Annotated in this window: 58 protein-coding genes and 1 riboswitch (1 of these 59 only partly in view); of the genes, 56 read left to right on the top strand and 2 right to left on the bottom strand. The window is 48.4% G+C overall.

The genetic code is table 11. From position 1 onward, the window contains the following. The 17 genes from pyrP to K3G25_RS10010 all read left to right on the top strand — a co-directional run. Positions 1-959, top strand: partial view of a uracil permease PyrP gene (gene pyrP / locus K3G25_RS10090; protein WP_025649477.1) — the 3' portion only. 352 nt of this gene lie to the left of the window's left edge; the window shows 959 of its 1,311 coding nt (coding positions 353-1,311); its start codon lies beyond the left edge, outside the window; its stop codon occupies positions 957-959. Positions 960-1,100: 141 nt separating this feature from the next. Beyond that, positions 1,101-2,015 carry an aspartate carbamoyltransferase catalytic subunit gene (locus tag K3G25_RS10085; RefSeq protein ID WP_174747572.1) on the top strand — a complete coding sequence of 305 codons (915 nt, stop codon included), beginning with the start codon at positions 1,101-1,103 and terminating at the stop codon, positions 2,013-2,015. Continuing rightward, complete coding sequence (locus K3G25_RS10080) at positions 1,999-3,285, top strand: dihydroorotase (protein ID WP_232489715.1); 1,287 nt, start codon at positions 1,999-2,001, stop codon at positions 3,283-3,285. The genes K3G25_RS10085 and K3G25_RS10080 overlap by 17 nt, the downstream gene beginning before the upstream one ends. Next, the gene (locus K3G25_RS10075) at positions 3,282-4,376 is read left to right on the top strand and encodes a carbamoyl phosphate synthase small subunit (protein ID WP_109566930.1); all 1,095 of its coding nucleotides are present in this window, start codon (positions 3,282-3,284) and stop codon (positions 4,374-4,376) included. Before K3G25_RS10080 ends, K3G25_RS10075 begins: the two co-directional genes overlap by 4 nt. Then, entirely contained in the window at positions 4,361-7,576 is a 3,216-nt protein-coding gene (carB, locus tag K3G25_RS10070; RefSeq protein WP_232489714.1) for a carbamoyl-phosphate synthase (glutamine-hydrolyzing) large subunit, read from the top strand. The genes K3G25_RS10075 and carB overlap by 16 nt, the downstream gene beginning before the upstream one ends. After that, entirely contained in the window at positions 7,573-8,343 is a 771-nt protein-coding gene (locus tag K3G25_RS10065; protein ID WP_063636628.1) for a dihydroorotate dehydrogenase electron transfer subunit, read from the top strand. Before carB ends, K3G25_RS10065 begins: the two co-directional genes overlap by 4 nt. Further along, the gene (locus K3G25_RS10060) at positions 8,343-9,278 is read left to right on the top strand and encodes a dihydroorotate dehydrogenase (RefSeq protein WP_003154377.1); all 936 of its coding nucleotides are present in this window, start codon (positions 8,343-8,345) and stop codon (positions 9,276-9,278) included. Before K3G25_RS10065 ends, K3G25_RS10060 begins: the two co-directional genes overlap by 1 nt. Continuing rightward, the gene (gene pyrF / locus K3G25_RS10055; RefSeq protein WP_024085288.1) at positions 9,247-9,966 is read left to right on the top strand and encodes an orotidine-5'-phosphate decarboxylase; all 720 of its coding nucleotides are present in this window, start codon (positions 9,247-9,249) and stop codon (positions 9,964-9,966) included. The genes K3G25_RS10060 and pyrF overlap by 32 nt, the downstream gene beginning before the upstream one ends. Beyond that, positions 9,963-10,595 carry an orotate phosphoribosyltransferase gene (gene pyrE / locus K3G25_RS10050; RefSeq protein ID WP_017417751.1) on the top strand — a complete coding sequence of 211 codons (633 nt, stop codon included), beginning with the start codon at positions 9,963-9,965 and terminating at the stop codon, positions 10,593-10,595. The genes pyrF and pyrE overlap by 4 nt, the downstream gene beginning before the upstream one ends. A 101-nt stretch (positions 10,596-10,696) precedes the next feature. After that, positions 10,697-10,801, top strand: a riboswitch (SAM riboswitch). A gap of 127 nt (positions 10,802-10,928) precedes the next feature. Continuing rightward, entirely contained in the window at positions 10,929-11,630 is a 702-nt protein-coding gene (locus K3G25_RS10045; RefSeq protein WP_128496627.1) for a phosphoadenylyl-sulfate reductase, read from the top strand. A 12-nt stretch (positions 11,631-11,642) separates the two neighbouring features. Continuing rightward, positions 11,643-12,707, top strand: a complete 1,065-nt coding sequence (locus K3G25_RS10040) for a sulfate permease (protein ID WP_012117522.1) — start codon at positions 11,643-11,645, stop codon at positions 12,705-12,707. Between the two features lie 48 nt (positions 12,708-12,755). After that, complete coding sequence (gene sat, locus K3G25_RS10035) at positions 12,756-13,904, top strand: sulfate adenylyltransferase (RefSeq protein WP_232489713.1); 1,149 nt, start codon at positions 12,756-12,758, stop codon at positions 13,902-13,904. A gap of 13 nt (positions 13,905-13,917) precedes the next feature. Next, on the top strand, positions 13,918-14,511 hold the full coding sequence (gene cysC / locus K3G25_RS10030) for an adenylyl-sulfate kinase (protein WP_007611313.1): 594 nt from the start codon (positions 13,918-13,920) through the stop codon (positions 14,509-14,511). Positions 14,512-14,635: 124 nt separating this feature from the next. Beyond that, on the top strand, positions 14,636-15,409 hold the full coding sequence (cobA, locus tag K3G25_RS10025; protein ID WP_007409740.1) for a uroporphyrinogen-III C-methyltransferase: 774 nt from the start codon (positions 14,636-14,638) through the stop codon (positions 15,407-15,409). After that, positions 15,410-16,195, top strand: coding sequence for a sirohydrochlorin chelatase (locus K3G25_RS10020; protein WP_014417735.1), 786 nt, complete (start codon positions 15,410-15,412; stop codon positions 16,193-16,195). It begins immediately after the preceding gene. After that, positions 16,176-16,664, top strand: coding sequence for a precorrin-2 dehydrogenase/sirohydrochlorin ferrochelatase family protein (locus K3G25_RS10015; protein ID WP_014417736.1), 489 nt, complete (start codon positions 16,176-16,178; stop codon positions 16,662-16,664). Before K3G25_RS10020 ends, K3G25_RS10015 begins: the two co-directional genes overlap by 20 nt. A gap of 93 nt (positions 16,665-16,757) precedes the next feature. Beyond that, positions 16,758-17,006 (top strand): hypothetical protein, encoded by a 249-nt coding sequence (locus K3G25_RS10010; RefSeq protein ID WP_014417737.1) that lies wholly within the window; start codon positions 16,758-16,760, stop codon positions 17,004-17,006. An 81-nt stretch (positions 17,007-17,087) separates the two neighbouring features. Here the strand turns inward: K3G25_RS10010 and K3G25_RS10005 are convergent, their stop codons facing one another. After that, the gene (locus K3G25_RS10005; RefSeq protein WP_232489712.1) at positions 17,088-18,794 is read right to left on the bottom strand and encodes an Rqc2 family fibronectin-binding protein; all 1,707 of its coding nucleotides are present in this window, start codon (positions 18,792-18,794) and stop codon (positions 17,088-17,090) included. 119 nt (positions 18,795-18,913) lie between these two features. On the opposite strand from K3G25_RS10005, the gene K3G25_RS10000 reads away from it, so the two are divergent. The 17 genes from K3G25_RS10000 (at position 18,914) to spoVM (ending at position 36,467) form a co-directional block, all read left to right on the top strand. After that, the gene (locus K3G25_RS10000; protein WP_029973484.1) at positions 18,914-21,586 is read left to right on the top strand and encodes a calcium-translocating P-type ATPase, SERCA-type; all 2,673 of its coding nucleotides are present in this window, start codon (positions 18,914-18,916) and stop codon (positions 21,584-21,586) included. An 81-nt stretch (positions 21,587-21,667) separates the two neighbouring features. Continuing rightward, entirely contained in the window at positions 21,668-22,543 is an 876-nt protein-coding gene (locus K3G25_RS09995) for a YicC/YloC family endoribonuclease (RefSeq protein ID WP_014417740.1), read from the top strand. A 76-nt stretch (positions 22,544-22,619) separates the two neighbouring features. Continuing rightward, complete coding sequence (remA, locus tag K3G25_RS09990; protein ID WP_003154355.1) at positions 22,620-22,889, top strand: extracellular matrix/biofilm regulator RemA; 270 nt, start codon at positions 22,620-22,622, stop codon at positions 22,887-22,889. Between the two features lie 7 nt (positions 22,890-22,896). Next, complete coding sequence (gmk, locus tag K3G25_RS09985; RefSeq protein ID WP_003154347.1) at positions 22,897-23,511, top strand: guanylate kinase; 615 nt, start codon at positions 22,897-22,899, stop codon at positions 23,509-23,511. Between the two features lie 3 nt (positions 23,512-23,514). Next, positions 23,515-23,718, top strand: a complete 204-nt coding sequence (gene rpoZ / locus K3G25_RS09980; protein ID WP_003154346.1) for a DNA-directed RNA polymerase subunit omega — start codon at positions 23,515-23,517, stop codon at positions 23,716-23,718. 90 nt (positions 23,719-23,808) lie between these two features. Further along, complete coding sequence (gene coaBC / locus K3G25_RS09975) at positions 23,809-25,029, top strand: bifunctional phosphopantothenoylcysteine decarboxylase/phosphopantothenate--cysteine ligase CoaBC (RefSeq protein ID WP_071181758.1); 1,221 nt, start codon at positions 23,809-23,811, stop codon at positions 25,027-25,029. Further along, positions 25,026-27,437 (top strand): primosomal protein N', encoded by a 2,412-nt coding sequence (gene priA, locus K3G25_RS09970; RefSeq protein ID WP_232489711.1) that lies wholly within the window; start codon positions 25,026-25,028, stop codon positions 27,435-27,437. The genes coaBC and priA overlap by 4 nt, the downstream gene beginning before the upstream one ends. A gap of 24 nt (positions 27,438-27,461) precedes the next feature. Then, entirely contained in the window at positions 27,462-27,944 is a 483-nt protein-coding gene (gene def / locus K3G25_RS09965; RefSeq protein WP_014417743.1) for a peptide deformylase, read from the top strand. 4 nt (positions 27,945-27,948) lie between these two features. Next, on the top strand, positions 27,949-28,902 hold the full coding sequence (gene fmt, locus K3G25_RS09960) for a methionyl-tRNA formyltransferase (RefSeq protein WP_094295744.1): 954 nt from the start codon (positions 27,949-27,951) through the stop codon (positions 28,900-28,902). Continuing rightward, positions 28,889-30,232: a 16S rRNA (cytosine(967)-C(5))-methyltransferase RsmB gene (gene rsmB / locus K3G25_RS09955; protein WP_003154341.1), complete on the top strand. Its 1,344-nt coding sequence runs from the start codon at positions 28,889-28,891 to the stop codon at positions 30,230-30,232. Before fmt ends, rsmB begins: the two co-directional genes overlap by 14 nt. Before the next feature lie 3 nt (positions 30,233-30,235). Beyond that, entirely contained in the window at positions 30,236-31,327 is a 1,092-nt protein-coding gene (gene rlmN / locus K3G25_RS09950; RefSeq protein WP_014417746.1) for a dual-specificity RNA methyltransferase RlmN, read from the top strand. Between the two features lie 5 nt (positions 31,328-31,332). Beyond that, positions 31,333-32,094, top strand: a complete 762-nt coding sequence (locus tag K3G25_RS09945; RefSeq protein WP_007409750.1) for a Stp1/IreP family PP2C-type Ser/Thr phosphatase — start codon at positions 31,333-31,335, stop codon at positions 32,092-32,094. Next, on the top strand, positions 32,088-34,031 hold the full coding sequence (gene pknB / locus K3G25_RS09940; protein ID WP_038461444.1) for a Stk1 family PASTA domain-containing Ser/Thr kinase: 1,944 nt from the start codon (positions 32,088-32,090) through the stop codon (positions 34,029-34,031). Before K3G25_RS09945 ends, pknB begins: the two co-directional genes overlap by 7 nt. A 14-nt stretch (positions 34,032-34,045) precedes the next feature. Then, positions 34,046-34,936 carry a ribosome small subunit-dependent GTPase A gene (gene rsgA / locus K3G25_RS09935; RefSeq protein WP_014417748.1) on the top strand — a complete coding sequence of 297 codons (891 nt, stop codon included), beginning with the start codon at positions 34,046-34,048 and terminating at the stop codon, positions 34,934-34,936. 1 nt (position 34,937) lies between these two features. Beyond that, the gene (gene rpe / locus K3G25_RS09930) at positions 34,938-35,588 is read left to right on the top strand and encodes a ribulose-phosphate 3-epimerase (RefSeq protein ID WP_014417749.1); all 651 of its coding nucleotides are present in this window, start codon (positions 34,938-34,940) and stop codon (positions 35,586-35,588) included. 68 nt (positions 35,589-35,656) lie between these two features. Then, on the top strand, positions 35,657-36,301 hold the full coding sequence (locus K3G25_RS09925; protein WP_014417750.1) for a thiamine diphosphokinase: 645 nt from the start codon (positions 35,657-35,659) through the stop codon (positions 36,299-36,301). A gap of 85 nt (positions 36,302-36,386) precedes the next feature. Continuing rightward, positions 36,387-36,467 (top strand): stage V sporulation protein SpoVM, encoded by an 81-nt coding sequence (spoVM, locus tag K3G25_RS09920; RefSeq protein ID WP_003154329.1) that lies wholly within the window; start codon positions 36,387-36,389, stop codon positions 36,465-36,467. 77 nt (positions 36,468-36,544) lie between these two features. On the opposite strand, the gene rpmB is transcribed toward spoVM, so the two are convergent. Then, positions 36,545-36,733 (bottom strand): 50S ribosomal protein L28, encoded by a 189-nt coding sequence (gene rpmB / locus K3G25_RS09915; RefSeq protein ID WP_003154328.1) that lies wholly within the window; start codon positions 36,731-36,733, stop codon positions 36,545-36,547. 258 nt (positions 36,734-36,991) lie between these two features. Here rpmB and K3G25_RS09910 point away from each other — a divergent pair, with 258 nt between their 5' ends. The 22 genes from K3G25_RS09910 (at position 36,992) to rplS (ending at position 57,565) form a co-directional block, all read left to right on the top strand. Further along, positions 36,992-37,354 carry an Asp23/Gls24 family envelope stress response protein gene (locus tag K3G25_RS09910; protein WP_003154327.1) on the top strand — a complete coding sequence of 121 codons (363 nt, stop codon included), beginning with the start codon at positions 36,992-36,994 and terminating at the stop codon, positions 37,352-37,354. 15 nt (positions 37,355-37,369) lie between these two features. After that, on the top strand, positions 37,370-39,037 hold the full coding sequence (locus K3G25_RS09905) for a DAK2 domain-containing protein (protein ID WP_022553356.1): 1,668 nt from the start codon (positions 37,370-37,372) through the stop codon (positions 39,035-39,037). 142 nt (positions 39,038-39,179) lie between these two features. Continuing rightward, positions 39,180-39,842: an L-serine ammonia-lyase, iron-sulfur-dependent subunit beta gene (gene sdaAB / locus K3G25_RS09900; RefSeq protein WP_017417764.1), complete on the top strand. Its 663-nt coding sequence runs from the start codon at positions 39,180-39,182 to the stop codon at positions 39,840-39,842. 20 nt (positions 39,843-39,862) lie between these two features. Then, the gene (sdaAA, locus tag K3G25_RS09895) at positions 39,863-40,765 is read left to right on the top strand and encodes an L-serine ammonia-lyase, iron-sulfur-dependent, subunit alpha (RefSeq protein ID WP_003154324.1); all 903 of its coding nucleotides are present in this window, start codon (positions 39,863-39,865) and stop codon (positions 40,763-40,765) included. Further along, positions 40,743-42,791, top strand: a complete 2,049-nt coding sequence (gene recG / locus K3G25_RS09890; RefSeq protein ID WP_014417753.1) for an ATP-dependent DNA helicase RecG — start codon at positions 40,743-40,745, stop codon at positions 42,789-42,791. Before sdaAA ends, recG begins: the two co-directional genes overlap by 23 nt. Positions 42,792-42,897: 106 nt before the next feature. Beyond that, the gene (fapR, locus tag K3G25_RS09885; protein WP_003154320.1) at positions 42,898-43,464 is read left to right on the top strand and encodes a transcription factor FapR; all 567 of its coding nucleotides are present in this window, start codon (positions 42,898-42,900) and stop codon (positions 43,462-43,464) included. A 13-nt stretch (positions 43,465-43,477) separates the two neighbouring features. After that, positions 43,478-44,476: a phosphate acyltransferase PlsX gene (plsX, locus tag K3G25_RS09880; protein WP_017417766.1), complete on the top strand. Its 999-nt coding sequence runs from the start codon at positions 43,478-43,480 to the stop codon at positions 44,474-44,476. Positions 44,477-44,494: 18 nt separating this feature from the next. After that, the gene (gene fabD, locus K3G25_RS09875; RefSeq protein WP_007409759.1) at positions 44,495-45,448 is read left to right on the top strand and encodes an ACP S-malonyltransferase; all 954 of its coding nucleotides are present in this window, start codon (positions 44,495-44,497) and stop codon (positions 45,446-45,448) included. Next, a complete protein-coding gene (gene fabG / locus K3G25_RS09870) occupies positions 45,441-46,181 on the top strand; it encodes a 3-oxoacyl-[acyl-carrier-protein] reductase (protein WP_003154312.1) in 741 nt (246 codons plus the stop codon). The genes fabD and fabG overlap by 8 nt, the downstream gene beginning before the upstream one ends. An 84-nt stretch (positions 46,182-46,265) precedes the next feature. Next, positions 46,266-46,499, top strand: coding sequence for an acyl carrier protein (gene acpP / locus K3G25_RS09865; RefSeq protein WP_003154310.1), 234 nt, complete (start codon positions 46,266-46,268; stop codon positions 46,497-46,499). A 138-nt stretch (positions 46,500-46,637) separates the two neighbouring features. Beyond that, positions 46,638-47,387 (top strand): ribonuclease III, encoded by a 750-nt coding sequence (gene rncS, locus K3G25_RS09860; RefSeq protein ID WP_014417754.1) that lies wholly within the window; start codon positions 46,638-46,640, stop codon positions 47,385-47,387. A gap of 101 nt (positions 47,388-47,488) precedes the next feature. After that, positions 47,489-51,049, top strand: a complete 3,561-nt coding sequence (gene smc / locus K3G25_RS09855) for a chromosome segregation protein SMC (protein ID WP_232489710.1) — start codon at positions 47,489-47,491, stop codon at positions 51,047-51,049. 19 nt (positions 51,050-51,068) lie between these two features. Next, a complete protein-coding gene (gene ftsY / locus K3G25_RS09850; RefSeq protein ID WP_003154301.1) occupies positions 51,069-52,058 on the top strand; it encodes a signal recognition particle-docking protein FtsY in 990 nt (329 codons plus the stop codon). Between the two features lie 83 nt (positions 52,059-52,141). Continuing rightward, complete coding sequence (locus tag K3G25_RS09845; RefSeq protein ID WP_072176998.1) at positions 52,142-52,912, top strand: phosphotransferase family protein; 771 nt, start codon at positions 52,142-52,144, stop codon at positions 52,910-52,912. Positions 52,913-53,033: 121 nt separating this feature from the next. Beyond that, positions 53,034-53,366 (top strand): putative DNA-binding protein, encoded by a 333-nt coding sequence (locus tag K3G25_RS09840; RefSeq protein WP_003154299.1) that lies wholly within the window; start codon positions 53,034-53,036, stop codon positions 53,364-53,366. Between the two features lie 13 nt (positions 53,367-53,379). Then, the gene (ffh, locus tag K3G25_RS09835) at positions 53,380-54,720 is read left to right on the top strand and encodes a signal recognition particle protein (RefSeq protein ID WP_007409763.1); all 1,341 of its coding nucleotides are present in this window, start codon (positions 53,380-53,382) and stop codon (positions 54,718-54,720) included. A 105-nt stretch (positions 54,721-54,825) separates the two neighbouring features. Further along, positions 54,826-55,098 (top strand): 30S ribosomal protein S16, encoded by a 273-nt coding sequence (gene rpsP / locus K3G25_RS09830; protein ID WP_003154296.1) that lies wholly within the window; start codon positions 54,826-54,828, stop codon positions 55,096-55,098. Further along, positions 55,098-55,343: a KH domain-containing protein gene (locus tag K3G25_RS09825; RefSeq protein ID WP_007611392.1), complete on the top strand. Its 246-nt coding sequence runs from the start codon at positions 55,098-55,100 to the stop codon at positions 55,341-55,343. The genes rpsP and K3G25_RS09825 overlap by 1 nt, the downstream gene beginning before the upstream one ends. Positions 55,344-55,433: 90 nt before the next feature. Continuing rightward, the gene (locus tag K3G25_RS09820) at positions 55,434-55,820 is read left to right on the top strand and encodes a YlqD family protein (protein WP_003154291.1); all 387 of its coding nucleotides are present in this window, start codon (positions 55,434-55,436) and stop codon (positions 55,818-55,820) included. Between the two features lie 4 nt (positions 55,821-55,824). Beyond that, a complete protein-coding gene (rimM, locus tag K3G25_RS09815) occupies positions 55,825-56,349 on the top strand; it encodes a ribosome maturation factor RimM (protein ID WP_017417769.1) in 525 nt (174 codons plus the stop codon). Beyond that, entirely contained in the window at positions 56,346-57,077 is a 732-nt protein-coding gene (gene trmD / locus K3G25_RS09810; RefSeq protein ID WP_022553353.1) for a tRNA (guanosine(37)-N1)-methyltransferase TrmD, read from the top strand. Before rimM ends, trmD begins: the two co-directional genes overlap by 4 nt. 140 nt (positions 57,078-57,217) lie before the next feature. After that, the gene (gene rplS, locus K3G25_RS09805; RefSeq protein ID WP_003154288.1) at positions 57,218-57,565 is read left to right on the top strand and encodes a 50S ribosomal protein L19; all 348 of its coding nucleotides are present in this window, start codon (positions 57,218-57,220) and stop codon (positions 57,563-57,565) included. The last annotated feature ends 106 nt before the right edge of the window (positions 57,566-57,671 follow it).

The raw sequence follows: 57,671 nt of genomic DNA, 5'->3' as shown, positions 1-57,671 counted from the left end.
GGCTGATGAAGCTGCTGCCCCCGGTGGTCGTCGGGCCGGTCATCATCGTCATCGGCCTCGGACTGGCAAGCACAGCCGTCAATATGGCAATGTATGCTGATCCGAATGCGAAGGAACTCGTCTACAGCTTGAAACATTTCAGTGTAGCCGGCGTCACTTTGGCAATCACCATTATCTGCGCCATCTTTTTACGGGGATTTTTAAGCCTGATTCCGGTATTGATCGGCATTATAGGCGGATATCTGTTTGCGCTGACACAGGGCATCGTCAATTTTCAGCCGGTCATTGATGCAAAATGGTTCGCCGCTCCTGAATTTATCATCCCTTTCAAAGACTATACGCCGTCAGTGACATTGGGCATTGCGGCTGCGATGGTGCCGGTCGCTTTCGTGACGATGTCAGAACATATCGGCCACCAAATGGTGCTGAGTAAAGTCGTCGGACAGGATTTCATTAAAAAGCCGGGACTGCACCGCTCCATAATGGGGGACAGCGTAGCGACGATTATCGCTTCGTTAATCGGCGGCCCGCCGACGACAACATACGGCGAAAACATCGGTGTACTGGCAATTACGAGAGTTTTCAGCGTCTTTGTCATCGGCGGCGCGGGTGTGATTGCGCTGTGCTTCGGATTTATCGGAAAAGTATCAGCGCTGATCAGCTCTGTTCCGTCCGCGGTTATGGGAGGCGTTTCCTTCCTGCTCTTCGGAATTATCGCCTCCAGCGGCTTAAGAATGCTGATTGACAACAACATTGATTATGAAAACAAGAGAAATTTAATTATCACATCCGTCATCCTCGTGATCGGCGTCGGAGGGGCTTTTATTCAAGTATCAAAAGGCGGGTTCCAAATATCCGGCATGGCGCTTGCGGCAATCGTCGGAGTCATCCTGAACCTCATCCTGCCGCATGCAAATGAAGAAGACGCGATTGCATCAGAAAAACAAAATCATATGTAAAACCTTTTAAAGAAAGTCCAGAGAGGCTTGGAAGGGTTATAACGGGAAGAAGCTGTACGCTGCTTCTCTCTTTAACCGCACCCCGAGTCTATAGACCGGGGTGTTTTTTACGGCCTTCAAGCGGAAACGGAGGAGAAAAACATGAATCATTTAACGGCGATGTCTGAACTGAGCACGGCTGAAATTACAGAACTGCTGTGTGAGGCAAAAGCGATAAAAGAGGGAACAGTCCGCCCCGATCTCGCGGGAAAATTTGTTGCGAATCTGTTTTTTGAACCGAGCACGAGAACGCGGTTCAGTTTTGAAGTGGCGGAAAAGAAACTCGGAATGAACGTGCTCAGCTTAGACGATACGAGCACAAGCGTTCAAAAAGGCGAGTCCTTATATGACACGGTCAAAACACTGGAATCAATCGGAGCGGACGCCTGCGTCATCCGGCACAGCACGGATGAATATTACAAAGATCTGACCGGCAGAGTCAATATTCCGATCTTAAACGCCGGCGACGGCTGCGGCCAGCACCCGACTCAGTCATTACTCGATTTAATGACGATTCAAGAGGAATTTGAGACCTTTCAGGGCCTGACGGTTTCCATTCATGGCGATATCAAACACAGCAGGGTGGCAAGGTCGAATGCCGAGGTGCTGACAAGGCTCGGCGCACGCGTGCTGTTTTCTGGTCCGCCGCAATGGCAGGATGAGAAAAACGCCTTCGGCACCTGTGTTCAGACGGATGAAGCCATACAAGCTTCAGATGTCGTCATGCTGCTCCGCATCCAAAATGAAAGGCATCAGACAGAAGCCGACCAAAAAGGCTACCTGGAAGCATACGGGCTGACCGCAAAGCGGGCGGGGAGCATGAAGCGGCATGCCATCATCATGCATCCCGCACCGGTGAACAGAGGAGTCGAAATTGACACAACATTAGTTGAATGCGGAAAATCAAGAATCTTTAAACAAATGGAAAATGGTGTGTATATCAGAATGGCAGTCTTAAAAAGAGCACTGCAAACCAATGTGAAAAGGGGAGAAGCGGCTTATGTCTTATCTCATTAAAAACGGCTGGATGTTAAATGAACAAGGAGAAAAAGTGGTACAGGATATCCGGGTAACGGGTGAATTCATTACGGAAACCGGGCTTCTGACAGCGAAAGACGGAGAAACGGTGATCGACGCTGAGGGACTGTTCGTTTCACCGGGGCTCGTAGACCTTCATGTCCACTTCAGAGAACCGGGCGGCGAGGAAAAAGAAACCATTGAGACGGGCTCTAAAGCCGCGGCGCGGGGCGGCTTTACCACAGTCGCAGCCATGCCGAATACAAGACCGGTGCCGGATACGAAAGAGCAGATGGAATGGCTGCAAAACCGGATCAAAGAAACCTCATCTGTCAGGGTCCTTCCTTACGCATCCATTACGATCAGACAAACCGGCGAAGAAATGACAGATTTTGAGGCGCTTCATGAAGCGGGCGCATTCGCCTTCACCGATGACGGCGTCGGCGTTCAGACGGCCGGAATGATGTATGAAGCCATGAAACGGGCGGCTTCAATGAATAAAGCGATTGTCGCTCATTGTGAGGATAACTCGCTTATTTACGGAGGAAGCGTGCATGAAGGATCTTTTTCAAAAGCGAACGGCCTGAACGGCATACCTTCCATTTGTGAAGCGGTACATATCGCCCGTGACGTCCTGCTAGCGGAAGCGGCGGACTGCCATTACCATGTGTGTCATATCAGCACGAAAGAATCCGTCAGAGCCGTAAGAGACGCAAAAAAAGCGGGAATCCGCGTGACGGCGGAAGTGTCGCCGCACCACCTGCTGCTTTGTGACGAAGATATCCCGGGACTTGATACCAATTTTAAAATGAATCCGCCGCTTCGCAGCAAAGAGGACAGAGAGGCGCTGATTGAAGGGCTGTTAGACGGTACGATTGATTTCATCGCCACTGACCATGCGCCGCATACAGAAGAAGAGAAAAACACGGATATGAAGCTTGCGCCTTTCGGTATCGTCGGTTTAGAAACAGCCTTTCCGCTTCTGTACACACATTTTGTGAAAAACGGGACGTGGACGCTGAAGCAGCTGGTTGATTTCATGACGGTAAAACCTTGCGAGGCATTCGGTCTTCCGTACGGAAAGCTTGCACCGGGGGCGCCGGCTGACATTACCCTGATTGATCTGGAAAAAGAAGCGGCCATTGACAAAGATACATTTTTATCTAAAGGAAAAAATACGCCATTCAACAAGATGAAGTGCTTCGGCTGGCCTGTTGCAACGATGGCTGCCGGTAAGCTTGCATACGAAGAAGGGAGACTCGTCAAATGAAAAGAAGACTAGTGCTGGAAAATGGAGCGGTATTTGAGGGTGAAGCATTCGGGAGCCTGGAACATACCGCGGGTGAAGTTGTATTCAACACGGGAATGACCGGTTATCAGGAAATTTTATCAGACCCTTCTTACTGCGGGCAGATCGTGACGCTGACGTATCCTCTGATCGGCAACTACGGAATTAACAGAGATGACTTTGAATCCATCACTCCTTTTGTAAAAGGGCTGATCGTAAAAGAACTGTGCGAGCTGCCTTCCAACTGGCGTTCGGCTTACACGCTTGACGAGTATTTGAAAATGAAAAATATCCCCGGCTTACAAGGGATTGACACGAGAAAGCTCACAAGAATGATCCGCACGGCCGGCGCATTAAAAGGAACGTTTGCTTCAAGTGAGGAGAATGTCGGAGAGGTTCTTGCAAGGCTGAAAGAAACGGAACTGCCGAGAAATCAAGTCGCTCAAGTATCTGCGAAAACGGCATATCCGAGTCCGGGCCGCGGCAAACGCATCGTACTCGTCGATTTCGGTATGAAGCACGGCATTTTAAGAGAGTTAAACAAAAGAAAATGCGATGTCATCGTTGTGCCGTACAATGTAACGGCGGAAGAAGTGCTTCAGCTCAAGCCGGACGGCATCATGCTTTCTAACGGACCCGGAGATCCGAAAGATGTGCCGGAAGCCATTGAAATGATAAAAGGCATACTCGGGAAGGTGCCGTTATTCGGAATCTGCCTCGGCCACCAATTATTTGCGCTGGCATCCGGAGCGGAAACGGAAAAAATGAAATTCGGACACAGGGGTTCCAATCATCCGGTTAAAGAGCTTGCGACAGGGAAAGTCGCTTTAACCGCCCAAAACCACGGATATACAGTTTCTTCAATAGATAAGACAGAGCTTGAAGTGACGCACATTGCGATCAATGATCAAACGATCGAAGGACTCAAGCATAAAACATTGCCGGCATTTACGGTTCAGTACCACCCTGAAGCTTCACCGGGGCCGGAAGACGCCAATCATTTATTTGACAGATTCATTGACTTGATCGAAACAACTGAGAAAGAAGGGGAAGCGGTATGCCAAAACGCGTAGATATTAAAAAGATTTTAGTGATCGGATCAGGCCCGATTATTATCGGACAGGCGGCGGAATTTGATTATGCGGGCACACAGGCGTGTCTCGCTTTAAAGGAAGAAGGCTATGAAGTCGTTCTCGTCAACTCGAATCCGGCAACGATTATGACGGATACGGAAATGGCTGATCGGGTATACATAGAGCCGCTGACGCCGGAGTTTCTCACGCGTATTATCAGAAAAGAACAGCCGGACGCCATCCTGCCGACTCTGGGAGGACAGACCGGACTGAACCTTGCCGTCGAGCTGTCTGAACTCGGGGTTCTTGAGGAATGCGGGGTGGAAGTGCTCGGCACAAAGCTGTCCGCCATCCAGCAGGCGGAAGACCGCGACTTATTCCGTACGCTGATGAATGAGCTGAATGAACCGGTGCCGGAAAGTGAGATCATCCGCACTCTACAGGAAGCCGAGGAATTTGTCGGCCGGATCGGGTTTCCGGTTATCGTGCGCCCCGCTTACACATTAGGCGGAACGGGCGGCGGCATCTGCTCGAATGAAGCAGAACTGAAAGAGATCGTCGAAAACGGATTAAAACTCAGCCCCGTCCATCAGTGCCTTCTGGAAAAAAGCATTGCCGGTTACAAAGAGATCGAATATGAAGTCATGAGAGACAGCAGAGATCACGCGATCGTCGTCTGCAACATGGAAAATATCGATCCGGTCGGCATCCACACGGGAGACAGCATCGTCGTTGCCCCGAGCCAGACTTTGAGCGACCGGGAATACCAGCTTTTGCGCAATGTTTCATTAAAGCTGATCCGCGCGCTCGGCATTGAAGGCGGCTGTAATGTTCAGCTCGCGCTCGATCCCGACAGCTTCCAATATTACATTATCGAAGTGAATCCGCGGGTGAGCCGCTCATCTGCCCTCGCTTCAAAAGCGACGGGTTACCCGATCGCAAAGCTTGCGGCGAAAATCGCAGTCGGGCTTTCTCTTGATGAAATGATGAATCCCGTAACGGGAAAAACATATGCGGCTTTTGAGCCCGCGCTTGACTATGTCGTTTCTAAAATCCCGCGCTGGCCGTTCGACAAATTTGAGTCGGCAAACCGCAGGCTCGGGACGCAAATGAAAGCCACCGGAGAGGTCATGGCCATCGGACGCACCCTTGAAGAATCGCTGTTAAAGGCGGTCCGCTCACTGGAAGCCGATGTCTATCACCTGGAACTGAAGGATGCGGAAGAGATTTCGGACGGACTTTTGGAAAAACGGATCAGAAAAGCCGGGGATGAACGCCTGTTTTATCTTGCTGAAGCGTTCAGAAGAGGCTATACAGTGGAGCAGCTTCATGAGTTTTCCGCAATTGACGTATTCTTTTTGCACAAGCTCTGGAAGCTGGTCGCTTTTGAAACAGAGTTGAAAGCGGAAAAAGGCAGCCTCGCCGTCCTTCAGACAGCGAAGGAACTCGGTTTCTCCGACAAATATATCAGCCGGGAATGGAATATGCCGGAACAAGAGCTGTACCAAATGCGAAAAGAAGCAGACATCAAGCCTGTATATAAAATGGTGGATACATGTGCGGCGGAATTCGAATCAGAAACCCCGTACTTCTACAGCACATATGAGGAAGAGAACGAGTCTGAGGTTACTTCAAGAAAAAGCGTCGTCGTCCTCGGTTCCGGGCCGATCCGTATCGGACAGGGCGTCGAATTTGACTATGCGACCGTTCATTCTGTCTGGGCGATCAAGCAGGCAGGCTATGAAGCGATTATTATCAACAACAATCCTGAGACGGTGTCCACTGATTTCAGCATATCAGACAAACTGTATTTTGAACCGCTAACGGTTGAAGATGTCATGCACATCATCGATTTGGAACAGCCGGAAGGCGTTGTTGTCCAATTCGGCGGCCAGACGGCGATCAATCTTGCGGAAGAATTGAGCGCCCGCGGCGTCAAAATTCTCGGCACATCACTAGAAGATTTAGACCGTGCGGAAGACCGGGATAAGTTCGAGCAGGCGCTTGAGGCGCTGAATGTGCCGCAGCCGCTCGGAAAAACCGCCGTGTCGGTGAACGAAGCTGTCAAAATCGCCGCATCCATCGGCTATCCGGTACTTGTCCGCCCTTCGTATGTGCTCGGCGGCCGGGCGATGGAAATCGTCTATCACGAAGAAGAGCTGCTTCACTATATGAAAAATGCGGTCAAAATCAACCCGCAGCATCCGGTGTTAATCGACCGTTATCTGACGGGGAAAGAAATCGAAGTCGATGCCGTATCTGACGGCGAAACAGTCGTTATTCCGGGAATTATGGAGCATATCGAGCGGGCCGGCGTCCATTCAGGGGATTCAATCGCCGTCTATCCGCCTCAGTCTTTAAGCGAAGACATAAAGAAAAAAATCGAACAATACACTGTAGCCTTGGCAAAAGGCCTTAACATCATCGGGTTGCTGAACATCCAGTTCGTACTGTCGAAAGGCGAGGTGTATGTGCTTGAGGTAAATCCGCGGTCAAGCAGAACCGTGCCGTTCTTAAGCAAAATCACAAAAATCCCAATGGCGAACCTGGCGACAAAGGTCATTCTCGGCCAAAAGCTTGCTGATTTCGGCTATCAAGAGGGGCTGCAGCCTGAACAGCAGGGGGTATTCGTGAAAGCGCCTGTCTTCTCATTCGCGAAGCTGAGAAGAGTGGATATTACGTTAGGCCCTGAAATGAAGTCGACGGGAGAGGTCATGGGCAAAGATTCAACCTTGGAAAAAGCGCTCTATAAAGCGCTGATTGCTTCTGGCATTCAAATCCCGAACTACGGCTCAGTGCTGTTGACTGTTGCCGATAAAGATAAAGAAGAAGGACTGCTGATCGCCAAGCGGTTCCACGCCATCGGCTATAAAATCTTGGCAACGGAAGGAACGGCGGCTTATTTGAAAGACGCTCAGATTCCGGCTCAGGTCGTCGGGAAAATCGGCGAAGAAGGGAAAAATCTGCTCGATGTCATCAGAAACGGCGAAGCGCAATTTGTCATCAATACGCTGACAAAGGGCAAACAGCCGGCCAGAGACGGCTTCAGAATCCGCCGCGAATCCGTTGAGAACGGAGTCGCCTGCCTGACATCTTTAGATACGGCCGAAGCCATTTTGCGGGTACTGGAAAGCATGACATTCCGGGCGGATCATATGCCTGCATCCGAAACCAATCAAAAGGCGGCAGTCACGATATGAAGAAAGCGCATTTGACTGTTCAATCCAACTTAGAAATTGCCGACCGGATTTATAAGATGGTGCTGAAAGGAGAGCTTGTCCGGCACCTTACCGAGCCGGGTCAATTTCTTCATCTGAAGGTGAGTGACGCGGTCACGCCGCTATTAAGAAGACCGCTCAGCATTGCGGACGTCAATTTCGCCGCGAATGAAGTATCCGTTATCTACAGAGCTGACGGTGAGGGAACGCGTCTTTTGTCCGAGAAAAAAGAGGGCGGCAGGATAGACGTTCTCGGCCCTCTCGGCAACGGATTCCCCGTCCGGCGGATTGAACCCGGCAAAACCGCGCTGTTAGTCGGAGGCGGAGTCGGGGTTCCGCCTTTGCAGGAACTGTCAAAGCGCCTGACGGAAAAAGGCGTAAACGTCATTCATGTGCTTGGATTTCAATCAGCAAAGGATGTTTTTTACGAACAGGAATGTCGTGCGTACGGAGACACCTATGTGGCGACGGCTGACGGAACATATGGAGAGAAAGGATTTGTCACCGATATCATCCGTGAAAAGCAGCTCGAATTCGATGTCCTGCTAAGCTGCGGACCGACACCGATGCTGAAAGCTCTGAAGCAGCAGTACGGCCATAAAGAGGTTTACCTTTCGATGGAAGAGCGGATGGGCTGCGGCATCGGGGCCTGCTTCGCCTGCGTGTGCCGCACGGGTGAAAGCGATACATCCTATGTAAAGGTCTGCCTTGACGGGCCGGTATTTAAAGCTGAGGAGGTGGCGCTGTAATGTTAGAAGTGAATCTGCCGGGTCTCCAATTGAAAAATCCGATCATCCCCGCTTCCGGATGTTTCGGTTTCGGGAAAGAATATGCCGGATTTTACGATTTATCATGCCTCGGAGGCATTATGATTAAAGCCACGACGAACGAAGCCCGCTTCGGAAATCCGACGCCGAGAGTGGCGGAGACAAGCGCGGGAATGCTGAATGCCATCGGACTGCAAAATCCCGGCCTTGAGCATGTGCTCAATCATGAGCTGCCTTGGCTCGAACAATTTGACACGCCGATTATCGCAAATGTCGCCGGTTCTCAGGTGGACGACTATAAAGAAGTGGCCGAGCACATCAGCCAAGCTCCGAATGTGCATGCGCTTGAGCTTAACATTTCATGTCCGAATGTCAAAACGGGGGGGATTGCTTTTGGCACTGATCCCGTCATGGCGGCCGAACTGACAAAAGCGGTGAAAGAAGTTTCCGCAGTGCCTGTGTATGTGAAGCTTTCGCCTAATGTCGCAAACATAACCGAAATTGCCAAAGCGATTGAAGCGGCCGGTGCTGACGGTCTGACGATGATTAATACACTCATCGGGATGAGGCTCGATCTCAAGACGGGACGGCCGATCTTAGCAAATAAAACGGGCGGACTGTCAGGCCCGGCGATCAAACCGGTCGCCATCCGGATGGTATACGAAGTCAGCCAGGCCGTTCAAATCCCGATTATCGGGATGGGCGGCGTTCAGACCGCAGAGGATGCATTAGAATTTCTTCTTGCGGGAGCGAGTGCGGTTGCCGTCGGCACGGCGAACTTCGTCAATCCGTTCGTCTGCCCGGAAATCATAGAACAGCTCCCCCGTGTGCTGCGCCAACACGGCTTTCAATCTGTAAGTGAATGCATCGGAAGGAGCTGGAAACATGAAAAACAACCTGCCCATCATCGCGCTTGATTTTGCATCAGGGGAAGAGACTTTAACGTTTTTAGACTTGTTTGAAAAGGAAAGGCTTTTTGTCAAAACGGGGATGGAACTTTTTTATCAGGAAGGCCCCGCCATCATTCACCAATTAAAAGAACGGAATTGTGATATATTTTTAGATTTAAAGCTTCATGATATCCCGACTACGGTCAATAAAGCGATGAAGCGGCTTGCCGGCCTCGGCGTTGATCTCGTCAATGTGCATGCGGCAGGGGGCGCACGCATGATGCGCGCGGCCCTAGAGGGGCTTGAAGAAGGCACGCCGGCCGGCAGAAAACGCCCGTCTTTAATCGCGGTGACTCAGCTGACCAGCACTTCAGAGCAGGTGGCGAAGGAAGAGCTTCTGCTGCATAAGCCGCTGTTAGAAACGGTTGTGCATTACGGCAAAATGGCGGAAGAGTGCGGGCTGGACGGAGTGGTATGTTCGGTACATGAAACAAAAGCCATTTATGAAGCGGTCCGGCCTTCATTTCTGACAGTCACACCGGGCATCCGCACGGCCAGTGACGCAGCTGACGATCAAGTCCGGACGGCGACTCCGTCATTTGCGAAAGAAAACGGTTCGTCAGCCATCGTCGTGGGCCGCTCAATTACAAAAGCGGAAAACCCCGTTAAAGCATATGAAGCAATTAAACTGGAATGGGAGGGCGTTCGCCGATGAAACAGGCTATCGCAAAACATCTATTACACATTGAAGCTGTCTTTTTACGCCCGAATGAGCCGTTTACGTGGGCGAGCGGCATTTTATCACCGATCTATTGTGACAACCGTCTGACATTGTCGTATCCAAAAGTGAGAAATGATGTGGCGGACGGGCTCGGCAAACTGCTGAAAGAGCATTTTCCCGAGGCGGAGATGATCGCGGGCACTGCAACGGCGGGCATTCCGCATGCTGCGCTTCTCGCAGATCGTACAGGCGCGCCGATGTGCTACGTCAGAAGCAAACCGAAAGCGCACGGCAAAGGAAATCAAATAGAAGGCGCCATTAAGAAAGGACAAAAAACAGTCGTGATTGAAGACTTGATTTCTACCGGGGGCAGCGTGCTTGAAGCTGCGGCGGCCCTTCAAAGAGAGGGCGCGGAAGTCCTCGGCGTCATTTCCATTTTTACATACGGACTGCCGAAAGCAAAAGAAGCCTTTAAAAAAGCGGGTCTTCCTTATTACTCGTTAACGGATTATGACACGCTGATTGAAGTCGCGCTTGCAAACGGAACGATACATTCAGATGACATTGAAAAACTGAAATCATGGAAATTGAATCCCGAATCAAAAGATTGGTTTAAAAAATAATGACAATAAAAACAGGCCTCAGGGCCTGTTTTATTATTCCTATCAAAAAACTCGGGTTGACTTCTGTTAGAATTGTGCTAAAATTTAGTACAAATCTAAAAAGCTTATCAAGAGCGGCTGAGGGACTGGACCGATGACGCCCGGCAACCTGCGTGAATTGCAAGGTGCCGCATCCAGAAAAATGCACAGCATTTTGAAGATAAGGGCTATACCGGGTCATTGTCTTTCATTCCGCTGGATTGAAAGTTTTTTATATGAAAAAAAGATTGAGGGATAAGACAACCGGCAGAAAACAACAGCTGTTTGATTGTCTCCGGGAGGAGGAAAGAAAAAATGCTAACGTATGACACATGGGAAGAGCCGGCGATTACATTTCCGGAAGACGATTCCTATAAAGGCGCGCTGTCCGTTTTAAAATGGGCATACGGCCACTACGGAGACCAGCTTGTTTACGCGTGCAGCTTCGGGATTGAAGGCATCGTCCTGATCGATTTAATTTCTAAAGTAAAGAAAGACGCGGAAATCGTGTTTCTTGATACGGGTCTTCACTTTAAAGAAACATTTGAAACGATCGAAAAAGTGAAAGAGCGTTACCCGGGGCTGAACATTATCCTGAAAAAGCCAAGCCTTACTCTTGAGGAACAGGCCGAGGCTCACGGAGATAAACTGTGGGAAAGAGAACCGAACCAGTGCTGCTACATCAGAAAAATTCTGCCGTTAAGAGAAGCGCTCGCGGGGCATCCGGCATGGCTGTCCGGTCTTCGCCGGGATCAAGGGCCGAGCCGGGCGAATACGAATTTCCTGAATAAAGACGACAAGTTTCAATCAATTAAAGTATGCCCGCTGATCCATTGGACATGGAAAGACATCTGGAGATATACTTCCAAGCATGAGCTGGATTACAATATCCTCCACGATCAGGGGTATCCGAGCATCGGCTGTGAACCGTGCACTTCACCTGCGTTTACCGCGGAAGATTTGCGGAGCGGCAGATGGAACGGCATGGCGAAAACAGAATGCGGACTGCATGAATAAAGGAGCTGCTCGATGGAATTAGCCGCTATTTTATTCTGCCTGTTTTTTGCCATGAATATCGGAGCCAGCGGAGCCGCGGCTTCAATGGGAGTCGCTTACGGGTCCGGCGCCGTTAAAAAGAAAACGTATGCGCTGATCATCTGCGCGGCCGGAGTCCTGTCAGGGGCGGTTATCGGCGGCGGTGAAGTTGTTAAGACGATCAGCGGCGGAATCATTCCCGAACAAACCATTACGCTCACCATTGTCTGCATTATTATCGGATCGGCGGCGCTATCGTTATTCACGGCGAATGTGCTCGGCATTCCGCTGTCGACGAGTGAGGTCACTGTCGGGGCGATTGTCGGTGTCGGCGTCGCGTACAAAGTATTGTTTTTACAGCATCTTTTGGTCATCGTGAGTTTTTGGGTGCTTGTACCGTTTGTCGCGTTCTGTTTCACGTTTCTCGTCTCGAAGGTATTCAGTTCTCTGAATATTCGAGTCATTTCGAATCGGAAACAGAAGATTTTAGGGATTGTGCTGCTGATTGCGGGGTTTTGGGAAGCTTTTTCAGCCGGAATGAATAATGTCGCAAATGCAGTGGGCCCTCTGGTTGCTGCGGGCGTGCTCAGCGTGTCCAAAGGAACGCTGTACGGAGGCATCTTTGTCGCTCTCGGCGCTCTGCTTTTAGGACGTAAAGTGCTTGAAACCAACGGGAAAAAGATTACGAGATTTTCAGCCGGAGAAGGCATACTGCTTTCAGGAACCGGCGCGGGGCTTGTCATTATCAGTTCCGTCTTCGGTCTGCCGGTCCCATTGGCGCAAGTCACATCATCATCAATTATCGGTATCGGAATGGCCAAAAACGGGCCGAACGTTTTTCATAAAGAAGTCGTGAAAACGATGCTCAAAGTATGGGTCGTTTCGCCGTTTTTGTCACTATCGATTTCGTATCTGCTTGTCTCCCTGCTGTTAAAAGGAGATTACTATTCCATCTTTATGATGGCCAGCGTGCTTTTGGCAGCTGGCGGAGCCGCCAGTCTGATGAAAGCCATCCGAAAAGAGAAACGCTCTGTCCATGAACAAGGCGGGGGCATTTAACTATTAATCTGAGTTTATTTATCTGTTAACTGGGAGGAATCATGTATTATGAGTTTAGCACCGCACGGAGGAACATTAATTAACCGGGTGAATGAGCAGTATGATCTTACATCCGTCCAAAAAGAAATTGAGCTTGATTTGATTTCGTTCGCTGATTTAGAGCTGATCGGCATCGGGGGGTACAGCCCGATTGAAGGATTTTTCACAGAAAAAGATTACGTGTCAGTCGTTGAAAGTATGCGTCTGGCATCCGGGGTTGTCTGGTCCTTGCCGATCACGCTTCCGGTCGATTCAGAAAAAGCGGCTGAGCTTGCCGTCGGCGACACGGTGAAACTGACTTACGGCGGAGAAACATATGGCGTCGTCGACATCGAAGATATTTATACGCCGGATAAACAAAAAGAAGCTGTTCACGTATATAAAACCGATGATGCCGCGCATCCGGGCGTGAAAAAATTATTTTCACGCGGCGATACGTATATCGGCGGGCCGATCACATTAGTTAAAAAAGCGTCAAAGCAGTTTCCCGAGTTTACATTTGAACCTGCCGATACAAGACGAAGCTTCGAAGAAAAGGGCTGGAAAACCATCGTCGGTTTCCAAACGAGAAATCCGGTTCACCGCGCCCACGAATATATCCAAAAAACCGCGCTTGAGACGGTTGACGGCCTGTTTTTGAACCCGCTCGTCGGTGAAACAAAATCAGATGACATTCCGGCGGATGTCAGAATGGAAAGCTACCAGGTGCTGCTCGATCATTATTATCCGAAAGACCGTGTTTTCCTCGGCGTATTTTTGGCGGCAATGCGGTATGCGGGGCCGAGAGAAGCCATTTTCCACGCGCTTGTCCGCAAAAACTACGGCTGCACGCATTTTATCGTCGGCCGCGATCATGCCGGCGTCGGTGATTACTACGGCACATATGAAGCGCAAGAGCTGTTTGATCAATTTACAGCGGATGAACTCGGGATTACACCGATGAAATTCGAGCACAGCTTCTTCTGCCGGAAATGCGGCAACATGGGAACGGCCAAAACATGCCCGCATGACAGAGAAGACCACGTCATTCTGTCAGGAACAAAGGTTAGAGAAATGCTGCGAAGCGGCGTCATGCCGCCGGCGGAATTCAGCCGTCCTGAAGTTGTCGAGGTGTTGATTAAAGGGCTGAAAACGAAAGAAGAAGCAGGCGTTTCTTAAGGAGGAAAATAGAGTGACAAATCGTGATATCGTGTGGCATGAAGCCTCAATAACGAAAGAAGAATACCAGCAGAAAAACAAGCATAAAAGCTCTATCCTCTGGCTGACGGGCTTAAGCGGTTCAGGGAAATCCACGATTGCAAACGCCGCAGCGCGCGAGCTGTTTGAACAAGGCTATCAAGTCATCGTGCTTGATGGTGATAACATCCGCCACGGCTTAAACAAGGACTTAGGTTTTTCCGATGATGACCGCAAGGAAAATATACGCCGAATCGGGGAAGTGGCGAAGCTTTTCGTTCAGCAGGGAACCATCGTCATCACGGCTTTTATTTCTCCGTTCCGTGAGGACAGAGATCAGGTGAGAGAGCTTGTGGCAGAGGGCGAATTTAATGAAATCTATGTGAAATGCGACCTCGATATATGTGAAAAACGCGATCCGAAAGGTTTATATAAAAAAGCAAGAAATGGTGAAATTCCGTTCTTTACGGGGATCGACTCACCGTATGAAGAGCCGAAAGCGCCTGAGCTCGTACTTGATTCAGGCAAATGTGAACGCGAAGAATGCACCGGAAGACTGGTTGACTTTGTGAAAAACAGCTTAGCATAATAGGTCCAAAAAGGCCGCGCAATCAGCCGGATATCCCCCCTAATGGCGGGATATGGTAAAATAGCTGAAGTGCGGCCTCGCGGCTGTTCTGGGAAGATTTCAAAACGGATCGGGGAGACATGCTATGGGGAAAGTATTTATCGTTGGAGCCGGTCCGGGAGATCCGGACTTATTAACGGTCAAGGCAATGAAAGCCATACAGAAAGCGGACGTTATATTATATGACAGATTGGTAAGCAAAGAGATTTTACAGTATGCCGGAGAAGAAGCGGATCTGATTTACTGCGGCAAGCTCCCGGATTTTCACATTATGAAACAGGATACGATCAACCGTTTCCTTGTGAAGTATGCGAAAAAAGGAAAAACCGTTGTAAGGCTAAAGGGGGGCGACCCGTTTGTTTTCGGCCGCGGAGGCGAAGAAGCGGAGGCTCTCGCGCAAAACGCCATTCCGTTTGAGATCGTTCCCGGCATTACATCAGGAATCGCGGCTGCTGCTTATGCCGGCATTCCCGTGACGCACAGAGAGGCGAGCTCCAATGTCGCATTCGTTACGGGGCATTATAAACAAGAAGACGACTTTGAAGAAAAATGGAAAGCGCTGGCGACGGGTATTGATACGCTGGTGATTTATATGGGAATTAAAAATATCCGGCAGATTGAAAGAATGCTGCTGGAAAACGGCAGAGACGCCGGCACCCCGGCAGCCTTTATTCATTGGGGAACGACGGACAGGCAAAAAACAGTCGTCTGCACCGTCGGCACGCTTTCAGACACAGTGATAAAAGAAGAAATCAAAAACCCGAGCTTAATTGTTATCGGTGATGTCGTCAATTATCACTGCAAACTGGACTGGTATGCATCTGAACAGAAAAATCTGGATTTGAGCGAGGCGTTGTAAATGAAGCAGGCGATTTTATACATCGGGCACGGAAGCAGGCTGAAAAAAGCGCAGACAGAGTCGGCGGCGTTTTTAAAAGGGTGCATGCCGCACGCTGACGCTCCCATTCAGGAAATCTGTTTTTTAGAACTGCAGGAACCGTCTATTGAAGCGGGATTTGAAGCATGTGTCAGACAAGGCGCCACTCATATTGCGGCCGTGCCTTTGCTGCTGTTGACCGCTGCCCACGCAAAACATGACATTCCGGCTGAAATCGCCCGTGCGGCGGCCCTGCATCCCGATATAAAAGTGACATATGGTGTTCCGATCGGAGTGGACGATGAAGTTGTAAAAGCGGTGCATCATCGCATTGAAGATACCGGAGTGCCCATTGAGCAGGCGAAAGTGGTGCTGATCGGAAGAGGAAGCACAGATCCGGCAGTTAAAAACGCAGTCAGTAAGATTGCCGGAAAACTTGAGGCGATTACACCTGTTAAAGAAGTCATCCCTTGTTTTTTAACAGCATGTGACCCGCACTATAAAGAAGTGTTTGCCGGCCTTGAAGAGGATGACGGAGCACCCGTTTTTATCGTTCCATATCTTCTGTTTACCGGGCTTTTAATGACTGAGATTGAACGGGAAGTTCAAAAGCTTCAAACGATCAATCAAAATGTTCATCTCGCTTCATACTTAGGTTTTCACCCGCATATTAAGCAGGCGTTTTTGAACCGTGTGTCAGAAGCTGTTCGAAACCCCGGCGGCCAGTTTGATTTTAAGGGGGGACAGTATGCTGCCTCTGCACATTAATCTAAGCGGAAAAAGAATTATCATCGCGGGCGGAGGCAATGTTGCCTTAAGAAGGCTCAAAACGGTGCTTCCGGAAGGCGCGGATATTACTGTAATCAGTCCCGATGCCCTGCCTGAAATTAAACAGCTGGCGGATGAAGGACGTATTCGCTGGGTTTCCCGTAAAATTGAAATGAAGGATCTCGCGCCCGCTTTTTTCATCATTGCCGCGACAAATGACCGCAGCGTGAATCAGGAGATAGCCGCGACCGCTTCTGAAACGCAGCTGGTCAATTGTGTAAGCGAGGCTGAACAGGGCAGCGTGTATATGCCGAAGATCATCCGCAAAGGTCGCATTCAAGTATCCGTATCAACAAGCGGCGCAAGCCCGGCACATACGAAAAGACTGGCTGAGGACATAGAGCCTCTCATTACTGCTGATTTGGCTGAAGAAGTGGATCGTTTATTTGAGAAAAGAAGAAGATCATAAAAAACACCTTGTCTGTCATCAGGCAGGGTATTTTTTATACTGTCCTGACAGTCCCCGAATGTGAACAATTCAAAACGAAAGCGGGCAGTTTGAATGTTATATGCCGACAAGCGGTCAGGATTGCGAAGTGACGCGGAATATGTATCTGGTCCCGATGCCGCCTGGATTCCGCCCGCATATAAAGGAAAGGTCAGAGACCCGCCCGGATGTGCTCAGGTTCGGCGAGGGAAGGTGACAGTATCCGCCGCCAAATCAGGTGTGACCGTTTTAATCAGAGACGGCCCCGGCGGATCAGGCAGACATGACGGGAAACTGATCAGATACTGTAAAGATCGGTTCTGACGGCTGGGAGAGTTTCGTCACCGTTTATAAGTAATAAAAAACACCTCCAAGCTGAGTGCGGGTTTCAGCTTGGAGGTGCGTTTATTTTTTCAGCCGTATGACAAGGTCGGCATCAGGTGTGACAAATACGGTATGCTGGCTGTCATAGGTGACAAATCCGGGCTTTGCGCCGTTTGGCTTTTTCACGTGTCTGATTTTTGTATAATCAACGGGAACGGAGCCGGCATCTTTCGCCTTGGAAAAATAAGCGGCGATCGCAGCCGCCTCCAGTATGGATTGTTCATCCGGATCGCTGCTTTTAATCACAACGTGGGAACCCGGAATGTCTTTCGTGTGGAACCATAAATCATCCCTTGCGGCAGCTTTTGTCGTTAAGTATTCATTTTGTTTATTGTTTTTGCCGACAAGAATCGTCAATCCCCGTGAAGATTCATATTGCTCCAAAACAGGAACGTGCTGCTTCTGCTTTTTCTGTCCTCGCTGCTGTTTCGGTCGCAGATATTTGCCTTCCACAAGCTCTTCCCTTATTTCGTGAATATCCTTTGTGGAGGCGGAGGAGAGCTGCTGGATCAGCTGATCGAAATAAGCGATTTCCTCCTCGGCCAGACGGATCTGTTCTTTTACCACCTCGACGGAATTCTTCGCCTTTTGATACTTTGTAAAATACATCTGCGCGTTTTCTGACGGTGTTTTATTCGGATTTAAAGGGATGGTCACTGTTTTACTTTCTTCATCATAATAATTGATGACTTCCGCTTCTTTGTCACCTTTTTTCAGCATATACAAATTCGCCGTCAGCAGTTCGCCGTATAGCTGGAATTCCTTCGCGTTCTCTGAGTAGTCGAGCGTCTTTTCCAGCTTTTTTATCTTATTGGCGTTCTTTTTCCGTTCATTTGCGACAAACCGCTCGAGATCCTGAGCCTGCTGTTTGACGCGGTCGCGTTCCGCCTTGCCGAAATAAAACCGGTCCAACAGCTCACTCAGTGAGTGAAAGGTGCGCTCCTCTCCGTTTACATGTGTGAGAGACAGGAGATAAAAGTATTCCTTTCCGCCGGCTGTTGTAATGTTTGGTGTAAACCTGCAATCTTTCACGGCATGGAACATTTCAATCAGCGTCTTCGGCAGCGTTATTTTGTTAGCGAGACCCGCTCTGTGAACGGCTTCTTTTGCAAACAGCGGAGAAACACCGGAGAAATGTCTGACGATCTGCTGGTCAAGCCGTCCTTCCTGAAAACTGAGATAACGCAAAACGTCTTCTTCGTCCGCGGCGAGCGGCGAAATTTTTTCCTGAGCGGGAGGAAGCTTGTAATCATAGCCCGGCAGAACGGTCCGGTAGCTGTTCATCGACGGAGATAAATGTTTCAGCCCGTCGATGATGGCTCCTTCTCCGTCAGTCAGGATAATATTGCTGTGCCGCCCCATAATTTCAACATACAGCGTTCTTACGGTTTCGTCGCCGATTTCATTTCTGCTTTTTATGCGGAATATCATAATCCGGTCTAATCCGGCCTGTTCTATTTTCTCAATAAATCCGCCTTCTATATGCTTTCTGAGCAGCGTACAAAACATCGGCGGCTCGCTCGGATTTTCATAGGCCTGATTCGTCATGTGCACCCGTGAATAGCTCGGATGCGCCGATAATAATAATTTATGGTTTTTTCCGTTAGCGCGGATATGGAATATCACATCGTGCTTAAAAGGCTGATGGACTCTCGTGATCCGGCCTCCGGCAATCCGGCTGTTTAATTCATGTGTCATTCCGTATGTAAACATGCCATCAAAAGACATATAAAACACCCTTTCCTTCTTCCTGCATTCGATAATTATAGCATGAAAAGGGACGAGTCAGAATAAGCTTGTTTACAGAGTGACATCTCTAAAGCGAGGCAGGGGAGTGGACGAGAAGAATGAAGTTTCATGAAATGGGACAAACCGATTTGCTGAAAGCAACAAATACGTCCATTAAACAGGGGTTGACCGAAAAAGAGGTGAAAAAACGCCTTGAAAAGCACGGACCGAACGAGCTTCAGGAGGGCAAGAGGACACCGGCGATCGCCGTGTTTTTCGCCCAATTTAAAGATTTTATGGTGCTCGTGCTGCTGGCGGCAACCTTAATATCCGGGTTTTTAGGCGAATATGTAGATGCCGTAGCGATTATGGCGATTGTATTTGTCAATGGGGTTCTCGGTTTTTTTCAAGAGCGGCGGGCGGAAAAGTCTTTACACGCATTAAAAGAGCTGTCAACGCCGTATGTGTCAGCGTTGCGGGACGGGAGCTGGAAGAAAATTCAGTCCAAGGAGCTCGTTCCCGGCGATATCATGAAATTTTCAAGCGGCGACCGGATTGGCGCGGATGTGCGGATCGTTGAAGCGAAAAGCCTTGAAATTGAGGAATCGGCGCTGACCGGGGAATCAATTCCGGTGGTTAAACAAGCTGATAAACTGAGAAAGCCGGATGTTTCGTTAGGCGACATCAGCAATATGGCGTTTATGGGTACGATCGTAACGCGCGGCAGCGGTATCGGCGTCGTCGTCGGTACAGGAATGAATACGGCAATGGGGAAAATCGCCGATATGCTGGAATCCGCCGGCAGCCTTTCAACACCGCTGCAGCGAAGGCTTGAAGAGCTCGGCAAAATTTTAATTATAGTCGCGCTCCTTTTAACGGTATTGGTCGTTGCAGTCGGCGTCTTACAGGGACATGAGCTTTACAGCATGTTTTTGGCCGGGGTGTCATTGGCCGTCGCCGCGATTCCGGAAGGGCTTCCCGCCATTGTTACGGTGGCATTATCAATCGGCGTCCAGCGCATGATCAAACAAAAATCAATTGTCAGAAAGCTCCCGGCGGTTGAAACATTGGGCTGCGCCTCTGTCATTTGTTCTGATAAAACCGGCACGCTGACACAAAACAAAATGACCGTCACCCATATGTGGTCAGGGGGAAAAACATTTAAAGTGTCAGGCATCGGCTATGAGCCGGAGGGCGTTTTCACCCGAGATGAGCGGGAAATCAAGCTGAAAGATGAGAAGATTCTTGAACAGATGCTGGTTTTCGGCGCGTTGTGCAACACATCCGAAATCGCACTGAAAGACGGCCATTATGTACTCGACGGCGATCCGACAGAAGGAGCGCTGCTGACGGCTGCAAGAAAGGGCGGCTATTCAAACGATTGGCTCAGCGGGCAATACCGCGTGGTTGCCGAGTTTCCGTTTGACTCCGTCCGCAAAATGATGACCGTCATTGTAGAGGATAAGGAAAAAAAGCAGTTCGTCATCACTAAAGGAGCGCCCGATGTGCTGATTGACCGCTCGTCACATCTGATGTACGACGCAAGAAGCGCGCCATTTTCAGGAGAAAAGAAAGCAGAAACGGAAGCGGTTCTGAAAGAGCTGGCGTCGCAAGCTTTGCGTACGATCGCGATTGCTTATAAACCGCTTAAGCCCGGAGAAAAGCCGACAATGGAGCAGGCGGAAAAAAATCTGACGATGCTCGGCTTGTCAGGCATGATTGATCCGCCCCGTCCGGAGGTCAGACAGGCGATTAAAGAATGCCGTGAAGCCGGCATTAAAACGGTTATGATCACAGGGGATCACGTCGAAACGGCAAAGGCCATTGCAAAAGATTTGCGTCTTCTTCCGAAAAAGGGGCGTGTGATGGACGGCAAGACGCTGAATGAGCTTACGGAGAAAGAACTTATCGAAACGGTCGATGATGTCTACGTCTTCGCACGCGTGTCGCCTGAACATAAATTGAAAATCGTCAAAGCGTTCCAGGAAAACGGACACGTCGTCGCCATGACGGGAGACGGGGTTAATGACGCGCCGGCCATAAAGCAGGCAGATATCGGTGTTGCCATGGGCGTGACGGGAACCGATGTGGCAAAGGAAGCCTCTTCTCTCATTCTGGTAGATGATAACTTTGCTACGATTAAATCAGCCATAAAAGAGGGACGGAATATCTATGAAAATATAAGAAAATTCGTCCGGTATTTGCTCGCCTCCAACGTCGGTGAAATTTTAGTGATGCTGTTTGCGATGCTTCTCGCTCTGCCGCTGCCGCTCGTTCCGATTCAGATATTGTGGGTGAACTTAGTCACTGACGGGCTGCCGGCGATGGCCCTCGGTATGGATCAGCCGGAAGGAGATCTGATGAGGCGGAAGCCGCGGCATCCGAAAGAAGGAGTGTTTGCGCGAAAACTGGGCTGGAAAGTCGTATCAAGAGGGTTTTTAATCGGAGCCGCAACCATTTTAGCGTTTATCATCGTCTATCACCGCAATCCTGAAAATCTGCCCTACGCACAGACCGTTGCATTCGCGACTCTTGTCCTGGCTCAGCTTATACACGTGTTTGACTGCCGGAGCGAAACGTCTGTTTTCTCCCGGAATCCGTTTGAAAATATCTATCTGCTCGGCGCCATCATTTCTTCTATCTTCCTGATGGTCATCGTCATCTATTATCCGCCGCTGCAGCCGATTTTCAAAACAGTGCCGATTACGCCGGGCGATTGGATGCTGATTATCGGTATGTCGGGCATACCTACTTTTTTGCTGGCGGGTTCACTTTTGACAAGAAAAAAATAATTCCATATGATATAATCTTAGGGGTAATAGCATGTCTATTGCCCTTTTATTTTGATAACGGGAAAGAATTGGGTGTTTCATATGATACGGAGTATGACAGGCTTCGGCAGCGCAAGCAGCACAAAAGGCGATCTCTCGGCAACCGTTGAATTGAAATCCGTCAATTACCGGTTCAAAGAAGTGAACGCCCGCCTGCCACGGCCTTTGCTATATGTAGAGGATAAGCTGAAACAAACGATATTGCAGCATATACAGCGCGGAAGAGTAGAGCTGTTTCTCACTGTAAACAGTGACGCGCTCATAAAAAGAAGCCTGAACATCGATTGGGAGCTCCTTGATGAATATGTGAGCGCCGCACGCGTCATGAAAGAGCGCTACAGCCTGGCCGCAGAACCCGATGCAATGGATTTCTTTAAATTTGAACATATTGCGCAGATACACGAAGAACAGATGCGTGATGACAAGCTTGAAGAAGTCATCAGGGAAGCCGCTGAGCTGGCTGTAAAGGAACTTTGTGACATGAGGGAAAAAGAAGGACGGCTTTTGGCGGAAGACTGCTTTCTGCACATTGAGCGGCTTGAGACGCTGTCCGAACAGGTGAAAGAGCGCGCTTCGGCCGTTGTTATTCAATACCGCGAGCGTCTTTACGCCCGAATGAAGGAATGGACGGAGGACGCACTCGACGAAAGCAGGCTGATCACGGAATGCGCCATTTTCGCCGACCGTTCTGATATTACGGAAGAAATTACCAGATTGAAGAGCCATTTTGTTCAATTCCGTGATATATTAAAAGAAGGCGGGGCAGTCGGCCGCAAACTTGATTTCCTTGTTCAGGAGCTTAACCGGGAAGCGAACACGATCGGCTCAAAAGCCAATGATCATCAAATCACAAAGCTTGTCGTTGAAATGAAAAGTTCTATTGAAAAATTGAAGGAACAAGTGCAAAATATAGAATAGCGACTGTGCGTATTGTTTACAGACGGTCTCTTCAGGTTACACTAGAGACGTCTATTTTACAGGGGGAACGTAGAAGATGACGATTAAACTGATTAATATCGGATTTGGCAATATCATCTCCGCCAATCGGATGATTTCGATTGTCAGCCCGGAGTCTGCGCCAATAAAGCGAATGATCCAGGATGCAAGAGACCGCGGAATGCTAATAGACGCTACATACGGACGAAGAACCCGTGCAGTTGTCGTCATGGATAGTGATCACATTATCTTATCTGCCGTCCAGCCTGAGACAGTTGCACACAGACTTTCTGTGAAAGAAGAAATTATGGATGAAGGGCAGGGGTAATTGCCGCATGAAAGAAAGAGGGTTATTAATCGTTCTCTCAGGTCCCTCCGGAGTTGGAAAAGGAACGGTTCGGCAAGCAATATTTTCACAACAGGACACAAAATTTGAATACTCAATTTCAGTCACGACGAGAAACCCGAGAGAGGGCGAGGTCGACGGCGTCGATTATTTCTTTAAATCCAGAGATGAATTCGAACGCATGATTGAAAACAACAAACTGCTTGAGTGGGCGGAATATGTCGGCAACTATTACGGAACGCCCGTTGATTATGTCGAACAGACGCTTCAAGAAGGAAAAGACGTCTTCTTAGAGATTGAAGTGCAGGGCGCGCTCCAAGTGCGGAATGCATTTCCGGAAGGCCTGTTTATCTTCTTAGCGCCGCCGAGTCTTTCTGAACTGAAAAACAGAATCGTGACAAGAGGGACTGAAACCGACGATTTAATCGAAAACAGAATGAATGCCGCAAAAGCTGAAATCGAAATGATGGACGCGTATGATTATGTCGTTGAAAACGACGATATCCAAACGGCTTGCGATAAGATTAACGCAATCGTTCTCGCCGAGCACTTAAAACGTGAACGCGTCGCTCCGAGATATAAGAAAATGCTGGAGGTAGAATAACTTATGTTAGATCCGTCAATTGACTCTTTAATGAATAAATTAGATTCTAAATATACGCTGGTGACCGTGTCTGCAAGACGCGCGCGTGAAATGCAGATCAAAAAAGACCAGCAGATTGAACATACCATTTCTCACAAATATGTAGGCAAAGCTTTAGAAGAAATTGACGCGGGCCTGCTTTCGTTTGAAAGAGAAGACAGCGAATAACAAGCACACGTAGCAACCTATCTCTACATAGGTTGTTATTTTTTTCCGTTTGGGATTTGTCCAATGCTTTCATAAAGGGGAGAAGACTTCATGAAAAACCGAAACATTTTGCTATGCGTAAGCGGAGGAATTGCCGTTTATAAAGCTTCCGCACTCACGAGCAAGCTGGTTCAGGCCGGCGCAAACGTCAAAGTGATTATGACTGAGTCCGCGCGTGAGTTTGTTTCTCCGCTGACATTTCAGGCGCTGAGCCGGAATGAAGTGTATACAGATACATTTAATGAACAAAATCCGAAGGTGATTTCTCATATTGATGCCGCTGACTGGGCGGATTTAATTATTGTCGCGCCCGCTACGGCAAATATCATCGGCAAGCTTGCCAACGGAATTGCTGACGATATGCTCACAACGACGGTGCTGGCGGCTGAGGCCCCGGTCTGGGTGGCGCCTGCGATGAATGTCCATATGTATGATCATCCGGCGGTGAAACGGAACATCTCTGTGCTTTATCACGACGGGGTCCGCTTTATCGAGCCGAGTGAAGGCTATTTGGCATGCGGATATGTCGGCAAAGGAAGGCTGGAGGAGCCGGAGCTTATTGTTGAGCGTGTCAGAGAGCATTTTAAGGAGCCTGAAGACGATGCGCCGCTGAAAGGAAAACATATTGTCATTACGGCCGGTCCGACGCGCGAAGCCGTGGACCCTGTCCGCTTCTTCACAAATAAATCCACCGGCAAAATGGGCTACGCCGCTGCTGAAGCCGCCGTCCGTCTCGGGGCGCGGGTGACGCTGATTTCAGGCCCGGTGTCAATAGAGCCGCCAGTCGGGCTGTATCAGTTTCTTCCTGTGCAATCGGCAGCCGATATGAGAGAAGCCGTGCTTTCTGTGTTTGATTCATGCGACATGGTGATTAAGACGGCGGCCGTGGCCGATTTTACGCCGGCGGCTGTTTCTGATCACAAAATGAAGAAGAAAGACGGTTCGCTCGTGATCGAATTCAACCGTACGGCAGACATACTGAAAGAACTCGGCGAACGGAAGACACACCAGCTGCTGGTCGGATTTGCGGCTGAAACGCAAGACGTCGAACGCTATGCGCGCAGAAAACTCGAACAGAAAAACCTTGATATGATCGTTGCGAATGATGTGAAAGCGGAAGGGGCCGGATTTGGCACGGATACGAATGTCGTCACCTTCTATTTCCGGGACGGAAGAAAACGGGAGCTTGCGCTTATGTCTAAACTTGACGTTTCCTTTGAAATGCTGAAGGAAATGACCGCTTTGAAAGCCGAGGACCGAAAACCGGTATGAATGTAGCAGAAGTCATTGTCGATGTCAGCTCCAAAAACATTGACAGACCCTTTGATTACAAAATTCCCGATCATTTAAAAGGGATGATCGAAGTCGGCATGCGGGTGATTGTCCCGTTTGGCCCGCGCAAGCTTCAAGGATTTGTGACCGGTTTGAAAGATTCGTCTGAATTAAACGGCGGCTCAATGAAGGAAGTCGAGAAGCTTCTTGATTTGACGCCCGTTCTGACTGAGGAACTGATGCAGCTGTCTTCATGGCTTTCTGACAAAACGCTGTCGTTTAAAATTACGGCGCTTCAGGCAATGCTGCCCGCCGCACTGAAGGCGAAGTACGAGAAAGAGCTGAAAGTCGTTGACGAAGAAGCGCTGACACCGGACATCAAACAGCTTTTCAGGAATCAAAGAAGTCTTCTGTACTCGGATATTACCGATGAAAGCATTCTTTCGTCACTTCAGAAATTCGTGCGCAAAGGAAGCATTGATGTCACATATAAAGTCGCCCAAAAAACGAATAAAAAAATGATCCGCATGATCGAAGCGGGGGCAGACAAAGAAGAACTCGCCCGGCACGCAGATTCATTGACAAAGCAGGCTTCTAAACAGCTCGCCGTGCTTACTTATTTTATCGGCGGGGGAGCAAAGATTTCCGCGGCCGAGCTTTGCAAAAAGACCGATTCCAGTTCCGCGACGCTGAAAACGCTTCTTAAAAAGGGGCTTCTTACGGAAAGCTTTGAGGAGGTTTACCGCGATCCCTATCAGGACAGAATGTTCAAAAAAACAGAGCCGCTCTCTCTTACAGAAGAGCAGCGGGCTGCTTTTGAGCCGATTAAACAAGCCGTAGCCGACCATGTCCATCACGTCTTTCTGCTTCACGGCGTCACTGGAAGCGGCAAAACGGAAATTTACCTGCAATCCATTGAAAAAGTGCTGGCAAAAGGACAAGAAGCCATCGTGCTCGTTCCGGAAATCTCGTTGACACCGCAAATGGTCAACCGTTTTAAAGGCCGCTTCGGCTCGCAGGTTGCGGTCATGCACAGCGGATTATCCACAGGTGAAAAATACGATGAATGGCGGAAGATTCAGCGCAAGGAAGTCCGGCTTGTCGTCGGAGCCAGATCGGCCATCTTTGCCCCGTTTGAAAATCTCGGCATGATCATTATTGATGAAGAGCACGAATCTTCCTATAAGCAGGAGGAAATGCCGCGGTATCATGCAAAGGACGTAGCCATCCGCCGGGCCGAGCATCACAGCTGTCCGGTCGTCCTCGGGAGCGCCACGCCGACATTAGAGTCATTTGCGCGGGCGAAAAAAGGTGTTTATGAGCTGCTTCCGTTAAAACATCGCGTAAATCGCCAGCTCATGCCTGACGTTTCTCTCGTTGATATGAGAGAAGAACTGAGAAACGGCAACAGATCAATGTTTTCAAGAGAGCTGATGGAACAGCTGGAAGAGAAGCTTGCAAAAAAAGAGCAGGCCGTCCTTTTCCTGAATAAACGGGGGTATTCCTCGTTTGTGATGTGCCGGGACTGCGGTTATGTGCCGCAATGTCCGCATTGCGACATTTCAATGACTTATCACCGCTACGGACAAAGGCTGAAATGCCATTACTGCGGCCATGAGGAACCTGTCCCGGGAACATGCCCGGAATGCGGCAGCGAACATATCCGCTTTTTCGGCACGGGCACGCAGCGTGTGGAGGAGGAGCTTACCAAAGTGCTGCCTCAGGCGCGCGTGATCAGGATGGATGTGGACACCACTTCAAGAAAAGGCGCCCATGAAAAACTGTTGTCAGCGTTCGGTGAAGGGAAGGCGGATATCCTGCTCGGTACGCAAATGATCGCAAAAGGGCTTGATTTTCCGAACGTGACGCTCGTCGGAGTATTAAGCGCAGATACGACGCTTCACATCCCTGATTTCAGGGCTGCGGAGAAGACATTCCAGCTGCTGACGCAGGTAAGCGGACGGGCCGGGCGGCATGAAAAGCCGGGAACGGTGGTCATTCAAACGTATACACCGTCTCATTACAGCATTCAGCTGACGAAAACGCACGACTATGAAACTTTTTTTCAGCAGGAAATGGCGCACAGACGGGCCCAGTCATACCCGCCTTATTATTACGTGGCGCTGGTGACCGTTTCTCATGAAGAAGCGGCAAAAGCCGCGGTCACCGCAGAAAAGATTACAAACTATTTAAGAGCGGGATGCGGGCCTGATACGAAAATTCTCGGGCCGGCGGCTTCCCCGATCGCCAGGATCAAAGATAGATATCGCTATCAATGCGTGATAAAATACAGACAGGAAAACGAGTTGCAGATTCAGTTGAAAAAGATACTGGAGCACTATAAACGCGACATTGCGCAAAAGCATGTAATGATTTCAATCGATATGAATCCGTACATGCTGATGTAACATTAGTTTTTGGAGGGCAAAATTTTGGCTGTGAAAAAAATCGTCACACACCCGGCGGAGGTTCTGGAAACACCTGCCGAAGAAGTGACAGTGTTTGATAAAAAATTAAAAAAACTGCTTGATGATATGTACGATACGATGCTCGAAATGGATGGCGTCGGCCTCGCCGCGCCGCAAATCGGCATTTTAAAAAGAGCGGCCGTCGTGGACATCGGTGAAGAAAGCGGCCGGATCGACCTTGTAAATCCGGTTATTCTTGAAAAGAGCGGTGAACAGACCGGAGTCGAGGGCTGCTTAAGCTTTCCCGGGGTTTACGGCGATGTCACCCGCCCGGATTACGTAAAGGTAAAAGCCTATGACCGTAAAGGAAAACCGTTTATTTTAGAAGCGGAGGGTTTTTTGGCCAGAGCCGTTCAGCATGAAATGGATCATTTAGACGGCATTTTATTCACATCAAAAATTACGGCTTACTACACTGAAGAAGAACTGGCAGAAATGGAAGGATGATTGGATGACAAGGATCGTTTTTATGGGAACGCCCGACTTTTCAGTTCCCGTCCTGCGCACGCTTATTGAAGACGGATATGAAGTGGTTGGTGTCGTTACGCAGCCTGACCGCCCGAAAGGCAGAAAAAAAATCATGACGCCCCCTCCTGTAAAGGCTGAAGCTGAACGTCACGGCATTCCCGTGCTTCAGCCCGAAAAAGTAAGGCTCGAAGAAGAAATAGAAAAAGTGCTCAGCCTGAAGCCGGACCTGATTGTTACGGCGGCATTCGGACAGATCCTCCCCAAGCAGCTGCTGGACGGCCCGAAATACGGCTGTATCAACGTACACGCGTCACTATTGCCTGAATTAAGAGGCGGAGCGCCGATACATTATTCGATTCTCCAAGGCAAGAAGAAAACGGGCGTGACGATCATGTATATGGTTGAAAAGCTTGATGCGGGCGATATGATTTCTAAAATCGAAGTGGAAATTGATGAAACGGATAACGTCGGCACGCTTCACGACAAATTAAGCATAGCGGGGGCAAAGCTTTTGTCAGAGACCGTTCCGAACGTCATTTCCGGGAATATTAAACCGATCAAACAGGACGAATCAAAAGCGACTTACGCGCCTAACATTAAGCGTGAGCAGGAGCTGATTGATTGGGCAAAGCCCGGAGAAGAGATTTACAACCAGATCAGAGGTTTAAACCCTTGGCCTGTCGCCTATACAACTTTGAACGGTCAAAATATTAAAGTATGGGCTTCTGAAAAAGTTGCGGCAAAAACTGAAGCTGCGCCCGGAACAGTCATCCGCACGGAGCAAAACGGCATTGTCGTCGCATCAGGAAACAGCACCGCCCTTTTAATCACAGAGCTGCAGCCGGCGGGAAAAAAACGGATGAAGGGCGAAGATTTTGTAAGGGGCAAAAATGTGCAGCCCGGTGACGTGTTAGGAGAAGCAAATGAAAAAAATTAATGTCCGGGAGCTCGCCCTCGAAGCGCTTGAGAAGCTTGAGCAAAATCAGGCATACAGCAACCTGCTTCTTACATCGGTTATCAAAACGAATACGCTCAGCGATCAGGACAGAGGACTGCTGACAGAGCTTGTCTACGGAACGCTGCAAAATAAAATCGCCTTAGACTATATGCTGAAGCCTTTTATCCGCAAGCCGAATAAGGTGAAGCCGTGGGTGATTCAGCTGCTTCGTCTGTCCGCGTATCAAATGGAGTATTTAGAAAAAATTCCGGATCGCGCCGCCATCCATGAAGCGGTTGAAATCGCCAAAAAACGCGGGCATAAGGGCATTGCGTCCTTTGTCAACGGCATCCTCCGCTCCCTGCAGCGTGAGGGGGCGCCGTCATTCGCTGAAATTGAAGACCCGGTTCTCCGTCTTTCCACAGAGACAAGCCATCCCGAATGGCTCGTAAAAGAGTGGGTCGAGGCGTACGGCTTTGAGGCGGCTGAAAAGATCTGCCGGATTCATCTCATTCCGCCGAAGCAGACGCTCCGTGTCAATCACATAAAGAGCGACAGGGAAACGGTGCTGAATGAGATGGAGAATGCCGGTCTGGAAGCAGAAGCCGGAGACCTTTCTCCTGATGCGATTAAGCTTTTAAAAGGAAGCATCGCGAACACGGCATTTTTCCAAAACGGCCGGGTATCCATACAGGATGAAAGCTCAATGCTTGTCGCGCGGGCGCTGGACCCGAAGCCGGGCGAAACCGTTTTAGACGCATGCGCCGCACCGGGCGGAAAGTCGGCTCACATTGCGGAACTGATGGAGAACGAGGGGAGCCTCACATCGCTTGATCTTCACCGCCATAAAGTGAAGCTGATTAAAGAGGGCGCAGAACGGCTCGGACTTACGATCATCGACGCACAAACGATGGATGCGCGAAAAGCGGGAGAGGCCTTTGGCGCAGAACGGTTTGACCGTATTCTCGTTGATGCCCCTTGCTCAGGTTTCGGCGTCATCAGAAGAAAACCCGATATGAAATATACGAAGACGCCGGAGGACAGCAGACGGCTGTCAGAAATCCAGCTCGGCATTTTAAGGGAAATCGCCCCATTAGTAAAAAAAGGTGGCACACTCGTATACAGTACGTGTACAATGGACCGGACAGAAAATGAAGAAGTTATGCATGCGTTTATACAAGAACACCCTGAGTTTGAACCCGATTTGTCTCTTGAAAAGCGGCTGCCTGAAAAGGCGAGACCCTTTGTTCAGGATGGAAGCCTTCAAATTCTTCCGCATTATTTCGGAACAGACGGTTTCTTTATTAGCAGCATGAGAAAGAAGGGATAAAAAATGACACAATTAAAAAAGACAAGCGTACGGAAAGAGCTGCGGACTGAGCAGCCGTCCATTTACTCTTTTGAATTAGATGAAATCAAACAATGGCTGACTGAGAATGGCGAAAAGCCGTTCCGCGCGGCACAGATTTTTGAATGGCTCTATGAAAAGCGGGTTTCTTCATTTGATGAAATGACAAACCTCTCAAAAAGCCTGCGTGAAAAACTCGAGAGCCATTTTGTGCTGACAACGCTGAAAACGGCTGTAAAACAGACATCTCAAGACGGCACGATGAAATTTTTATTTGAGCTTCATGACGGTTATACGATCGAAACGGTTTTAATGAGACACGAGTATGGTAATTCTGTATGTGTAACGACACAGGTCGGCTGCCGGATCGGCTGCACATTTTGCGCGTCAACGCTCGGCGGACTGAAACGGAATCTTGAAGCGGGAGAAATCGTCGCTCAAGTCGTGAAAGTGCAAAAGGCGCTTGATGAAACGGATGAACGCGTCAGCTCAGTCGTGATCATGGGAATCGGAGAGCCGTTTGATAATTTCAATGAAATGCTCGCTTTCTTGAAAATCATTAACCACGATAAAGGGCTGAACATCGGAGCGCGTCATATCACAGTTTCCACCAGCGGAATCATTCCGAAGATTTACGATTTCGCCGATCAAAAAATGCAGATCAATTTCGCGATTTCTCTGCATGCTCCGAATACGGAAATCAGAAGCCGTCTGATGCCGATTAACAAAGCCTATAAGCTTCCTGACCTTATGGAGGCCGTCAAATATTACATCGAGAAAACAGGCAGACGGATCAGCTTTGAATACGGGCTGTTCGGCGGCGTAAATGATCAGGTCGAACATGCAGAAGAGCTTGCAGAACTGTTAAAAGACGTGAAATGCCATGTCAATTTAATTCCGGTAAACTATGTGCCTGAACGGGATTACGTCCGCACACCGAGAGATCAGATTTTCGCATTCGAAAAAACGTTAAAATCCCGCGGTGTAAATGTCACGATCAGAAGAGAGCAAGGCCATGACATTGACGCGGCCTGCGGTCAGCTTCGCGCGAAGGAGCGTCAAGACGAGACGAGGTGAAGAGGTTGATTACAGCCTTGAAAACAGATACAGGTAAAGTCCGCCGGCATAATGAAGATGCGGCGGGCATTTTCACAAAAGAAGACGCGGTGCTTGCGGTTGTCGCCGACGGCATGGGCGGTCATCTTGCCGGAGATGTAGCGAGCAGGATGGCGGTTGCGGCGATGGAAGAGCAGTGGAACCGGACCGAAACGGTTCCTTCTCTGCCGTCTGCTTGCGAGGATTGGCTGAAAGACCGGATTCATGAGGCGAATGTCAAAGTACATGACCACGCTAAAGCGAATGAAGAATGCCGGGGAATGGGCACCACCGTTGTTTGCGCCTTATTCACCGGGAAGTTTGTCACTGTGGCTCATATCGGTGACAGCCGGTGCTACCTGCTTCAAGAGGGGGAATTCACTCAGCTGACTGAGGACCATTCGCTTGTGAATGAGCTGGTCAAGACGGGGGAAATTTCGAAAGAGGACGCCGAGCACCATCCGCGGAAAAATGTATTGACGAGAGCGCTGGGGACAGATGAAACCATCAGTCCCGACGCCCGTTCTTTTGAACTGTCTGACGGCGATCAGCTGCTTTTATGCTCTGACGGACTGTCAAATAAAATAGAAGATCACGAGATCAAACAAATGCTTCAAGCCGAATCTGATCCTCAGGAAAAAGTAGACCTTCTCATCAGCAAAGCGAATCAAAACGGCGGCGAAGATAACATCACGGCTGTGTTGATTGAGTTTTCCGCAGATGCAAAAGAGGGTGAAGACAAGTGCTAACCGGCAAGCGGATCAGCGGGCGTTATCATATCCTCCGGCCCATTGGCGGCGGCGGAATGGCAAACGTTTTTTTAGCTGAGGACATCATTCTCGAACGTGAAGTCGCAATTAAAATTCTGCGGTTTGACTTTGTGAATGACATTGATTTTATCAGGCGTTTCAGAAGAGAAGCACAGTCGGCATCAAGCCTCGATCATCCGAATATCGTCAGTATTTACGATATCGGGGAGGAAGGCGATATTTATTACATTGTCATGGAATATGTGGAAGGCATGACATTAAAGGAATACATAACCGCACACGGGCCGCTTCATCCGAAAGAAGCGCTGTCCGTTATGGAGCAGATCGTCTCGGCCATCGCCCATGCCCATCAAAACCATATCGTGCACCGGGATATTAAACCGCACAATATATTGATAGATCATTTAGGGCATATCAAGGTGACGGATTTCGGCATCGCCACAGCGCTTACGTCTACGACAATCACACATACGAATTCTGTGCTGGGCTCGGTTCATTATTTGTCTCCGGAGCAGGCGAGAGGCGGTCTTGCAACGAAAAAATCAGATATTTACGCGCTCGGCATCGTGCTGTTTGAGCTTTTAACAGGTAAAATTCCTTTTGACGGAGAATCAGCCGTCAGCATAGCGCTAAAGCATCTGCAAACAGAAACGCCTTCCGCCAGAAAGTGGAACCCTTCCATTCCGCAGAGCGTCGAAAACATTATTTTAAAGGCAACCGCCAAAGACCCGTTTCACCGCTATGAAAGCGCCGAGGACATGGAAGCGGACATCAGAACGGCTTTTGACGCCGGCAGGCTGAATGAACAAAAATTTTCCGTTCAGGATGATGAGGAAATGACAAAAGCCATTCCCGTTATTACTGACGGCGCAAAAGCCGCGCCTCAGGCGGAAACGCCGGGGGAGACGGACGATAAGGAACAGCAGCCCGCCAAAAAGAAAAAACGGAAATGGCCGTGGGTTTTGCTGTCCGTCTGTTTCATTTTCATTATGGCGGCTGTTCTTGCGGTCACCGTGTTCCCGTCTTTGTTTATGCCTAAAGATGTAAGCGTCCCCGACGTACGGGGCATGAAGTACGAAAAAGCGGAAGCACTGCTTGAAAAGAACGGGCTCCGGGCGGATCCTGATATAACGGACATTGAAGATGACAAAATAGAAGAGGAATTAATGGTCAAAACGGACCCAAAAGCGGGGTCTACCGTTAAAGAAGGCTCTTCTGTAAAACTGTACAAAAGCATCGGAAAACCGAAAACCCAGCTGATCGACGTGAAAGGGCGGCAGATCGGCGACGCAAAAAAAGCGCTGAAGGAAAAAGGCTTCAAACATGTCAATGTCAAAGAAGAGAACGATGACAGCGAGGCCGGCACCGTAATTGATCAGGACCCGTCAGCCGGCACCGACATGGTCGCAAGCGACGATGAAGTCAATCTAACGGTCAGCCTCGGCCCGGCGGACGTTACGCTGAGGGACTTAAAGACTTACAGCAAGGAAGCGGCTTCAGGGTATCTTGAAGATAACGGCCTGCAGCTTGTTGAAAAACAAGCCCATTCAGATGACGTGCCAAAAGGACAAGTCATGAAGCAAGAGCCGGCAGCCGGCACTGCGGTTAAGCCGGGAAGTAATGTTGAAGTGACGTTCTCGCTCGGACCTGAAGAAAAACCGGCGAAAACGGTAAAAGAAAAAATCAGCATTCCTTACGAACCCGAACATGAAGGGGACGAGCTTGAAGTGCAAATCGCCATCGATGATAAGGACCACAGCATCTCTGATACGTATGACTCATTTAAAATAAAAGAGCCGACTGAAAAAACAATTGAACTGAAGATTGATCAGGGACAGAAGGGGTATTACCAAGTGATGGTCGATCATAAAGTCGTCAGCTACAAAACGATTGAATACCCGAAAGATAATGACTGACAAGGAGGGACCCTATGCCTGAGGGCAAAATTATAAAAGCGTTAAGCGGATTCTATTATGTCTTGGATGAATCACAGGACAAGATCATTCAATGCAGGGGCCGGGGCATTTTCAGAAAAAATAAAATAACGCCCCTGGTCGGCGATTATGCCGTTTATCAGGCTGAAAATGATAAAGAAGGCTACCTGCTGGAAATCAAAGAACGAACAAACGAGCTGATCAGGCCGCCGATTTCAAATGTCGATCAGGCCGTTCTCGTCTTTTCTGCCGTTCAGCCTGCGTTCAGCACGTCTTTATTGGACCGTTTTCTCGTCCTTGTGGAAGCCAACGGCATTCACCCGATCATCTGCATAACCAAAATGGATTTAGCTGCAGACGGGGAATCGAAAGAGGCGATACTTTCTTACGTGAAAGACTATCAGGGGATCGGTTATGACGTATATGTGACGTCATCAAAAGAAAACAGCGGTTTAACAGGCATTGTGAAACACTTCGAGAACAAAACGACGGTGTTTGCCGGTCAGTCCGGAGTCGGAAAATCTTCGCTTTTAAATGCGATCAGCCCGGAGCTTGAGCTGAAAACAAACGAGATTTCCGCGCATTTGGGACGCGGAAAACATACGACGCGCCATGTGGAGCTCATTCATACATCAGGCGGTCTGGTGGCGGATACTCCGGGGTTCAGTTCGCTTGAATTTACCGGCATTGAGGAAGATGAGCTGGGCAGCACGTTCCCTGAGATCAGAGAAATAAGCGCCTCTTGCAAATTCAGAGGCTGTCTGCATCTTAAGGAGCCGAAATGCGCGGTAAAGCAAGCGGTGGAAGAAGGAGAGATTCAGCCGTACCGCTATGAGCATTACAAAGAATTTATGCAGGAAATAAAAGAGAGAAAGCCGAGGTATTAATATGATTAAGGTTGCGCCATCAATTCTTTCCGCCGATTTTGCTTCACTGGGCGAGGAAATTAAAGACGTGGAAAAAGGAGGGGCGGACTATATCCATATTGATGTCATGGATGGCCATTTCGTCCCTAACATTACAATCGGGCCGCTTATCGTTGAAGCCGTCCGTCCGGTGACTGATCTGCCGCTGGATGTCCATCTTATGATTGAAAACCCGGACCGCTACATACCGGCATTCGCAAAAGCCGGCGCGGACATCCTTTCCGTTCATGCTGAAGCGTGTCCGCATCTTCACCGGACCATTCAATTGATAAAAGAGCAGGGGGTAAAAGCGGGAGTTGTGCTCAATCCGCATACGCCCGTCCAAATGATTGAACATGTGATCGAGGAACTTGACCTTGTGCTGTTAATGACGGTTAACCCCGGTTTTGGCGGCCAGCGCTTCATTCATTCGGTTCTGCCGAAAATCCGTCAGGTCAAACAGCTGGCTGAGGAGAAAGGCCTGTCTGAGCTTTTAATCGAGGTGGACGGAGGCGTTAATAAAGAAACAGCCCCTTTATGCGCTGAAGCGGGCGCCAATCTGCTTGTTGCCGGGTCTGCCGTATATAATCAGCCGGATCGGAAAAAAGCCATCGCTGACATCCGAAACGCGTAATAAACATGCTGAAAAAGAGCCCGGTGAAAGCCGCCGGCTCTTTTCGCGTCTAAGAGAGAGGAAAACATATGAAGACAATCAATATCGTTGCGGGCGGCCCGCGGGAACTTATTCCCGATCTATCCGAATACACAGACGGAGATACGACGTGGGTCGGAGTCGATAAAGGGACGGTTTCTCTTTTGGAAGCCGGAATCATTCCGCAGGAAGCTTTCGGTGATTTTGACAGCATTACGGAAGAGGAGCTCATGCAGATTCAAAAAGCGGCGCCGGCCCTCCATGTGTATCAGGCGGAAAAAGATTATACCGATCTTGAACTCGCCCTTGACTGGGCTTTACAAAAAGAACCGGAAACCATTCGGATGTTCGGTGTGACGGGCGGAAGAGCCGATCACTTTTTAGGGAACATCCAGCTGCTGTATAAAGCCTTACATAAGAATACCGATGTCGAGCTGATCGACCGGCAGAATGACATTCAGATGTTCGGGCCCGGCCGTTATACAATTGAAGAAAAAGCGCGCAGACGCTATATTTCTTTCATTCCATTTACGGAAGCGGCAGACGGCCTGACACTCGACGGTTTTAAATATCCCCTTGATAATTGTCATATTCCTCTGGGTTCCACACTATGTATTAGTAACGAACTCATTCATTCACGAGGTACTTTTTCGTTTGCAAAAGGCATATTAATAATGGTAAGGAGCGCGGATTAAAAAGCGGCTTCTGCCATATGCGGAAAAAACCATGAATCCTAAAGTGATGAACGCAGCGGATACGGGACTTATAGGAGGGGACAAAATGAAATTTTATACCATTAAATTGCCGAAGTTTTTAGGAGGAATTGTCCGGGCGATGCTGGGCTCATTTAGAAAAGAGTAAGCCCAAGAAGCTGAAATTGCCCTCTTTGAACGCATAAAAAACGCCTGCCGCATAAAAGGGCAGGCGTTCATTTTTGCTTATACACGCTCAACTTTACCGGATTTTAAAGCCCGGGCAGATACATACACTTTTTTAGGTTTGCCGTCAACGAGGATGCGGACCTTTTGAAGGTTGGCGCCCCAAGTACGCTTAGAAGCGTTCATTGCGTGAGAACGGTTGTTTCCGGCTTTTGTTTTTTTACCTGTAATAAAACATTTACGTGCCATTTGTTTCCCTCCTAACTGCGCGAAACATCTTTTCAAACATAGTTTCTCAGATGCTTTCGTTATACAATACTTTAAATAATTTACCACAGCTAAAAACCGTTTGCAACTATTGTTTCCCTTACTTTCAAGAAAAATCACTTGACATGTAAAACCAATCACATTTCCGCGCTGAAGGCCGCTGTCTGTATCTTTTCTTTTCATAATGGGATACATATAGTAGAATAATGATAACTCTATGCACCTGAAGGAGGAACCTGTGTGTCCATTGAAATGAAGACAAAATACGGACAGATTGATATATCCAACGAAGTCATCGCAATGGTTGCCGGAGGCGCTGCCATTGACTGTTACGGAATAGTGGGGATGGCCTCAAAAAACCAGATTAAAGACGGTTTGTCTGAAATCCTCCGGAGAGAGAACTTCGCAAAAGGCGTACATGTCCGTCAGGAAGCCGAACAAATACATATCGACATGTACATTATTGTCAGCTACGGCACTAAAATATCCGAAGTAGCCCACAATGTTCAGACGAAGGTAAAATACACAGTAAATCAAACAATCGGACTTGCAGTTGATTCTGTAAATATTTATGTCCAAGGCGTACGAGTAACGAACCCGTAGTGAGGAGGATGAGTATTGTCTAGACGAAACTTAGATGGGAGAGCTTTTGCGGCAATGATTCTGGCGGGGGCTGAGACATTGTCTCAAAACGCATCCGCGGTGGATGCGCTGAACGTGTTTCCCGTGCCTGACGGCGATACCGGAACAAATATGAATTTATCGATGTCATCCGGTGCAAGAGAGGTAGAGCACATTGACTCACCCGACATCGGCAAAGTCGGCATCGCCCTGTCAAAAGGCCTGCTTATGGGAGCGAGAGGAAACTCAGGGGTGATCTTGTCCCAATTGTTCAGAGGTTTCACAAAGAGCATTGAAAACAAAAACCAAATAGACGCCCAAGAATTTGCCGCAGCACTCCAAGCGGGAGTGGATATGGCATATAAGGCGGTCATGAAACCGGTTGAAGGAACGATTTTAACCGTGGCTAAGGATGCGGCTAAAAAAGCGGTCGCCTCGGCCAAAGAAGAAACCGATATTATTTCGGTCATGGAGGCCGTTATTGAAGAAGCGGAAGCGTCGCTCAACCGCACGCCGGATCTGCTTCCTGTTTTAAAGGACGTCGGTGTCGTTGACAGCGGCGGAAAAGGTCTGCTTTGTGTATATGAAGGCTTTTTGGCTGCTTTAAAAGGAGAGGCCGTACCGAAAAAAGCGGTTCTTCCGGCACTCGATGATATGGTGAATGCCGAGCATCATAAAAGCGCGCAGAGCATGCTGAGTACAGAAGACATTGAATTCGGATTTTGTACGGAAGTGATGGTGAGGCTGGATCAAGATAAACGGACGTTCAAGGAAGAGACGTTCAGAAACGAACTGAGCCGTTTCGGCGATTCACTGCTGGTCGTGGCTGATGATACGCTGGCGAAAGTCCATATTCATGCCGAAGAACCAGGGAACGTGCTCAATCTCGCACAGCGTTACGGCGATTTGATTAAAATTAAAATTGAAAACATGAGGGAACAGCATACTTCAATCATCAGCCAAGAACATGATGAAAAAAAGCCGGCCGGCGTTATGAAAGAAGCCCGCAAGCCTTTTGGCATCGTGACTGTGGCAATGGGAGAGGGCATTTCTGAATTGTTTACGAGCATCGGCGCTTCACACGTAATCGAAGGCGGTCAGACAATGAATCCGAGCACGGAAGATATTGTTGAAGCCGTTCAGTCTGTCAATGCGGAGACGGTTTTCATTCTTCCGAACAATTCCAATATTGTGATGGCTGCCAATCAGGCGGCGAGCGTGGCTGAAGAAAATGTCATTGTCATTCCGGCAAAAACGGTCCCTCAAGGCATGACCGCCCTGCTTGCGTTTAACCCTGACCAGCCGGCTGACGTAAATGAAGCCAATATGCTTGAGGCCATCCGGAATGTGAAAAGCGGACAGGTGACATATTCAGTCAGAGACACCCATATTGACGGCAAAGATATTAAAAAAGGTGATTTTATCGGCATTTTAAACAGTTCAATTATCGGCAGCGCCGAAGATCGGATAAGTGCGGCGAAATTGCTGCTGGATGAAATGATCGGGGAAGAAGATGAAATTGTCACCATCCTGTACGGAGAGGACGCGCCGGAAGAAGAAGCTGAGAAACTCGCTGAGTATATTGCTAGCGTCTGTGAAGATATCGAGGTTGAAATCCATAACGGCAGACAGCCTCTGTATCCATATATATTTGCGGCAGAATAGAAGGGCTTATCAGGCCCTTCTATTCTTATGTCTTTATTTACCTGCGGCAGTGCGGCAGTGTGCCTGCTTGCCAATTGAGAAATGTTCAATTAGTCTAAAGAAAAGCGCTGAATGAAGTGATGTTAAGGAGGAACAAACCAGCATGAAGTATAGAAGCGTTTTTGATATTATCGGCCCGGTAATGATCGGTCCGTCCAGTTCACATACCGCAGGCGCCGCCCGGATCGGCAGAGTGGCCAGAAGCCTATTCAGGCGGGAGCCCCGCCGGATCATTGTGTCTTTTTACGGATCATTTGCGGAGACGTATAAGGGTCACGGCACTGATGTCGCGATTATCGGCGGCCTGCTTGATTTTGATACATTTGATGAACGGATTAAAACAGCGATTCAAATTGCGGAAGAGAAGGGCATATATGTAGAGTTCCGTACAGAGGATGCCGTGCCCGTTCATCCGAATACAGCGCGTATCGTCATTTCTGATGATGAGGGAGAGCTTGCCCTTACCGGTATTTCCATCGGCGGCGGAAAAATAGAAATCACGGAGCTCAACGGCTTTGAGCTGCGTCTTTCCGGAAACCATCCGGCTATTTTAGTCGTTCACAATGATAAATTCGGCACGATTGCAGGCGTTGCCAATGTGCTTGCGAAATTCTCCATCAACGTCGGACATATGGAAGTGGCGCGTAAGGACGTCGGCCAGCTTGCGCTGATGACGATTGAGGTCGATCAGAATATTGAAGAAGAAGTGCTTGACGAGCTTTCAACACTTCCTAATATTATACAGGTTACTAAGATAGCTGACTAAAAAGTCAGGAGGAAAATGACATGTTTCGTAATGTAAAAGAATTAATAGAAATCACTCAAGAAAAACAAATTCCGATTTCGGAAGTGATGATCACGCAAGAGATGGAAGTGACGCAAAAAACGCGGGAAGAAATCTTTCAAGGAATGGAGCGCAATCTCTCCGTCATGGAAGCAGCTGTTGAAAAAGGGCTGAAGGGCGTCACGAGTCAGACCGGTTTAACAGGCGGAGATGCCGTGAAACTTCAGGCATACATCCAATCGGGAAGAAGCCTGTCGGGCAATCTGATTTTAGACGCCGTTTCTAAAGCTGTCGCGACAAATGAAGTCAATGCGGCGATGGGAACGATCTGCGCTACACCGACCGCCGGCTCTGCCGGGGTCGTGCCGGGAACGTTATTCGCCGTAAAGCATAAGCTGAACCCTACGACAGAACAAATGATCCGTTTTCTGTTTACAGCCGGCGCGTTCGGTTTTGTCGTAGCAAACAATGCGAGTATTTCAGGAGCGGCAGGAGGCTGTCAGGCGGAAGTCGGGTCAGCATCAGGCATGGCAGCGGCTGCGATTGTGGAAATGGCGGGCGGAACGCCTCAGCAATCAGCGGAAGCAATGGCGATTACACTGAAAAATATGCTCGGTCTCGTATGTGACCCGGTCGCCGGATTGGTAGAAGTGCCGTGTGTCAAACGAAACGCAATGGGAGCATCCAACGCAATGATCGCGGCGGATATGGCGCTGGCCGGGATTACAAGCCGCATTCCTTGCGATGAGGTGATTGACGCGATGTACAAAATCGGCCAGACAATGCCGACAGCACTGCGTGAAACGGGACAAGGCGGTTTAGCCGCGACACCGACGGGAAGAGAATTAGAGAAAAAAATTTTCGGAGGAGCGCTGAAATCAAGTGACACACCATCAGCAAACTAGTATAGCGGAAATTAAGGGCATTGGGCCGGAAACAGAAAAAACATTGCACGAACTTGGTATCTATGACATTTCTGATCTTCTGAATTATTTCCCTTACCGTTATGACGACTATGAGCTGAGGGATTTAGAAGAAGTAAAACATGAAGAAAGAGTGACGGTAGAAGGGAAGGTTCATTCAGAACCTTCTCTTACCTATTACGGCAAAAAACGAAACAGGCTGACATTCAGGGTGCTTGTCGGCAATTATTTAATTACCGCGGTCTGCTTTAACCGTCCCTACTTAAAAAAGAAACTGACGTTAGGTTCAGTCGTCACGATATCCGGGAAATGGGATAAACACAGACAGACTGTTTCCGTGCAGGAATTAAAAAACGGTCCTCATCAAGAAGATAAAAGCATTGAGCCTGTTTATTCCGTTAAAGAAAACGTCACCGTAAAAATGATGAGACGGTTTATTAAGGAAGCGCTGCAGCATCATTTGGACAGTGCGGCCGATCCGCTTCCTGAAAAATTGAGAATCCGCTACAAGCTGCCTGATTACAAACATGCCCTGCAGACGATGCATCAGCCTGAAACGAGGGAATCGTTACAGCAGGCCAGGCGTCGGTTTGTTTACGAGGAATTCTTATTATTTCAGCTGAAAATGCAGGCGTTCCGTAAAGCGGAAAGGGAACAGTCAAAAGGCATCAGCCATGTGTTTCCTGCTGAAAAGCTCGCCGCTTTCACAGACAGCCTGCCGTTTTCGCTCACAACCGCACAGACGCGCGTGCTTCGGGAAATTACCGCTGATATGACATCCCCTTACCGAATGAATCGTCTGCTGCAAGGTGATGTCGGTTCAGGGAAAACGGCCGTCGCCGCCATCGCTTTGTACGCTGCGATTTTGTCGGGGTATCAGGGGGCATTAATGGTGCCGACTGAAATTCTGGCCGAACAGCATGCGGATTCTCTCGTATCGTTGTTTGCAAATGAAGATGTAAATATCGCGCTTTTGACGAGTTCTGTAAAAGGAAAGCGGCGCAGGGAGCTTTTGGAGCGGCTTGCTCTCGGAGAGATTGATATTTTAGTAGGGACCCATGCTTTAATCCAGGACGAAGTGGAATTTAAAGCGCTGAGCCTTGTTATTACGGACGAGCAGCACAGGTTCGGAGTCGAACAGCGCAAAAAACTCAAGAATAAAGGTCAGGATCCGGATGTGCTGTTTATGACAGCCACTCCGATTCCGAGAACGTTGGCCATTACCGTCTTCGGAGAAATGGATGTTTCCGTGATAGATGAAATGCCCGCGGGGCGAAAACAAATCGAAACGTATTGGGTGAAACACGACATGCTGGAGCGGATTTTGGCTTTTATAGAAAAAGAGCTGAAACAGGGAAGGCAAGCCTATATTATCTGCCCGCTCATTGAAGAGTCGGATAAACTGGATGTGCAGAATGCGATTGACGTATATAACATGCTGTCTGACGTTTACCGCGGTAAATGGAATGTCGGCCTGATGCACGGGAAGCTCCATTCTGATGAAAAAGATCAGGTGATGAGAGAATTCAGCGCCAATCAATGTCAGGTACTTGTGTCAACAACCGTCGTAGAAGTCGGGGTGAACGTGCCGAATGCGACGATTATGGTCATCTATGACGCCGACCGTTTCGGATTATCTCAGCTTCATCAGCTCCGCGGCCGGGTCGGGCGGGGAGACCACCAATCTTTCTGTATCTTGATGGCCGATCCGAAATCCGAAACCGGGAAGGAACGGATGAGAATCATGTCAGAGACAAACGACGGCTTCGAGCTGTCTGAAAAGGACCTTGAACTGCGCGGCCCCGGGGATTTCTTCGGAAAAAAACAGAGCGGTATGCCCGAGTTCAAGGTGGCGGATATGGTTCATGACTACAGAGCTTTGGAGACGGCCCGCCAGGATGCGGCCAATCTGGTGTCTTCAGAGGCTTTTTGGAAAGATGACGAATACCGCATGCTGCGCGGCCAATTACTTTCAAGCGGCGTCCTAGAAGGGGAGAAATTAAGCTGATTCTGTAAAATTCGGCGGCTTTCAAAAAACAATCATTGCATTCCAATCTATGAGATTATATACTACTATTAGTACCTAGTCTTAATTGTCCGGATGGTGTTTACAGATGAGAAGAAGCAAGAAAGAACGCCAAAAATTATTGCAGCAGACGATCAAATCGACACCCTTCATCACAGATGAAGAATTAGCGGGGAAATTCGGCGTCAGCATTCAGACGATCCGTTTAGACCGCTTAGAGCTCTCAATACCGGAGCTGAGGGAAAGAATTAAAAACGTGGCAGAACAAACGCTTGATGATGAAGTGAAATCACTGTCTTTAGACGAAGTGATCGGTGAAATTATTGATCTGGAGCTTGACGGCCAGGCCATTTCCATATTAGAAGTAAGACGCGAACATGTCTTCAGCCGCAATCAAATTGCGCGGGGGCATCATTTGTTTGCGCAGGCGAACTCACTCGCCGTAGCCGTCATTGATGATGAGCTGGCGCTGACCGCAAGCGCAAATATCCGCTTTACAAGACAGGTGAAAGAAGGCGAGCGCGTCGTTGCGAAAGCCAAAGTGACGGCAGTCGAAAAAGAAAAAGGCAGAACGGTAGTTGAAGTCAACAGCTATGTGGGAGAAGAAGTCGTGTTCTCCGGCAGCTTTGACATGTACCGTTCAAAACAATCATAAAGGTGGAGCATGCATGAGAATAGCTGTAGATGCAATGGGAGGCGACAACGCACCCAAAGCTGTTATTGACGGAGTAATGAAGAGTATTGAGGCATTTGACGATCTTCATATTACGCTGGTCGGTGACAAGACAACGATAGAATCACACTTGCCAACAACATCAGACCGCATCACTGTGTTGCACGCCGATGAAGTGATTGAACCGACGGATGAACCGGTCCGCGCCGTACGCAGAAAGAAAAACTCTTCTATGGTGCTGATGGCGCAGGAAGTGGCTGAAAACAGAGCGGACGCCTGCATCTCAGCGGGGAATACAGGCGCACTCATGACAGCGGGACTGTTTATCGTCGGCAGAATTAAAGGAATCGACCGGCCTGCGCTTGCGCCGACGCTTCCGACCGTTTCAGGCGACGGTTTCCTTCTTTTGGACGTGGGAGCCAATGTCGATGCCAAACCGGAGCATCTCGTCCAGTACGGAATTATGGGATCTGTATATGCCCGGCAGGTTCTCGGAATCAGCTCGCCCCGCGTCGGATTGTTAAATGTCGGCACGGAAGAAAAGAAAGGAAACGACCTGACAAAAAAGACGTTTGAATTATTAAAAGAAACAAACGTGAATTTTGTCGGAAACGTTGAGGCGAGAGACTTGCTCGAAGGCGCTGCTGACGTCATCGTCACAGACGGCTTTACGGGCAACGTCACGTTGAAAACATTGGAAGGTTCAGCGTTATCGATTTTCAAAATGCTGAAAGATACACTGACTTCAAGTTTTGTTACTAAGCTCGCAGCGGGAGTGCTGAAGCCGAAGCTGATGGAAATGAAACTGAAAATGGACTATTCTGAGTACGGCGGGGCGAGTCTTTTCGGTTTGAAAGCGCCCGTCGTTAAAGCGCACGGCTCTTCTGACGCACGCGCTGTTTACCATGCGCTGCGCCAGGCGAGAGAAATGGTCAGCCAAAACGTGGCCGCATTTATAGAAGAAGAAGTAAAAGAAGAAAAAACAGATGAGTAGTCTGGAGGTTACCGCATCATGAGTAAGATTGCATTTTTATTTCCCGGACAGGGATCACAATATATCGGTATGGGAAAAGACCTGTACGAACGCGAAGAAGCGTCAAAACGTATTTTTGATGAAGCGGATGAAACGCTTGAAACAAAGCTGAGCTCGCTCATTTTTGAAGGTGACGCCGAAGAATTGACCCTTACATACAATGCGCAGCCCGCGCTGTTGACAACGAGCATCGCCGTATTGGAAAAGTTTAAAGAATCCGGCATCACCCCTGATTTCACCGCCGGCCACAGCCTCGGAGAATATTCGGCGCTTGTTGCGGCGGGAGCGATGACATTTAAAGATGCCGTTTACACGGTAAGAAAACGGGGAGAATTCATGAATGAAGCCGTGCCGGCCGGAGAAGGCGCCATGGCAGCTATTCTCGGAATGGATGCAGAGTCCTTGAAAAAGGTAACGGATCAAGTGACGGAAAACGGTCATCTCGTACAGCTTGCAAACCTGAACTGCCCCGGCCAGATCGTAATTTCCGGAACGGCAAAAGGCGTGGAGCTGGCTTCAGAAGAAGCGAAAAACAACGGAGCAAAACGGGCAATCCCATTAGAAGTAAGCGGACCGTTCCATTCTGAATTAATGAAGCCGGCAGCGCAAAAACTCGAGGAGGTGCTCAGCGCCTGTGAGTTGAAAAATGCGGCTGTTCCCGTGATTTCAAACGTTTCGGCTGACGTTATGACAGAAAAAGACGATATCAAGAAAAAACTGATCGAACAGCTGTATTCACCTGTTCGCTTTGAAGAAACCATTAACAAACTGATTGACGAAGGTGTCACGACGTTTGTTGAAATCGGGCCCGGAAAAGTGCTTTCAGGCCTTGTGAAAAAAGTGAACCGCCGCCTTAAAACAATCGCGGTTTCTGACCATGAAACCATCGAACTGGCGATTCAAACGCTGAAGGAGGAGAATCAGGATGCTTAATGAAAAAACAGCAGTGGTAACGGGAGCGTCCCGCGGAATCGGGCGGGCGATCGCGCTTGATCTTGCGAAAAACGGCTGTAACGTAGTAGTCAACTACTCCGGGAATGAAGCGAAAGCGAACGAAGTCGTAGATGAAATCAAATCTTTGGGCCGAAACGCGATCGCGGTAAAAGCCGATGTATCAAATTCCGAAGAAGTACAAAACATGATGAAAGAGGCTGTCGCTGCATTTTCTTCAATCGACATTCTCGTGAACAATGCGGGGATCACAAAAGACAATCTTCTGATGAGAATGAAAGAAAATGAATGGGATGATGTCATTAACATTAACCTAAAAGGTGTATTCAACTGCACGAAAGCCGTTACAAGACAGATGATGAAACAGCGCTCCGGCCGGATTATCAACGTATCATCAATCGTCGGCGTCAGCGGAAACCCCGGCCAGGCGAACTACGTGGCGGCAAAAGCCGGTGTAATCGGCTTAACGAAGTCATCAGCCAAAGAGCTTGCGAGCCGCAATATTACGGTTAATGCCATTGCTCCGGGCTTTATTTCCACGGATATGACGGACAAGCTTTCTAAAGAAGTCCAAGATGAAATGCTGAAGCAGATTCCGCTCGCGCGTTTCGGTGATCCTTCCGATATCAGCAGCGTTGTTACGTTCCTTGCTTCTGAAGGATCGCGTTATATGACGGGCCAAACCCTTCATATTGACGGCGGAATGGTGATGTAAAGATTTGTTTTTAAAATTTCATCCTAGTTTCTCTAGTTTTTTAAAAACGAATCCACTATAATACTTGAGGGGAGGTGAATTGCTATGGCAGATACATTAGAGCGTGTAACGAAAATCATCGTAGACCGCCTTGGCGTTGATGAAGCTGACGTCAAACTTGAAGCTTCTTTCAAGGAAGACTTAGGTGCTGATTCCCTAGATGTAGTTGAGCTTGTTATGGAACTTGAAGACGAGTTTGATATGGAGATTTCTGACGAAGATGCTGAAAAGATTGCAACAGTCGGCGACGCTGTGAACTACATACAAAACCAGCAATAAGCTGATGCTAAAAGTCCCGCCTGACAGCGGGGCTTTAGCCCTTTAATCGTTCGGTTACCGGCGTCTGACGCTGTACGCGCTGCCGATTCCGTTTACGGCGGGGAGCGCGGTGAACCTGATGTGCCTATGGAGGTTACTATGTCAAAACACTCACATTTTAAAGATAAAAAAAAGTTCTATAAAAAAATAGAGCAATTTAAAGAGTTCCAAGAACGGATTTCGGTTCATTTTCAAAACGAGAAACTTTTGTATCAAGCATTTACACATTCATCTTATGTGAATGAGCATCGGAAAAAGCCGTATGAAGACAATGAAAGGCTTGAATTTTTAGGTGACGCTGTTTTGGAACTGACGATCTCCCAATTCTTATTTGCCAAATATCCGGCCATGAGTGAAGGAGATTTGACGAAGCTGAGAGCCGCTATCGTATGCGAGCCGTCACTCGTCTCACTTGCCCATGAATTGTCATTCGGCGATCTTGTTCTCTTGGGAAAAGGAGAAGAAATGACGGGCGGCAGAAAGCGTCCTGCGCTTTTAGCGGATGTGTTTGAAGCGTTTATCGGCGCACTGTATCTGGATCAGGGCCTTGAGCCGGTTCAGCAATTCCTGAAAGTGTACGTGTTCCCTAAAATAAACGATGGTGCTTTTTCTCATGTGATGGATTTCAAAAGCCAGCTTCAAGAATTTGTACAGCGGGACGGAAAAGGATCGCTTGAGTACAAAATTCTCAATGAAAAAGGGCCTGCCCACAACCGGGAATTCGAGGCGCTTGTCTCTCTTAAAGGTGAGGCGCTCGGTATCGGGAACGGACGTTCCAAAAAAGAAGCCGAGCAGCATGCGGCACAGGAAGCTCTTGCAAAAATGCAAAAACATCATACGAAACAATAAAATCCCCCTGTTTCCCTAGGGGGATTTCAGTATGTCTGCGCCTGATATAAGCGGGTGATTATGATAATATTGAGATACTTATACGATAAGGAGGATCTGGGATGTTCCTCAAACGTTTAGACGTTATAGGATTTAAATCATTTGCAGAACGGATATCCGTTGACTTTGTAAAAGGCGTCACGGCCGTTGTCGGTCCGAACGGCAGCGGAAAGAGCAACATTACCGAAGCCATCCGCTGGGTGCTCGGCGAACAATCAGCCCGCTCGCTTCGGGGCGGAAAAATGGAAGATATCATTTTTGCTGGAAGTGATTCGCGCAAGCGGCTGAACCTTGCCGAAGTTACGTTAACGCTTGATAATGAAGATCATTTTCTCCCGATCGATTATCACGAAGTCAGCGTGACGAGACGGGTGTACCGCTCTGGAGAAAGTGAATTTCTCATCAACAATCAGCAGTGCCGCCTGAAAGACATCATTGACTTATTTATGGACTCCGGGCTCGGGAAAGAAGCATTCTCTATTATCAGCCAGGGGAAAGTCGAAGAGATTCTCAGCAGCAAAGCGGAAGACCGCCGCAGTATTTTTGAAGAAGCGGCCGGCGTGCTGAAATATAAAACAAGAAAGAAAAAAGCGGAAAACAAACTGTTTGAGACGCAGGATAACTTAAACAGGGTGGAAGATATTCTCCACGAGCTTGAAGATCAGGTCGAACCGCTGAAAATCCAGGCATCAATCGCCAAAGACTACTTAGAAAAAAAGAAAGAGCTTGAACATGTCGAAATCGCCCTTACCGCCTTTGACATCGAACAACTGCATGGCAGATGGTCGGGTTTAAAAGACAAGGTGCAGGCGGCAAAAGAAGAAGAATTGGCGGAATCATCGGCTCTGTCCGCAAAAGAAGCGATGATAGAAGAGACGAGAGATAAAATCCACGCGCTTGATGAATCCGTCAACGAACTGCAGCAGGTTCTGCTCGTGACAAGTGAAGAGCTGGAAAAGCTGGAAGGCCGGAAAGAAGTGCTGAAAGAGCGCAAAAAAAACGCCGCGCAAAACCGGGAACAGCTTGAGGAATCCGTTACACATTACACGAACAAAGAAGCCGAACTGAAAGCGGACATTGAAAAACAGTCTGCCGTCTATGATAAACTTCGTGCGGAAGTGAAGCGGTTAAACGTCCAGGTGAAAGAAAAGCAGCAGGCTCTCAGTCTGCATAATGAAAATGTAGAAGACAAAATCGAACAATTAAAAAGCGATTACTTTGAATTGTTAAACAGTCAGGCGTCGATTCGCAACGAGCTGCAGCTTTTAGATGACCAGATGTCCCAATCTGCGGTCCAGCAGGCGAGACTGACAGCAAACAATGAAAAATACCTTGAAGAACGTAACGATATTGCAGTCCGCAAAGTGGCGTGCGAAGAAGAATTGGCCGCCGTTGAAGAGGATATTCACAATCAGGTCGTCCGCTTTCGTGAAGTCCAGACAGCATATGAACAGAAAAAACGCCAATATGAAAAGAAAGAATCTGCGCTGTATCAGGCATATCAATTCGTCCAGCAGGCCAGATCCAAAAAAGATATGCTTGAAACGATGCAAGGCGATTTTTCAGGATTTTACCAAGGCGTAAAAGAAGTGCTGAAACAGAAAGAGCAGCTTGGCGGCATCCGCGGCGCCGTTCTCGAACTGATTGCCACCGAACAAAAATATGAAACGGCGATCGAGATTGCACTCGGCGCAGCGGCGCAGCACGTTGTCACAGACGATGAGCAGGCGGCGCGGAAAGCGATTCAATATTTAAAACAGAATTCCTTCGGCCGCGCGACGTTCCTGCCGCTTACGGTTATGAAACCGCGCCAGCTCCAAACCCGTGATGAACAGACGGCTCAGAAGCATCCGTCTTTCCTCGGCACAGCGAGCGGGCTTGTCACATATGATGCGGCATATCGGAATGTTATTCAAAACCTTCTCGGCACCGTGCTGATCACTGAAGATTTAAAAGGCGCGAATGAACTGGCCAAGCTTCTCGGGCACCGCTACCGCATCGTGACGCTTGAGGGCGATGTCGTCAATCCAGGCGGATCAATGACAGGCGGCGCGGTCAAAAAGAAAAACAATTCTCTGCTCGGCAGAAGCCGTGAGCTTGAGACGGTGACTGCGCGGCTTGCCGAAATGGAAGAAAAAACAGCTCTGCTCGAAAAAGAGGTCAAAACGCTGAAGCAGGCCATTCAAGAGCTTGAACATACGCTGAGCGGTCTCCGTGAAGACGGTGAAGCTTTCAGAACAAAGCAGCAGGATGTAAAAGGCAGGCTGTATGAACTCGAAGTCGCTGAAAAGAACATCAATACCCATCTGGAGCTTTACGATCAGGAGAAAGCATCACTGACGGAAAGCAGCCGGGAAAAAGAGACGCGCAAATCAGCTCTGGAAGAACAGCTGAGTGAGGCATCCGGCCAGCTGAAAGAGCTTGAGGAAGAGATGGAAAGGCTGACAAAACAAAAGCAGACCCTATCCTCAACAAAAGAAACGCTCTCTCATGAACTGACGGAATGTAAAGTGGCCGCTGCGAAAAAAGAACAGGCGTGCTCGAGTGAAGAAGACAACCTCAAAAGGCTGAAAAAAGAGCTTGAGGAAACGCAGCTCGCTCTGAAAGAAACACGGGAAGATTTAAGCCTCCTGACCTCAGAGATGACGTCCAGCACAAGCGGTGAGGAGCAGCTTGAAGAAGCAGCCCATCACAAGCTTCACGATAAAACGAGAACGATTGAATTGATCGCCAGCAGGCGCGACCAGCGTGTGAAGCTCCAGCGGGCGCTTGATACGAACGAACTTGAGCTGAAAGAGATGAAGCGTCTCTACAAGCAAAAAACAGAAATTCTGAAAGATGAAGAGGTAAAACTCGGCCGGATGGAAGTCGAGCTTGATAATCTCTTGCAATATTTACGCGAGGAATACAGCTTATCCTTTGAAGGGGCTAAAGAACAATATCAGCTTGAAATCGAGCCTGAAGAGGCGAGAAAACGGGTCAAACTGATCAAGCTCTCAATTGAAGAGCTCGGAACGGTCAATCTCGGCAGCATCGATGAATTTGAAAGAGTAAACGAACGGTATCAGTTTTTAACAGAGCAGAAAAATGACCTGACGGAAGCGAAAAACACACTGTTTCAAGTCATTGAAGAAATGGATTCTGAAATGACGAAGCGATTCCATGAAACGTTTATCCAGATCCGTTCTCAATTCAACGACGTGTTCCGTTCTTTATTCGGAGGAGGACGGGCTGAACTGAAGCTGACTGATCCGAATGATCTTCTTAACTCCGGGGTGGACATTATCGCGCAGCCTCCGGGCAAAAAACTGCAAAACTTAAATCTTTTGTCAGGGGGAGAACGGGCGCTGACTGCCATTGCCCTTTTATTCTCCATTCTGAAAGTAAGGCCCGTGCCGTTCTGCGTCCTTGATGAAGTGGAAGCTGCGCTTGATGAAGCCAATGTATTCAGGTTTGCGCAATATTTAAAAAAATACAGCGGCGACAGCCAGTTTATCGTCATCACCCACAGAAAAGGCACCATGGAAGAAGCGGATGTCCTCTACGGTGTTACGATGCAGGAATCCGGCGTTTCCCGAATGGTTTCGGTCAAACTGGAAGAAACAAAAGAATTCGTTCAGTAACGAGGAAAGAGGTTGAAAGATGAGCTTTTTTAAAAAATTAAAAGAGAAAATCACGAAACAGACAGACTCCGTCTCTGAAAAATTTAAAGATGGTCTTGAAAAAACAAGAAATTCCTTCTCGAATAAAGTGAACGAACTCGTCTCCCGCTACCGGAAAGTCGACGAGGATTTCTTCGAGGAGCTTGAGGAAGTGCTGATTGGCGCTGACGTCGGTTTTACAACCGTCATGGAGCTGATTGATGAGCTCAAAAAAGAAGTGAAGCTGAAAAACATCCAGGATCCTCAGGAAGTGCAGTCCGTCATTTCTGAAAAGCTTGTCGACATTTATAACAGCGGCGACGAACAGATTTCTGAATTAAATATTCAGGACGGGCGCCTGAACGTTATTCTGCTTGTCGGGGTAAACGGCGTCGGAAAAACGACAACGATCGGAAAACTTGCCCATAAGCTGAAGAATGAAGGCAAATCCGTTGTGCTCGCTGCCGGAGACACCTTCAGAGCCGGGGCGATTGAACAGCTTGAAGTGTGGGGGGAGCGTACAGGCGTGCCTGTCATTAAGCAGGCTGCCGGAAGCGACCCTGCGGCGGTTATTTATGATGCCGTACACGCGGCTAAAGCAAGAGGAGCGGATGTGCTGATTTGTGATACGGCAGGCCGCCTTCAGAATAAAGTAAACTTAATGAAAGAGCTTGAAAAAGTCAAACGCGTCATCGAACGCGAAGTGCCTGAGGCTCCGCATGAGGTTCTCCTTGCGCTTGACGCGACGACAGGCCAGAATGCGATGGCGCAGGCGAAAGAATTCTCCAAAGCGACGAATGTGACGGGTATCGCGTTAACGAAGCTTGACGGCACCGCAAAAGGCGGTATCGTCCTGGCAATCCGCAATGAGCTTCACATCCCCGTGAAACTGGTCGGCCTTGGAGAAAAGGTTGACGACCTCCAGCGGTTTGATGCAGAATCTTACGTATACGGTCTCTTTTCTGATTTAGTTGAAAAAGCCGAGGATTAATGAATAATAAACGAGTATAAAATGGACGGTTTTATACTCGTTTTTTTATACGCATTGATAGATCGGAATGGAGGGGGCAATTGTTGGACAAATGGCTGAAAGCTGAATTGGAAAGTAAGATCGGCGCGATAAACCATATGTCGCTGTTGGATGAACAGGGAGGCACTTCAACCGTTCGAAAAATAGTGACCGGTCAAGACGCATTTCTGCTGAAAAGTTCTTTTCAACAGAAGTATCGGGAATGGTTAATGAGAGAAGCCTTCGTTTTACAAAAACTGACGGAAACTCGTCGTCTGCCTGTTCCTGTTTATTATGGGATGATACAGGAACAGCATGCCAGCCATATCATCATGTCATTTGAGGATGGAATCACCCTGACTTCGGCTTTAAGAAAAGCAAAAGGGGATACTGAAAAGAAAAAGCTGATCAAAAGTTTCGGCCGGTTTCTGCAACGGCTGCATGAAACCGACATGGTCTCTGGTTTACAGCCGGAAACAGACTGGCTCGATCTGCAAATCAAACGAGCCGGGGAATATGTCAAAAAAGGACAGGCTGAAGGAAGTGCAGAGCTTTTGAAGGAATTGGACAGGTACAGGCCTGTTCCTGTTCAGCAGACAATGATTCACGGTGACTGCACGACTGATAATGTGCTGGTGAAAGACGGAGAGGTCTATCTGTTTATCGATGCTGCGGGAATATCGGCGGGAGATCCGCGATATGATGAATCATTAGCGATCAGTCATTTTGTCACAAATGAAGCATGCCTCAATGCTTTTTACGAAGGCTATTGCCGCTACCGTGTATCAAAACAAGAATTCGAGTATTTTAACGACGGTCTATATGAATTTTTTTGAAAAAACTTATGATGTAAAAAGAGCATCATGCTTTGACAAGATAAAAACTTGACACACGCTCTGAAACCATGTAAACTAAGTTTTTGTAAAGGGATTTGACTTAACAAAGGGGAGAGCTCAAATGTCGCTCGAAAAAACGACGAGAATGAACTATTTATTTGACTTCTATCAGTCGTTGCTGACGTCAAAACAAAAGAGCTATATGTCGCTTTATTATCTGGACGATTTCTCCCTTGGTGAAATAGCCGAAGAGTATGACGTTTCAAGGCAAGCCGTTTACGATAACATCAAACGGACTGAAGCGATGCTTGAACAATATGAAGAAAAACTGCTCCTTTTTAAAAAGTTTCAGGAGCGTAAAGAAATGTTTACAAAGCTGAAAGAGCTTGCTTCCGGGTTGCAGGAAGAGGAAAAAATGACGGCTCTGATTGAAGCGCTTGAGAAATTAGATTAGGAGGCGGCAAACAATGGCATTTGAAGGATTAGCCGACCGACTGCAAAAGACGATTTCAAAAATCCGCGGAAAAGGAAAAGTCAGCGAACAAGACGTAAAAGAGATGATGCGTGAAGTTCGTCTTGCGCTTCTTGAGGCTGACGTTAACTTTAAAGTCGTAAAGGATTTTGTGAAAAAAGTAAGTGAACGGGCTGTCGGACAGGACGTTATGCAGAGTCTGACACCCGGTCAGCAGGTTATTAAAGTCGTAAAAGAAGAGCTTACCGAGCTGATGGGCGGCGAAGAAAGCAAAATTGCCGTCGCCAAACGCCCGCCGACCGTTATTATGATGGTCGGGCTCCAAGGTGCCGGTAAAACGACAACCACGGGGAAGCTTGCCAACCTGCTGCGCAAAAAACATAATCGCAAACCGCTACTCGTGGCTGCGGATATTTACCGCCCCGCCGCGATTAAACAGCTGGAAACCCTGGGGAAACAGCTTGATATGCCGGTCTTTTCGCTTGGCGATCAGGTCAGCCCGGTGGAAATTGCCAGACAGGCGATTGAAAAAGCGAAGGAAGAGCATCATGATTATGTGATTTTAGATACCGCCGGACGGCTGCACATCGATCATGAACTGATGGATGAGCTCTCCGGCGTAAAGGAAGTCGCAAATCCTGAGGAAATTTTCCTTGTCGTCGACTCAATGACCGGTCAGGATGCGGTAAACGTCGCCAAAAGCTTTAATGACCAGCTCGGTTTAACGGGTGTCATTTTAACAAAGCTTGACGGGGATACCCGCGGAGGTGCGGCGCTTTCTATCCGCGCGGTCACCGAAACGCCGATTAAATTCGCCGGAATGGGAGAAAAGCTCGATGCTCTTGAAGCGTTCCATCCTGAACGGATGGCATCCCGGATTCTCGGAATGGGTGACGTGCTGACGCTGATTGAAAAAGCTCAGGCGACCGTTGATGAAGACAAAGCCAAAGAGCTTGAGCAGAAAATGAGAACGATGAGCTTCACATTGGATGATTTTCTGGAGCAGCTCGGCCAGGTCCGAAACATGGGGCCTCTTGACGAACTGCTGCAAATGATGCCCGGCGCAGGCAAAATGAAAGGCTTAAAAAACATCCAAGTCGATGAAAAACAGCTGAATCATGTGGAAGCGATCATTAAATCAATGACTGTTCTTGAAAAAGAACAGCCGGATATCATTAACGCCAGCCGGCGGAAGCGGATTGCCAAAGGAAGCGGAACATCCGTTCAGGAAGTCAACCGTCTTTTAAAGCAGTTTGAGGAAATGAAAAAAATGATGAAGCAGATGACCAACATGACAAAAGGGAAGAAAAAAGGCTTTAAATTACCTTTTATGTAATCGGTTATACATGATAAAACCGTTGTTAAGAAAAAACACTTTACAAACACTTTTATCATTGTTAATATACTATCTTGTTGAAATATTTTCGGAGGTGCTAGTAAAATGGCAGTAAAAATTCGTTTAAAACGTATGGGAGCAAAAAAATCTCCTTTCTATCGTATTGTTGTAGCAGATTCTCGTTCACCGCGTGACGGCCGTTTCATCGAAACAGTCGGCACATACAACCCGGTTGCAAAGCCGGCTGAAGTGAAAATCAACGAAGAGCTTGCTCTTAAATGGCTTCAAACAGGAGCTAAACCTTCTGATACAGTCCGCAACTTGTTCTCAAGCCAAGGAATTATGGAAAAATTCCACAACGCTAAACAAGGCAAGTAATGACTGATCAGAACTTGGAAGATTTGATTGTCAGCATTGTGGCTCCGCTTGTCGACCATCCGGAAGACATAACGGTCACAAAGGAAGAGACTGATCAAAAGATTGCGCTGCGCTTATCTGTCAATAAGTCAGATACCGGTAAAATTATCGGAAAGCAAGGCCGGACTGCAAGAGCGATTCGAACCGTCGTTTTTGCAGCTGGCGCACAGTCTTCTAAGAAAGTTCAATTTGAAATATTTGACTGAAAAAGGGAGAGGGCCGGCACCTCCCCTTTTTTTACACGTAAAAAAGGCAAATGAACAGAAATATGTTGGAAGAGTGGGGAGTCTGGTCCTATGCAGATTATTCACAGGGTAACCGTTATGCAGGTTCTGACCGAGCAAAGCAAGGAAAAGCTTTTGGCCTCTTTTGCAGAAAAAAAGCAAACGCTTGAACGAGAATGCAGCCAGCTCTATTTTCAGCTTAGAAAACATGAAAAAGATCAGCAGAATCCCGATGTAGCGGAATCTTTTAAAAAAGCCATTGAAAAAAGACAAGACAAAATCAAAATGATCGATTTCCAAATAAGCCAGACAGAGTCGCTCCCGCTTGGAAGCGAAGTGAAGGAAAAGGAGATCGATGCGCTGCTTTCAATCAACGTCGGTGATAACTGGCATGAAAAAACAGCGGCAAATACCATCGTCATAAAAGACGGGGTAGTAATTGAAATCCGCCCGAGGTGATAATATGACAAACAGATGGTTTAATGTAGGCAAAATTGTAAATACCCACGGCATTAAAGGCGAAGTGCGGGTCATTTCTAAAACGGACTTTGCCGAAGAACGGTACAAGCCCGGCAATACGCTCTATTTGTTTGCGGAAGGGGCTGCGGAGCCAATCAAAGTAACGGTCAGCGCCCACAGGCTTCACAAGCAGTTTCACCTGCTGCAATTCAAAGAAATGCCGAGTCTCAATGAAGTCGAGCACCTGAGAAACATGGTGATCAAAGTCCCTGAAGAAGACTTGGGAGAGCTTGAAGAAGATGAATTTTATTTTCATGAAATCATCGGTTGCGAGGTTGTGTCAGAAGACGGAGAACTGATCGGCACAGTGAAGGAAATTTTGACGCCCGGGGCTAATGACGTATGGGTGGTTCAAAGAAAAGGCAAAAAAGATGCGCTCATTCCGTATATTGCTTCTGTGGTAAAGGATATTAATATAAATGAGAAAAAAATTAAGATTCATGTAATGGAAGGGTTAATAGACGAATGAAAATCGACTTTTTAACACTGTTTCCCGAAATGTTTCAAGGGGTGCTCGGCTCATCCATTCTGCAAAAAGCACAGGAAAAAGAGGCTGTCCGTTTTGACGTCATCAATTTCCGGGCTTTTTCGGATAATAAACACCAAACGGTTGATGATTACCCGTACGGCGGGGGAGCCGGGATGGTGTTAAAGCCGCAGCCCGTATTTGATGCGGTTGAAAAGCTGACAGCCGGTACGGACGCCAAGCCGCGCATTATTCTCGTCTGCCCGCAAGGTGAGCGTTATACGCAGAAGAAAGCCGAGGAGCTGGCGGAAGAGGAACATCTCATGTTTATTTGCGGACATTATGAAGGGTATGATGAACGGATCCGGGAACATCTTGTCACTGATGAAATCTCCATCGGGGATTTTGTGCTGACCGGGGGAGAGCTCCCTGCCATGATGATCGCCGACAGCGTTGTCAGGCTTTTGCCGGGCGTTCTCGGAAAAGAAGCATCCCACGTGGAGGATTCCTTCAGCACGGGGCTTTTAGAGCATCCGCACTATACGAGGCCTGCAGATTATAGAGGCTTAAAAGTGCCTGAGACCCTTCTGTCGGGCAACCATGCCAAAATACAAGAATGGCGCAATAAAGAATCAATCAGAAGAACCTTTTTAAGACGTCCGGATCTTCTTGAAAACTATCCTCTCACTGATGAGCAAAGAAAATGGATTTCCGAGTGGGAAAACGAATAGATTCTATTGCGCAGGCGATGAAGGTATGATAAGATACTACTTGTGGCTTAAGGAGGCTTATCCTTCAGAAGCTTGAAAACGATGTTCCGCTGTGCCTTGCAGTTGTGGCCAAGAGCATCTGTTGGAAGGAGTTGAAAACGATGCAAAAACTAATTCAAGATATCACAAAAGAACAGCTTCGCACTGATCTTCCTGCGTTCCGTCCTGGTGACACTTTACGTGTACACGTAAAAGTTGTTGAGGGTAACCGTGAGCGTATCCAGATCTTCGAAGGTGTTGTGATCAAGCGTCGTGGTGGTGGAATCAGCGAAACGTTCACAGTTCGTAAGATTTCTTACGGTGTTGGCGTTGAACGTACATTCCCTGTACACACACCAAAAATCGCGAAAATCGAAGTTGTACGTTACGGTAAAGTACGTCGCGCTAAGCTTTACTACCTGCGTGAACTTCGCGGAAAAGCGGCTCGTATTAAAGAAATCAGACGATAATGATAACGAACGAAAAGAGCTTGTTACCCGTAACAGGCTCTTTTTTTATATGAAATTTGTAAAAGCGGAACAAGCAACGTAAAATACATAAGAGATCATCGGAACA

The sequence above is a fragment of the Bacillus sp. FCW2 genome (assembly GCF_021228595.1).
Taxonomy (GTDB): domain Bacteria; phylum Bacillota; class Bacilli; order Bacillales; family Bacillaceae; genus Bacillus; species Bacillus velezensis.
This window is presented reverse-complemented; position numbering and strand designations above follow the sequence as displayed.

Coding starts and splice junctions, on each gene's coding strand:
- K3G25_RS10085 (WP_174747572.1), top strand. CDS start 1,101: ATGAATCATTTAACGGCGATGTCTGAACTGAGCACGGCTGAAATTACA.
- K3G25_RS10080 (WP_232489715.1), top strand. CDS start 1,999: ATGTCTTATCTCATTAAAAACGGCTGGATGTTAAATGAACAAGGAGAA.
- K3G25_RS10075 (WP_109566930.1), top strand. CDS start 3,282: ATGAAAAGAAGACTAGTGCTGGAAAATGGAGCGGTATTTGAGGGTGAA.
- carB (WP_232489714.1), top strand. CDS start 4,361: ATGCCAAAACGCGTAGATATTAAAAAGATTTTAGTGATCGGATCAGGC.
- K3G25_RS10065 (WP_063636628.1), top strand. CDS start 7,573: ATGAAGAAAGCGCATTTGACTGTTCAATCCAACTTAGAAATTGCCGAC.
- K3G25_RS10060 (WP_003154377.1), top strand. CDS start 8,343: ATGTTAGAAGTGAATCTGCCGGGTCTCCAATTGAAAAATCCGATCATC.
- pyrF (WP_024085288.1), top strand. CDS start 9,247: ATGAAAAACAACCTGCCCATCATCGCGCTTGATTTTGCATCAGGGGAA.
- pyrE (WP_017417751.1), top strand. CDS start 9,963: ATGAAACAGGCTATCGCAAAACATCTATTACACATTGAAGCTGTCTTT.
- K3G25_RS10045 (WP_128496627.1), top strand. CDS start 10,929: ATGCTAACGTATGACACATGGGAAGAGCCGGCGATTACATTTCCGGAA.
- K3G25_RS10040 (WP_012117522.1), top strand. CDS start 11,643: ATGGAATTAGCCGCTATTTTATTCTGCCTGTTTTTTGCCATGAATATC.
- sat (WP_232489713.1), top strand. CDS start 12,756: ATGAGTTTAGCACCGCACGGAGGAACATTAATTAACCGGGTGAATGAG.
- cobA (WP_007409740.1), top strand. CDS start 14,636: ATGGGGAAAGTATTTATCGTTGGAGCCGGTCCGGGAGATCCGGACTTA.
- K3G25_RS10020 (WP_014417735.1), top strand. CDS start 15,410: ATGAAGCAGGCGATTTTATACATCGGGCACGGAAGCAGGCTGAAAAAA.
- K3G25_RS10015 (WP_014417736.1), top strand. CDS start 16,176: ATGCTGCCTCTGCACATTAATCTAAGCGGAAAAAGAATTATCATCGCG.
- K3G25_RS10010 (WP_014417737.1), top strand. CDS start 16,758: ATGTTATATGCCGACAAGCGGTCAGGATTGCGAAGTGACGCGGAATAT.
- K3G25_RS10005 (WP_232489712.1), bottom strand. CDS start 18,794: ATGTCTTTTGATGGCATGTTTACATACGGAATGACACATGAATTAAAC.
- K3G25_RS10000 (WP_029973484.1), top strand. CDS start 18,914: ATGAAGTTTCATGAAATGGGACAAACCGATTTGCTGAAAGCAACAAAT.
- K3G25_RS09995 (WP_014417740.1), top strand. CDS start 21,668: ATGATACGGAGTATGACAGGCTTCGGCAGCGCAAGCAGCACAAAAGGC.
- remA (WP_003154355.1), top strand. CDS start 22,620: ATGACGATTAAACTGATTAATATCGGATTTGGCAATATCATCTCCGCC.
- gmk (WP_003154347.1), top strand. CDS start 22,897: ATGAAAGAAAGAGGGTTATTAATCGTTCTCTCAGGTCCCTCCGGAGTT.
- rpoZ (WP_003154346.1), top strand. CDS start 23,515: ATGTTAGATCCGTCAATTGACTCTTTAATGAATAAATTAGATTCTAAA.
- coaBC (WP_071181758.1), top strand. CDS start 23,809: ATGAAAAACCGAAACATTTTGCTATGCGTAAGCGGAGGAATTGCCGTT.
- priA (WP_232489711.1), top strand. CDS start 25,026: ATGAATGTAGCAGAAGTCATTGTCGATGTCAGCTCCAAAAACATTGAC.
- fmt (WP_094295744.1), top strand. CDS start 27,949: ATGACAAGGATCGTTTTTATGGGAACGCCCGACTTTTCAGTTCCCGTC.
- rsmB (WP_003154341.1), top strand. CDS start 28,889: ATGAAAAAAATTAATGTCCGGGAGCTCGCCCTCGAAGCGCTTGAGAAG.
- rlmN (WP_014417746.1), top strand. CDS start 30,236: ATGACACAATTAAAAAAGACAAGCGTACGGAAAGAGCTGCGGACTGAG.
- rsgA (WP_014417748.1), top strand. CDS start 34,046: ATGCCTGAGGGCAAAATTATAAAAGCGTTAAGCGGATTCTATTATGTC.
- rpe (WP_014417749.1), top strand. CDS start 34,938: ATGATTAAGGTTGCGCCATCAATTCTTTCCGCCGATTTTGCTTCACTG.
- K3G25_RS09925 (WP_014417750.1), top strand. CDS start 35,657: ATGAAGACAATCAATATCGTTGCGGGCGGCCCGCGGGAACTTATTCCC.
- spoVM (WP_003154329.1), top strand. CDS start 36,387: ATGAAATTTTATACCATTAAATTGCCGAAGTTTTTAGGAGGAATTGTC.
- rpmB (WP_003154328.1), bottom strand. CDS start 36,733: ATGGCACGTAAATGTTTTATTACAGGTAAAAAAACAAAAGCCGGAAAC.
- sdaAB (WP_017417764.1), top strand. CDS start 39,180: ATGAAGTATAGAAGCGTTTTTGATATTATCGGCCCGGTAATGATCGGT.
- sdaAA (WP_003154324.1), top strand. CDS start 39,863: ATGTTTCGTAATGTAAAAGAATTAATAGAAATCACTCAAGAAAAACAA.
- fapR (WP_003154320.1), top strand. CDS start 42,898: ATGAGAAGAAGCAAGAAAGAACGCCAAAAATTATTGCAGCAGACGATC.
- plsX (WP_017417766.1), top strand. CDS start 43,478: ATGAGAATAGCTGTAGATGCAATGGGAGGCGACAACGCACCCAAAGCT.
- fabD (WP_007409759.1), top strand. CDS start 44,495: ATGAGTAAGATTGCATTTTTATTTCCCGGACAGGGATCACAATATATC.
- fabG (WP_003154312.1), top strand. CDS start 45,441: ATGCTTAATGAAAAAACAGCAGTGGTAACGGGAGCGTCCCGCGGAATC.
- acpP (WP_003154310.1), top strand. CDS start 46,266: ATGGCAGATACATTAGAGCGTGTAACGAAAATCATCGTAGACCGCCTT.
- rncS (WP_014417754.1), top strand. CDS start 46,638: ATGTCAAAACACTCACATTTTAAAGATAAAAAAAAGTTCTATAAAAAA.
- smc (WP_232489710.1), top strand. CDS start 47,489: ATGTTCCTCAAACGTTTAGACGTTATAGGATTTAAATCATTTGCAGAA.
- ftsY (WP_003154301.1), top strand. CDS start 51,069: ATGAGCTTTTTTAAAAAATTAAAAGAGAAAATCACGAAACAGACAGAC.
- K3G25_RS09840 (WP_003154299.1), top strand. CDS start 53,034: ATGTCGCTCGAAAAAACGACGAGAATGAACTATTTATTTGACTTCTAT.
- ffh (WP_007409763.1), top strand. CDS start 53,380: ATGGCATTTGAAGGATTAGCCGACCGACTGCAAAAGACGATTTCAAAA.
- rpsP (WP_003154296.1), top strand. CDS start 54,826: ATGGCAGTAAAAATTCGTTTAAAACGTATGGGAGCAAAAAAATCTCCT.
- K3G25_RS09825 (WP_007611392.1), top strand. CDS start 55,098: ATGACTGATCAGAACTTGGAAGATTTGATTGTCAGCATTGTGGCTCCG.
- K3G25_RS09820 (WP_003154291.1), top strand. CDS start 55,434: ATGCAGATTATTCACAGGGTAACCGTTATGCAGGTTCTGACCGAGCAA.
- rimM (WP_017417769.1), top strand. CDS start 55,825: ATGACAAACAGATGGTTTAATGTAGGCAAAATTGTAAATACCCACGGC.
- trmD (WP_022553353.1), top strand. CDS start 56,346: ATGAAAATCGACTTTTTAACACTGTTTCCCGAAATGTTTCAAGGGGTG.
- rplS (WP_003154288.1), top strand. CDS start 57,218: ATGCAAAAACTAATTCAAGATATCACAAAAGAACAGCTTCGCACTGAT.